51 protein-coding genes, 2 tRNA genes and 3 pseudogenes (2 of these 56 cut by a window edge) are annotated in these 55,891 nt (G+C 71.7%); 17 read left to right on the top strand and 39 right to left on the bottom strand.

Features of this window, described 5'->3' with window-relative positions; all coding sequences use genetic code 11:
- From OG559_RS19075 to OG559_RS19060, 4 genes are all read right to left on the bottom strand, one after another.
- Nucleotides 1–876, bottom strand: the start of a protein-coding gene (locus tag OG559_RS19075; protein WP_405105564.1) for an ATP-binding protein. Its footprint begins 2,385 nt before the window's first position; 876 of the gene's 3,261 nt are visible here — the first part of the coding sequence; its start codon is at nt 874–876; its stop codon lies beyond the left edge, outside the window.
- Nucleotides 873–1,586 carry a hypothetical protein gene (locus tag OG559_RS19070; protein WP_405105562.1) on the bottom strand — a complete coding sequence of 238 codons (714 nt, stop codon included), beginning with the start codon at nt 1,584–1,586 and terminating at the stop codon, nt 873–875. The genes OG559_RS19075 and OG559_RS19070 overlap by 4 nt, the downstream gene beginning before the upstream one ends.
- A 17-nt stretch (nt 1,587–1,603) precedes the next feature.
- Nucleotides 1,604–2,707, bottom strand: coding sequence for an endonuclease domain-containing protein (locus OG559_RS19065; protein ID WP_405105560.1), 1,104 nt, complete (start codon nt 2,705–2,707; stop codon nt 1,604–1,606).
- A 140-nt stretch (nt 2,708–2,847) separates the two neighbouring features.
- The gene (locus OG559_RS19060; protein WP_405105559.1) at nt 2,848–3,249 is read right to left on the bottom strand and encodes a hypothetical protein; all 402 of its coding nucleotides are present in this window, start codon (nt 3,247–3,249) and stop codon (nt 2,848–2,850) included.
- Between the two features lie 320 nt (nt 3,250–3,569).
- Here OG559_RS19060 and OG559_RS19055 point away from each other — a divergent pair, with 320 nt between their 5' ends.
- The 4 genes from OG559_RS19055 to OG559_RS19040 are packed head-to-tail and all read left to right on the top strand — an operon-like array spanning nt 3,570 to nt 8,376.
- Entirely contained in the window at nt 3,570–3,875 is a 306-nt protein-coding gene (locus tag OG559_RS19055) for a DUF6403 family protein (RefSeq protein ID WP_405105557.1), read from the top strand.
- A complete protein-coding gene (locus OG559_RS19050; protein ID WP_405105555.1) occupies nt 3,872–5,248 on the top strand; it encodes a hypothetical protein in 1,377 nt (458 codons plus the stop codon). Before OG559_RS19055 ends, OG559_RS19050 begins: the two co-directional genes overlap by 4 nt.
- Complete coding sequence (locus tag OG559_RS19045) at nt 5,245–6,210, top strand: hypothetical protein (RefSeq protein ID WP_405105553.1); 966 nt, start codon at nt 5,245–5,247, stop codon at nt 6,208–6,210. Before OG559_RS19050 ends, OG559_RS19045 begins: the two co-directional genes overlap by 4 nt.
- Before the next feature lie 3 nt (nt 6,211–6,213).
- The gene (locus OG559_RS19040) at nt 6,214–8,376 is read left to right on the top strand and encodes a DUF4132 domain-containing protein (protein ID WP_405105551.1); all 2,163 of its coding nucleotides are present in this window, start codon (nt 6,214–6,216) and stop codon (nt 8,374–8,376) included.
- A 193-nt stretch (nt 8,377–8,569) separates the two neighbouring features.
- On the opposite strand, the gene OG559_RS19035 is transcribed toward OG559_RS19040, so the two are convergent.
- Nucleotides 8,570–10,243: a glycoside hydrolase domain-containing protein gene (locus tag OG559_RS19035; protein WP_405105549.1), complete on the bottom strand. Its 1,674-nt coding sequence runs from the start codon at nt 10,241–10,243 to the stop codon at nt 8,570–8,572.
- A 424-nt stretch (nt 10,244–10,667) separates the two neighbouring features.
- Between OG559_RS19035 and OG559_RS19030 the strand changes: the two are divergent.
- Nucleotides 10,668–10,826 (top strand): annotated as a pseudogene (locus tag OG559_RS19030) (IS110 family transposase); the annotation flags it as partial.
- A 68-nt stretch (nt 10,827–10,894) separates the two neighbouring features.
- Here OG559_RS19030 and OG559_RS19025 read toward each other — a convergent pair.
- Genes OG559_RS19025 through OG559_RS19015 form a run of 3 tightly spaced genes read right to left on the bottom strand, consistent with a single transcriptional unit; the run spans nt 10,895 to nt 12,622 of the window.
- Nucleotides 10,895–11,401 carry a hypothetical protein gene (locus OG559_RS19025; RefSeq protein WP_405105547.1) on the bottom strand — a complete coding sequence of 169 codons (507 nt, stop codon included), beginning with the start codon at nt 11,399–11,401 and terminating at the stop codon, nt 10,895–10,897.
- The gene (locus tag OG559_RS19020) at nt 11,394–11,915 is read right to left on the bottom strand and encodes a hypothetical protein (protein WP_091630141.1); all 522 of its coding nucleotides are present in this window, start codon (nt 11,913–11,915) and stop codon (nt 11,394–11,396) included. The genes OG559_RS19025 and OG559_RS19020 overlap by 8 nt, the downstream gene beginning before the upstream one ends.
- On the bottom strand, nt 11,912–12,622 hold the full coding sequence (locus tag OG559_RS19015; protein WP_405105544.1) for a hypothetical protein: 711 nt from the start codon (nt 12,620–12,622) through the stop codon (nt 11,912–11,914). The genes OG559_RS19020 and OG559_RS19015 overlap by 4 nt, the downstream gene beginning before the upstream one ends.
- Nucleotides 12,623–12,804: 182 nt before the next feature.
- On the opposite strand from OG559_RS19015, the gene OG559_RS19010 reads away from it, so the two are divergent.
- Nucleotides 12,805–15,897 carry an AfsR/SARP family transcriptional regulator gene (locus OG559_RS19010; protein ID WP_405105542.1) on the top strand — a complete coding sequence of 1,031 codons (3,093 nt, stop codon included), beginning with the start codon at nt 12,805–12,807 and terminating at the stop codon, nt 15,895–15,897.
- Between the two features lie 2 nt (nt 15,898–15,899).
- Nucleotides 15,900–16,214, top strand: coding sequence for a transposase (locus OG559_RS19005; protein WP_405105540.1), 315 nt, complete (start codon nt 15,900–15,902; stop codon nt 16,212–16,214).
- Nucleotides 16,215–16,560: 346 nt separating this feature from the next.
- Here the strand turns inward: OG559_RS19005 and OG559_RS19000 are convergent, their stop codons facing one another.
- Nucleotides 16,561–17,016, bottom strand: a complete 456-nt coding sequence (locus tag OG559_RS19000; protein WP_405105538.1) for a rhodanese-like domain-containing protein — start codon at nt 17,014–17,016, stop codon at nt 16,561–16,563.
- A 71-nt stretch (nt 17,017–17,087) separates the two neighbouring features.
- Here OG559_RS19000 and OG559_RS18995 point away from each other — a divergent pair, with 71 nt between their 5' ends.
- The gene (locus tag OG559_RS18995) at nt 17,088–18,068 is read left to right on the top strand and encodes a helix-turn-helix domain-containing protein (RefSeq protein ID WP_405105536.1); all 981 of its coding nucleotides are present in this window, start codon (nt 17,088–17,090) and stop codon (nt 18,066–18,068) included.
- An 82-nt stretch (nt 18,069–18,150) separates the two neighbouring features.
- Here OG559_RS18995 and OG559_RS18990 read toward each other — a convergent pair whose 3' ends face one another.
- A complete protein-coding gene (locus OG559_RS18990; RefSeq protein WP_405105534.1) occupies nt 18,151–19,278 on the bottom strand; it encodes a hypothetical protein in 1,128 nt (375 codons plus the stop codon).
- Between the two features lie 479 nt (nt 19,279–19,757).
- On the opposite strand from OG559_RS18990, the gene OG559_RS18985 reads away from it, so the two are divergent.
- The 3 genes from OG559_RS18985 to OG559_RS18975 all read left to right on the top strand — a co-directional run bounded on the left by OG559_RS18985 (nt 19,758) and on the right by OG559_RS18975 (nt 22,917).
- Nucleotides 19,758–20,009, top strand: a complete 252-nt coding sequence (locus tag OG559_RS18985) for an AAA family ATPase (RefSeq protein ID WP_405105532.1) — start codon at nt 19,758–19,760, stop codon at nt 20,007–20,009.
- Nucleotides 20,010–20,453: 444 nt separating this feature from the next.
- The gene (locus tag OG559_RS18980; RefSeq protein WP_405105530.1) at nt 20,454–21,713 is read left to right on the top strand and encodes an acyltransferase family protein; all 1,260 of its coding nucleotides are present in this window, start codon (nt 20,454–20,456) and stop codon (nt 21,711–21,713) included.
- Nucleotides 21,714–21,978: 265 nt separating this feature from the next.
- Complete coding sequence (locus OG559_RS18975) at nt 21,979–22,917, top strand: alpha/beta hydrolase (protein WP_405105528.1); 939 nt, start codon at nt 21,979–21,981, stop codon at nt 22,915–22,917.
- Between the two features lie 81 nt (nt 22,918–22,998).
- Here OG559_RS18975 and OG559_RS18970 read toward each other — a convergent pair whose 3' ends face one another.
- The 19 genes and pseudogenes from OG559_RS18970 to OG559_RS18880 form a co-directional block, all read right to left on the bottom strand.
- Nucleotides 22,999–24,192 carry a thiolase family protein gene (locus tag OG559_RS18970; RefSeq protein ID WP_405105526.1) on the bottom strand — a complete coding sequence of 398 codons (1,194 nt, stop codon included), beginning with the start codon at nt 24,190–24,192 and terminating at the stop codon, nt 22,999–23,001.
- A complete protein-coding gene (locus OG559_RS18965) occupies nt 24,189–25,109 on the bottom strand; it encodes an acyl-CoA dehydrogenase family protein (protein WP_405105524.1) in 921 nt (306 codons plus the stop codon). The genes OG559_RS18970 and OG559_RS18965 overlap by 4 nt, the downstream gene beginning before the upstream one ends.
- Nucleotides 25,099–26,604 carry a class I adenylate-forming enzyme family protein gene (locus tag OG559_RS18960; protein WP_405105522.1) on the bottom strand — a complete coding sequence of 502 codons (1,506 nt, stop codon included), beginning with the start codon at nt 26,602–26,604 and terminating at the stop codon, nt 25,099–25,101. The genes OG559_RS18965 and OG559_RS18960 overlap by 11 nt, the downstream gene beginning before the upstream one ends.
- The gene (locus OG559_RS18955; RefSeq protein WP_405105520.1) at nt 26,601–27,707 is read right to left on the bottom strand and encodes an acyl-CoA dehydrogenase family protein; all 1,107 of its coding nucleotides are present in this window, start codon (nt 27,705–27,707) and stop codon (nt 26,601–26,603) included. Before OG559_RS18955 ends, OG559_RS18960 begins: the two co-directional genes overlap by 4 nt.
- Entirely contained in the window at nt 27,704–28,501 is a 798-nt protein-coding gene (locus OG559_RS18950) for an enoyl-CoA hydratase/isomerase family protein (RefSeq protein WP_396671370.1), read from the bottom strand. Before OG559_RS18950 ends, OG559_RS18955 begins: the two co-directional genes overlap by 4 nt.
- 4 nt (nt 28,502–28,505) lie before the next feature.
- Complete coding sequence (locus tag OG559_RS18945) at nt 28,506–29,648, bottom strand: CaiB/BaiF CoA transferase family protein (RefSeq protein ID WP_405105518.1); 1,143 nt, start codon at nt 29,646–29,648, stop codon at nt 28,506–28,508.
- A gap of 26 nt (nt 29,649–29,674) precedes the next feature.
- On the bottom strand, nt 29,675–30,814 hold the full coding sequence (locus OG559_RS18940) for an acyl-CoA dehydrogenase family protein (protein WP_405105516.1): 1,140 nt from the start codon (nt 30,812–30,814) through the stop codon (nt 29,675–29,677).
- 10 nt (nt 30,815–30,824) lie between these two features.
- Nucleotides 30,825–31,595, bottom strand: a complete 771-nt coding sequence (locus OG559_RS18935) for an SDR family NAD(P)-dependent oxidoreductase (RefSeq protein ID WP_405105514.1) — start codon at nt 31,593–31,595, stop codon at nt 30,825–30,827.
- Nucleotides 31,592–32,422, bottom strand: a complete 831-nt coding sequence (locus OG559_RS18930) for an IclR family transcriptional regulator (RefSeq protein WP_405105512.1) — start codon at nt 32,420–32,422, stop codon at nt 31,592–31,594. Before OG559_RS18930 ends, OG559_RS18935 begins: the two co-directional genes overlap by 4 nt.
- Before the next feature lie 17 nt (nt 32,423–32,439).
- Nucleotides 32,440–33,666, bottom strand: coding sequence for an acyl-CoA dehydrogenase family protein (locus OG559_RS18925; RefSeq protein ID WP_405105510.1), 1,227 nt, complete (start codon nt 33,664–33,666; stop codon nt 32,440–32,442).
- Nucleotides 33,663–34,859, bottom strand: coding sequence for a thiolase family protein (locus OG559_RS18920; protein ID WP_405116790.1), 1,197 nt, complete (start codon nt 34,857–34,859; stop codon nt 33,663–33,665). The genes OG559_RS18925 and OG559_RS18920 overlap by 4 nt, the downstream gene beginning before the upstream one ends.
- A gap of 42 nt (nt 34,860–34,901) precedes the next feature.
- Nucleotides 34,902–35,564, bottom strand: a pseudogene (locus tag OG559_RS18915) (NAD(P)-dependent oxidoreductase); the annotation flags it as partial.
- Nucleotides 35,565–35,624: 60 nt separating this feature from the next.
- Nucleotides 35,625–36,341, bottom strand: a complete 717-nt coding sequence (locus OG559_RS18910; RefSeq protein WP_405105508.1) for an ABC transporter ATP-binding protein — start codon at nt 36,339–36,341, stop codon at nt 35,625–35,627.
- Nucleotides 36,338–37,117, bottom strand: a complete 780-nt coding sequence (locus OG559_RS18905; RefSeq protein ID WP_405105506.1) for an ABC transporter ATP-binding protein — start codon at nt 37,115–37,117, stop codon at nt 36,338–36,340. Before OG559_RS18905 ends, OG559_RS18910 begins: the two co-directional genes overlap by 4 nt.
- A complete protein-coding gene (locus OG559_RS18900; protein ID WP_405105504.1) occupies nt 37,107–38,084 on the bottom strand; it encodes a branched-chain amino acid ABC transporter permease in 978 nt (325 codons plus the stop codon). Before OG559_RS18900 ends, OG559_RS18905 begins: the two co-directional genes overlap by 11 nt.
- On the bottom strand, nt 38,081–38,956 hold the full coding sequence (locus OG559_RS18895; RefSeq protein ID WP_405105502.1) for a branched-chain amino acid ABC transporter permease: 876 nt from the start codon (nt 38,954–38,956) through the stop codon (nt 38,081–38,083). Before OG559_RS18895 ends, OG559_RS18900 begins: the two co-directional genes overlap by 4 nt.
- Before the next feature lie 4 nt (nt 38,957–38,960).
- On the bottom strand, nt 38,961–39,377 hold the full coding sequence (locus OG559_RS18890; RefSeq protein ID WP_405105500.1) for a VOC family protein: 417 nt from the start codon (nt 39,375–39,377) through the stop codon (nt 38,961–38,963).
- A gap of 48 nt (nt 39,378–39,425) precedes the next feature.
- The gene (locus OG559_RS18885; RefSeq protein ID WP_405105498.1) at nt 39,426–40,181 is read right to left on the bottom strand and encodes an SDR family NAD(P)-dependent oxidoreductase; all 756 of its coding nucleotides are present in this window, start codon (nt 40,179–40,181) and stop codon (nt 39,426–39,428) included.
- The gene (locus tag OG559_RS18880) at nt 40,178–41,395 is read right to left on the bottom strand and encodes an ABC transporter substrate-binding protein (protein WP_405105496.1); all 1,218 of its coding nucleotides are present in this window, start codon (nt 41,393–41,395) and stop codon (nt 40,178–40,180) included. Before OG559_RS18880 ends, OG559_RS18885 begins: the two co-directional genes overlap by 4 nt.
- A gap of 329 nt (nt 41,396–41,724) precedes the next feature.
- Between OG559_RS18880 and OG559_RS18875 the strand changes: the two genes are divergently transcribed.
- From OG559_RS18875 to OG559_RS18865, 3 genes and pseudogenes are all read left to right on the top strand, one after another.
- The gene (locus tag OG559_RS18875; protein ID WP_405105494.1) at nt 41,725–42,741 is read left to right on the top strand and encodes an LLM class F420-dependent oxidoreductase; all 1,017 of its coding nucleotides are present in this window, start codon (nt 41,725–41,727) and stop codon (nt 42,739–42,741) included.
- A 22-nt stretch (nt 42,742–42,763) separates the two neighbouring features.
- Nucleotides 42,764–43,129: pseudogene (locus tag OG559_RS18870) on the top strand (MaoC family dehydratase N-terminal domain-containing protein); the annotation flags it as partial.
- Nucleotides 43,130–43,219: 90 nt separating this feature from the next.
- Nucleotides 43,220–43,618 (top strand): MaoC/PaaZ C-terminal domain-containing protein, encoded by a 399-nt coding sequence (locus OG559_RS18865; RefSeq protein WP_405116788.1) that lies wholly within the window; start codon nt 43,220–43,222, stop codon nt 43,616–43,618.
- An 80-nt stretch (nt 43,619–43,698) separates the two neighbouring features.
- Here OG559_RS18865 and OG559_RS18860 read toward each other — a convergent pair whose 3' ends face one another.
- Both OG559_RS18860 and OG559_RS18855 read right to left on the bottom strand, forming a co-directional pair.
- Nucleotides 43,699–43,896, bottom strand: a complete 198-nt coding sequence (locus OG559_RS18860) for a hypothetical protein (RefSeq protein ID WP_387024778.1) — start codon at nt 43,894–43,896, stop codon at nt 43,699–43,701.
- 23 nt (nt 43,897–43,919) lie between these two features.
- Nucleotides 43,920–44,465: a hypothetical protein gene (locus OG559_RS18855; RefSeq protein ID WP_405105492.1), complete on the bottom strand. Its 546-nt coding sequence runs from the start codon at nt 44,463–44,465 to the stop codon at nt 43,920–43,922.
- Between the two features lie 117 nt (nt 44,466–44,582).
- Between OG559_RS18855 and OG559_RS18850 the strand changes: the two genes are divergently transcribed.
- Both OG559_RS18850 and OG559_RS18845 read left to right on the top strand, forming a co-directional pair.
- Entirely contained in the window at nt 44,583–44,747 is a 165-nt protein-coding gene (locus tag OG559_RS18850; protein ID WP_405105490.1) for a hypothetical protein, read from the top strand.
- A complete protein-coding gene (locus OG559_RS18845; protein ID WP_405105488.1) occupies nt 44,719–44,943 on the top strand; it encodes a hypothetical protein in 225 nt (74 codons plus the stop codon). Before OG559_RS18850 ends, OG559_RS18845 begins: the two co-directional genes overlap by 29 nt.
- 448 nt (nt 44,944–45,391) lie before the next feature.
- On the opposite strand, the gene OG559_RS18840 is transcribed toward OG559_RS18845, so the two are convergent.
- The 3 genes from OG559_RS18840 to OG559_RS18830 form a co-directional block, all read right to left on the bottom strand.
- Nucleotides 45,392–45,727 (bottom strand): hypothetical protein, encoded by a 336-nt coding sequence (locus OG559_RS18840; protein WP_405105486.1) that lies wholly within the window; start codon nt 45,725–45,727, stop codon nt 45,392–45,394.
- 299 nt (nt 45,728–46,026) lie between these two features.
- A tRNA-Ile gene (locus OG559_RS18835) sits at nt 46,027–46,103 on the bottom strand.
- 296 nt (nt 46,104–46,399) lie between these two features.
- A tRNA-Asn gene (locus tag OG559_RS18830) sits at nt 46,400–46,475 on the bottom strand.
- Nucleotides 46,476–46,753: 278 nt separating this feature from the next.
- Between OG559_RS18830 and OG559_RS18825 the strand changes: the two genes are divergently transcribed.
- Complete coding sequence (locus OG559_RS18825; protein WP_405105484.1) at nt 46,754–47,161, top strand: hypothetical protein; 408 nt, start codon at nt 46,754–46,756, stop codon at nt 47,159–47,161.
- A gap of 192 nt (nt 47,162–47,353) precedes the next feature.
- On the opposite strand, the gene OG559_RS18820 is transcribed toward OG559_RS18825, so the two are convergent.
- The 5 genes from OG559_RS18820 to OG559_RS18800 all read right to left on the bottom strand — a co-directional run.
- A complete protein-coding gene (locus OG559_RS18820) occupies nt 47,354–48,364 on the bottom strand; it encodes a sugar phosphate isomerase/epimerase family protein (RefSeq protein ID WP_405105482.1) in 1,011 nt (336 codons plus the stop codon).
- Nucleotides 48,365–48,711: 347 nt separating this feature from the next.
- Nucleotides 48,712–50,820 (bottom strand): ThuA domain-containing protein, encoded by a 2,109-nt coding sequence (locus OG559_RS18815; protein ID WP_405105480.1) that lies wholly within the window; start codon nt 50,818–50,820, stop codon nt 48,712–48,714.
- Between the two features lie 96 nt (nt 50,821–50,916).
- Complete coding sequence (locus OG559_RS18810) at nt 50,917–53,784, bottom strand: PQQ-dependent sugar dehydrogenase (RefSeq protein WP_405105478.1); 2,868 nt, start codon at nt 53,782–53,784, stop codon at nt 50,917–50,919.
- A gap of 377 nt (nt 53,785–54,161) precedes the next feature.
- Nucleotides 54,162–55,445: an MFS transporter gene (locus tag OG559_RS18805; RefSeq protein ID WP_405105476.1), complete on the bottom strand. Its 1,284-nt coding sequence runs from the start codon at nt 55,443–55,445 to the stop codon at nt 54,162–54,164.
- On the bottom strand, nt 55,442–55,891 hold the 3' portion of the coding sequence (locus tag OG559_RS18800) for an ArsR/SmtB family transcription factor (RefSeq protein ID WP_405105474.1). The gene runs 126 nt beyond the window's last position; the window shows 450 of its 576 coding nt (coding positions 127–576); the start codon falls outside the window, past its right edge — the gene reads right to left on this strand; it ends in the stop codon at nt 55,442–55,444. The genes OG559_RS18805 and OG559_RS18800 overlap by 4 nt, the downstream gene beginning before the upstream one ends.

Here is a 55,891-nt window from a genome sequence, read left to right as displayed (position 1 = left end):
CACCACGAGCAGCGTCCGGCGGGTGACGTCGCGCAGGGTCAGCAGGCCGTCGGCGATCGGCCCGAACGCGGTCGCGTGGGCGTCGTCCAGCTCCGCGCGCGGGTCGAACATGGACGTGCTGGTCTGGGCGAAAAGCGTGTCGAGCTGGTCGACGGCGATCACCGTCGGGTCCAGCGTCAGCGCCATCAGCCGGGAGATGTCCTGGACGACCTGCTGCGGGAGGCGTACGCCGTGGGTGAGCCCCCACTCCGCCCGGCGCGCCGGGTCGCCGGGCTCGCTGATCAGGTGGGCGTAGCCGACGTCCTGGTCGTCGAACTCGCGGGAGCCGTGCAGCACGAGGGCCCGGGCGGTGTCCTGGCAGTCCCGGCCCACCTCGCGGTGGAAGGTGCGCAGGGCCCGGACGAAGGTGTCCAGGTGCTCGCGGGTGAGCGGCTCGGCGCCGGACACCGCGTCCCGGACCTCGGCGGGTAGGCCGAGCTGCGAGGTGAGCCGGCGCAGGAACTTGCGCAGCTGCGTGTCCCAGCCGCCCGACTCCCGGCCCATCCCCTCGACCATCGCCAGGGCGACGCTCGACCAGAAGGTCCGGCCGCTGACCATGTTGACCAGGAAGAAGTAGCCGCCGTCCTGCTGGATGCGCTCCCGGACCGCGCCGAGCAGATGGGTCTTGCCGGAGCCGGCCCGCCCCTGCATGGCCACCCCGAGGGGTCGGCTGGTGTCGTCGGTGCGGGCCCGGGCCACCCCGCGCAGGATCTCGGCGACCACCCGCTCGTGCAGCTCGGGCACGTCGTACGGGGAGGGCCGCCACACGTCGTCGGGGGTGACCGCCGGGTGGAAGGTCAACGCCTCCAGCGCGGCGCGCTCGTCGTCAGGAATCATGCCGCCCCGATCGACAGCGCGTGGTTGTCCTCGTCCCCGATGCGTACTGCCGCCGCCCGGTCCCGCGCGGTCAGCGACTTGCTGTTGGCGACCGGGATGATCCGTACGCCGTCCTGCCGGACCAGCGCCCGCAGCGCGGCGTCCACCGCCGCGCGGTCGGTGTTGTCGAGGTGGTCGCGCAGGTCGGCGAGGCCGACCCAGGCGCCGGGCGTCGCGGCCAGCTCCCGGTACGCGGCCCGGACCAGCTCCGCGACGTCCCCGCCGGCGGTGGGGGCGGCCGGGGGCGCGACCTCGGCGGTCGCCGGCGCGTCCTCGGCGGCCGGGGGCGGCCCGGCCGGGTCGGCGGCGGTCTGCTTGAAGAAGTCGGCGTGGCTGATCCGCAGCCGGTCCAGCCCCCGGTGCAGGTTTCCCAGCAGGGTGAACAGGGAGCGGCTGGCCGAGCCGCCCGCCCTGGGCGGGGCGCCGGTGTGCAGTTGGCGCATCACCCGCCAGCCCTCATCCGTCAGCTCGTGCGAGAGCATGCGGCGGCTGCGGTCGGTCTCGACCAGGCCCAGCTCCACCAGCTTCTTGTTGTCCTTGCCGGTGAGCGCGAACCCGGCCAGGTCCCGCAGCTCGGCGTTGGTCAGCTTCCGGGCCTCCACCATCAGCACGACGAGCGCTTGAATCTGGTTGGGGGTCAGGCTCGGCAGGTCCGCGGTGCTGCTCGACATGGTGCCTCTTTTTCCTGTCAGGGGTGCGCGCCGGCCGCGCGTCGTCGGGCCAGCAGGTCCCGGATGCACCGGATGACGGCCTGGACGTCGGTCAGCACCTGTTCGTTGGTGAACCGGAGCACGTCGAGCCCCCGAAGCTGGAGCTGTACGTCGCGCCGCCGGTCGTCGGCGAACATGATGGCTCCCCGATGCTCCGGGCCGTCCACCTCGACCGCAAGCCCTTCGACCGTCCAGAGCAGATCCAGGCGGTACGGCCGACCCAGTGGATGCCATTCGTAGGTGTGGTTCCACCGCCGGCCACGGGCCCAGTCGTGCGGGGCGAGGGCACGCTCCAGGGCCTGTTCGGCGGCGCTGTCCGGCCGGGGCGCCCCGGCCAGCGGCGGGTACGACAGGCCCACCACACCCGGGCCGGCGGGGCTGTCGGAAACCCGACCGATGCCCCCGGTCAGCTCGGCGAGGTGTATCGGGAGCCGGAGCGGCACCGGTCGGACCCGGTCGGCTCCGTGCGGGAGCGGGCCGACCAGCCACACCGCGCACCGGCCGTGCTGGACCAGCCACTCGGCCGCCGCCACGAGCGCCCGCTCGTCCTCCGGCCCGGCCCCCTGCGGCGACTCGGCCACCAGCACGCAGGACTCCCGGTCGTACGCGTCAGCGAGCACCCGGGTGAGGCCGGCGGCCCGCACCTCGGCGGGAAAGCGCGACGGGCGCGCACGCCGGCGGTCCTCGCCGGGGCCCTGCGGGCCGCTCCCGCCCGGCTGCCCCAGGGCCCGCTCGGCCAGGTCGGCGAGAAACGGCCCGAAGTGCTCGGAGCGGGCCGCGACCCGGATGGCGAGTTCCCGGGCGGCGGTGGCGCCGAGGCGTCCGCGGCCGTCGAGCCGGGCCGCGCCGGGCAGCCAGCGGGGAAACAGTGCCCGGGCGGCGTCCTCCAGCTCGTCGAGGAGGACGGTGACCAGACTGGCGAGGGAAAGGCCCCGCGTCGGCCGGTAGGCGACCACCGCCGGCGCGGACGGCGGCAGCGGGTCCAGGGCCAACCGGAGCAGCTCGGAGTCGACGCCCGCGAGGTGGCTGACGCGAAGCGGCGGGACAGCCGTCCACCACTCCGGACCGGCCCCGCTGCGCATGGCCACGCACGCTACCGAGCCGGCGGCGCGGGCGCTGCCCCATGCTCGCCGGGCACGCGGCCGGACGCCGTGGCCGGGGAAACCGGGCTGACCGACCGGCGCGCTCCTGCGGACAGAGTCGACGCGGCGACCGGTGCGGATCAGCTTCCGCCGGCCCGCCGCCGACGCAACGCGTGGGCGACTCCGCTGACCGCGGTCGTGCCGGCCGCCATCCCGAGCAGGACCAGGACCGCGCCGACCGCCCACAGGCCCGAGTCGTCGCTCGTCGCCGCCCGCCACGCCCAGGCGACGGTGAAGGCCACCGTCATCACCGGCGCCACCAGCCAGGGGCGGAGCACCCAACCGCCGACGACGGCGACCACCGCCAGGGACAGGACGCACCCGACGACCTGCCAGACGTCGTAGGGGCCGCTGACCGAGTCGGTCACCGGGTCGACCGTGTACTCCGTGTCCCAGCCGATCCAGGCCCACCAGACCGCGACCGTCGCCACCGCGAGGACCAACCCACCGAGCAGAGCACGCGTACGCGTAGAGGTGTTCACGACAAGATCCTCCCCCTGCCGACCCCGCACCACGAACAAGCCCCACCTCGATGAACTGCAACCTTGGACAGTTTCCGTCACCAGCGGACGGGAACTGTCCAAGGTTCGGAGGTGAGGGCCGCCTCGGCGGTCCGGGCCCCGCACGTGAACGTTTCGATCGAAGGCCCCGGCCTCCGGAACTGCCGGGTGCTGACAGCCTCGCCGCCGTGTCCGCTCAGGTGGAGGGCCGTGTGCAGCGGTTTGACTCGATCGGCGAGACTCGGGCGGTACCCCGCCCCTCGCGGCGACGGACCCGACCCCTCGGCACAAGGCTGGAGCGCATGTCACACACCCTCCCGATCTGGCTGGCCGGTGGCCTGCTGCTGGTGGGTGCGGGCTTCGCGACGACCCTGCTGCCCCGGTGGCGGGCCCGGGAGCAGGCGCGCCGTACCGCCTGGTCCACCGCCCGCGCACAGATCGACAGCGCGGCCGTCAGCCGGGACGCGGCCGGCACCCGGGTGCCCGAGGCCGAGCAGTTGCTCGCCCGCGCCGAGCTGATCGCCGCCGGCCGGGGCGGGCCGGCGGCGGCGCGGACGGCGGCCGAGCACGCCCGGCAGGCCGACCGGCTGTGGCGGGAGCACGCGTGATCCGCCACTTGGGCCAGGACCGTCGCGAGTTGCTGCGCTGGGCGTTCCTCGGCATCGCCGTGGTCGTCCTGGTGGTATTCCTGCTCGCCCAGCGGCAGAGCGTCGACGTCAGCTACGGCAGGTCGCCGGCGTCCTCCCAGGGGGTCGAGGAGGGCTCGGCCGGCGAGCTGAGCGACGCGAGCGTGCCCTCGGAGGACGAGATGACCGCGCTGGTGTCCGCCGCCCCCGTGGTGCGGCTGCCCGGTTCGACCGCGCGGTGGAACGAGCAGCGGGTACGGGAGATCATCGGGAACCGGGACGTCCGCATCCTGGTCGCCCCGCCCGGGCTGGACGAGGACGAACGCCTCCGGGTGAAGCGCGTGAGGAACGCGACCGTCCGGGTGGTCGGCACCGAGGTGAGCGGGGGCCTCTATCAGGCCGTCCCCGACGACCTGCCCGGCTGGCGCGGCCAGTTCGCCGCCGGCGACGTGACGGGGCCGCTGCTGACGCTCATCGCGAAGCTGGAGGACCAGCCCACCCCGCCCGACGGCGACGAGCTGCGCTGGCGGGAGCCGAGCGCCCGGGAGCTGGCCGTGGTCGCCGCCGATCTGCGGGCGACCGGGCTGCACCGCGCGCCGGGGGCCACGCTCACCAAGGTTCCCGCCGGCAACGCCGAGAACGCCTTCCCGGACGGCGTCCTCTTCGTCGCGTTCCCCCCGCAGCGCGACGGCGCGCCGGTGCCCCAGTACGGTCCGGCGCTGACCAGGCTCTTTCCGGGCACCCCGATCGTGGTGATGTACGGCCTCTGGATCGAGTACCACGGCCCGTGGCAGGAGGACTTCGCCGAGCTGGCCGGGGCGAGCTTCTACGGTCAGTTCGGCGGCCGGCTCAGCCGGTACGACTACCCGCAGTACAACGTGTTGGCGGTCTACCTGAACCGGGTCACCGACGTCCGCTACGCGGGCCTGTTCGACCGGCCCCTGCCGTATCGTCCGATCGACCCGCTGCGGGTGGCACTGCCGGCGCTGCCGTGGGTGTTCGCGGGCTGCGTGGCGGCGTTCCTGACCCTGTCGATCCGGTCGCTGCGTCGCTTCGAGGACAGCCGGGGCGGCCGGCGGGGCGACCCGCGCCGGGGCGACGTGCCGGCCCGGTTGGCCGGTCTGACCGCCCTCGCCGTCGAGATGTCCCTGCTGACCGACGCCCGCAGCGACCCGGCGCTGACCCGGGGCATCGTCCGGCTGCAGGCGGCCCGCGAGTCGCTGGGCGCGAACCTGCCGGACCGGCACGTCTGGACGTTGCTGAACGACGCGGCGGACGAGTTGGACGACGCCGCGCGCACGCTGGGCATCCCCAGCTACCGACCGGACCGCTACCTCCGGGGCAGGTTGTCGTGAAACCGACCGTACGTCGCTGGCTCGGCGACCTGTTCGGCACGTCCTTCGGCCGCGCGGTGCTGGCCTGCGCGGTCCTGGCGGGCTGGGCGTTGTGGAGTGGCGGGGCGCTGGACGGCCCGGCGGCCCGGCAGGTCCGCACCTCGTCGGTGTACGCCGCGCCCGGCGTCGACCTGGACCGGGCCGCCGCGGAACGGGTCATCGGCAACCGCAGGCTGGTCGTGCTGCTGCTCGAACCGGGCGCGGACCTGCGGGACGCCTGCCACCAGGTCGAGCGCGCCGCCGACGGGACGGTCGTGCTGGTGATGAGCCGCGACGGCGACGACTACGACACCTACGGCTGCGCGCTGCTGCCCGGGCACAAGAAGAAGAACCTCGGCCGGGCCGCCGTCGCCGAGATGACCGTCGGCCGGGGCATCGACACCTTCGCCGACCGTCCCCTGGAGGCGCTGAAGGTCGTCACCGTCAACTACGACCTGCTGGTGAAGAGCGGCACCGTTCCCGACGGGGCCCGCACGATCAGCCCCTCCCTGCCCCGGTACCTGCTGGCGGCCGCCGCGATCGCGGGCGTCATCGCCGCGGCGACGGCGCTCTACGTCGGAGGCCGGCGGGCGGGCCGGCTCGCGGCTACCCACCACAACCGCCGCGACGAACGCACGGACGACCGGAGGGCGCTCAGCGCCGCCGTCGCCGTCCTGGCCCAGCAGATCATCGACCTCGACCAGCAGTACGCCCTGGCGAACGGCCGGCGCGACCGCCCCAACCGGCAGTTCCGCCGCAGTTACCTGAAGCTGACATCCGAGTACGCCGCGCTGCTCGACGGCATCACGGCCGTGGACGGCGACGACGAGGCGGCCGTCCGCGAACTCACCGAGCGCGTCGACTCGCTGAGCCTGCGGGCCCGGTCGGTAGCCGAGGCGGGGCTCGAAACCCTTCCTGCGGCCGACCGTCCTGCCGGCGGGTGAGCCGTGGTTGACGTGCCCGACATGTACGCCGACGCGGTCCGCGAGGAGCGCGACGCGCTGTGGCGGCTGGTCGACGAGGCCAGGGACCTGGCGAAGGCCGGCGACCCGGCGGGGCTACGGGATCTCGCCGACCGGGTCCGGCGGCGGCTGGCGACCGGCGACAGCATCGAACACACCGGCGGGCATCTCGGCGGGAACATGGCGGACGTCAGCGCCGCGCTCGACGACGTGTACGACGAGGCGTTCCCGGTGCGGAACCCGGACGATCCGGTGGAGGTGCTGGACGCCCCGTGGCCCACCGCCCGCCGTGCGGCGATGCTGGCATCCGCAGTGGACCGGGTGGGCTGGCGAAAGCCGCCGCTCGAACCGTTGGCCGAGCGGGCGGTCGCCGCCGCCGACGTGCGCCTGCTGCGGCTGCTGGTGCTCACCCCGCTGGGCCGCGCGGGTCGGGAGACCGTGGTGCGGATCCTGGACGCCCTGCACGCGGCGGGCGCGCTCGACGTCGAGGTCGTCGAGAAGGCGTTCGCCGACGACGCGTACCTGGGCAGGGCCATCGGCGGGGGCTCACCGGCGGAGGGCGCCACGGCTTCGGCGCCGGCCGGCTGCGCCCCGGTCGTCCGGGATTACTTCGACGCGCTGGCCTGGCGGCTGACCTCGCCGGCCGAGCCCGACTGGGACGGGCTGCCCGAGGTGCTGGTGCCGCGCGGCCTGCGGTTCGTGCTGCGGGCCCTGGACCGGCCGCACGACCGCCGGATGGCCGACCGCTTCGGCCCCGCCGAGCTGACCGATGACGAGCGGTCCGCCCTGGTGGACCACCTGCGCGACCGCCCCGCCGAGCAGCGGCGGTACGCCTTCGAGCTACGGCTGCCGGCCGGTGACGCGGAGGTGCTGCTGCCGGTGCTCGGGTTGCCGGGGGCGGAGCCGCTGCTGCGGCTGGTGCTGGCGACCGCCGCGACGGAGGCGGGGCGGCAGGACCGGGCCGGCATCCTGGCCGCCGTGCGGCGGGCCGGTGACGACGGCGCCCGCCGGCTGCTGGGGCTCTGCCCGAGCGAGGTGATCGCCGCCGCGCCGGGCTGGAACCGGGCGGCCGTCGAGAAGCGGGTCAAGCGCAACGCGCTGTCCGGCATCGCCGCGTTCGGCCTGCTGCCGCTGGCCGACGGCGAGACCGTGCTCGATCGTTATCTGGCCCTGCGCGAGGTGGCGAAGCGGGGCCCGAAGCTCGGCCCCAACCGCCGGCACAGCCACGCCGCCGCGGTCGCGGTCGCGCTCGACCACCTGGCCCAGGTGGCGGGCCTTCCCGACGCGGACCGCCTGGAGTGGGACTGCGAGGCGCGCATCGCCGCCGAGACCCCGGGCGACTGGCACATCGGTGACTACACCGTCGGGGTGCGGCTCGCCGACGCCGACCCGGTTCTCACGGTCAGCAGGGCCGGCCGGGCGCTGAAGTCGGTGCCGGCCACGGTCCGCGCCGACCCGAGGTACGCCCACGCGCGCGAACACCAGGAGCGGCTGCGCGACCAGGCCCGCCGGATGCGCGGCGGGCTGATCGAGCGGCTGGTCGCCACCGGGGGCACCCTCGCCCCCGACGAGCTGCTGCGCCTGCGGCGGCTGCCGGCCGGGCAGGCGATGCTGCCCGCGTTGATCTGGCAGGACCGGACGGGCGCCGTGGGCCTGCTCGACCAGATCGACCTCGACGGTCCGGTCATCGCGGCGCACCCCTTCCTGCTGCACGAGCGACGCCTGCTCGACCACTGGCAGGCGGAGATCGTCCGGCTGGGGATCCGGCAGCCCGTGAAGCAGGCGTTCCGCGAGTTGTACCTGTTGACGCCGGCCGAGCGCGACGCCGTCGACGTGTCGAGGCGGTTCGCCGGGCACACCGTCGACGGCGGGGTGGCCGGCCAGTTGCTGTCCGGACGCGGCTGGTCGACCCACGACCGGTACGACGCGCACCAGGTGACCCGCCCGGTGACCGCCGGGCTCACCGCCGCGCTGGCCTGCGAACTGTCCGGCTACTTCGGTGGGGGCGATGTGGTCGTCGGCGAACTGCGCTTCCTCGCGGCCGGCTCGGCGGTCCCCCTCGCGGAGGTGCCACCCGTGGCGTTCTCCGAGGTCATGCGCGACCTGGACCTCGTCGTGTCAATGGCCGGCGCCCAATCGCACGGGTAGGCCTCGCCGCCGCACCGGCGAACCGGGCCCATCCCGATCACGGGGCTGAGCTGGGCTCACCTTTATGCCGGCCCGGCGGACGGGCGCCGATGGCCCGGGTCGACGTCATCGCCCCGGGCCATCGGCTGTCGCGTCACAGCCGCTCGTTCATGCCATCGGCTGTCGCGTCACAGCCGCTCGTTCATGCCGTCGGTCAGGCGCGGGTGATGCGGACCGCGTCGGCGATGACGTAGCCGGTGCCGCTGGTCCACCGGCTCACTCCCACCTTGTTGCCTGCGCCTGCGGCCAGCGTGAACACGCCGAGTGACACCCATCGTCCCCCGTTGAGCCGCTGGTTCACCTTCACCGTCTGGCTGCCGCTGGTGGTGGCGACGACGTACGGGGTCGAGTCGTTGTAGCCCGGGTCGGCCGGGTACCAGACCGAGACCTCGTAGCTGCCGGTCGCCGGGAGGTCCGCTGCGAACCAGGCGGCATCGCTGGCGGGGGTCGGGGTGGCGAACCGGTAGTCGGTGCCGAACCGCTGGCTGGAATAGGCTGAGGTGCTCCAGTTCGCGCTCGCGGTGAACCGGCCCGTGGTGGTGTTGTCGACCGTGACGGTGAACCCCTGCGGCGGCTCGGTGGTTCCGGTCGAGACGTCGAGATAGTCGCGGTCGATGTAGATCGTCACGCCGCCCCAGGTCTCGCTGGTGTCGCCGGTGTACTGGTGGATGCGCTGGTGGTTGCTGTAGTAAGCGTCCGGGCAGTAGTCGCCGGCGTCGGTGTTCGCCACGCCGTTCCACCAGCCGAGGAAGAGATGGTCGACGCGGGTGTACCGGGTGTCGTTGTAGGCGTTGCACAGGTCCCGGACGCCGGAGGATCCGCTGGAGTACATGCCCGAGAGGTAGCCGAGCGTGTGCAGGCGTTCGGTCCAGCCGGAGAGGTACGAGAGCACGGCCGCCTTGCACGACTCACCCGACGGGTACTGCTCGATGTCGTTGTAGATCGCGCTGCCGGCGGGGATGCCCAGCGCCTTGGCCGCGTTCACCGCACTGTTCGCCCGGGTCGCACCCTCGGACCGCGCCGTGGCGGGGTCGTACGACATCTTCGGCAGGCGGGTGCCGCACGGCGCCTGGCGGTCGAGCTCGATGGGGATGAGGTGCCAGCCCTTGGCGGCCTGGTTGGCGACCCAGGTCGCGGTCAGGTTGGCCTGCGTGCAGGAGCGGCTCGCGCCGCTGATGTAGATGCCGACAGCACGGTAGGGCGAGCTGTTGCGCCACGTGTCCATCGTCGACTGCGACGGGGCGGTGCACGTGTCGAAGCCCTTGCCGGTGTAGGTGCCCGGCTGCGGGCCGGGCGCCGCCGCCGAGGCCACCGTGGCGGGCGTCGAGGCCGCGCGGACGGCGTCCAGGGAAACCGGCCTGGCACCCGCGCCGAGCTTGGCGGCGGACAGGATCCGGCGGACCGCCGGCTCGGTCTGCGGCGTGTGGACGGCCGTGACGAGTACGCCCGCGTCGCGCACCGCGACCTGGGCCGCCCCGTCGCGGGACACCAGGGTGTCCACGGTCGCCCGGCCGCCGGCCGTGACGGCGGTGTCCGCGGTGAGGCGCTCGGCGGTGACGGCGTCGATCGGCTCGATGATCAGTCCCGCCGTGCGCCCGACCAGCCCGGTGGGGCACCAGGGCTCGGCGCTCGGATGACCGAGGTAGACCGTGAGTCGGTCGAACCGGACGCAGGCGTGCGGGTCGGTGGACAGGTCGACGACCTGCCAGTCCGCCGGCACCGACACCTGGTAGCCGCGGTAGCTGACGATCTGTTCGCCGGTGGGGGCCGCCCAGGTCGGGGTGGCCGCCACAGCCGGAGCGACGATGGCGGCCACGAGGCCGGCCATGATCCTTCTTATCCTCATCGAGGCATCTCCGTGGGTGAAATCCTTCGCGAGCAACGCAGATATTGGCAAATTCCTACCATGCGCGGGCTGCTCGCACCAGAGATCTGCGTCGATGGAAGAGCGGTGTTGTTCTCCCGCTACCCTCCGACCGCGCGGGCGCGGCGCTGCTACGACGGCCGAGTGCGCTTGATCTTGGTTCCGCAAAGACGCATCCAACCGGGAAGCCGAAGCAGCGGCTCGGTCCGGTGGCGCACCGGTGACGGCCACCCGAATCGCCCGGGACGTGAGCACGGTGGCGGCGTCCTGGCTCTGCTGCGGCCGAACCGCCGCGAAGCGCTCCACGCCGACGTAGGCCGCTGACCTGCGGCGACAAGCCGCGACGGTGACGGCCCGACCGGCCCGGACGCGTGGCCCGGGCCGGCCGCCCACCAGCCGCGCCTACTACGACCGCAAACGCGGCGAAGGCAAACGCCACAACGCCGCCCTCATCTGCCTCGCCCGACGCCGCTGCGACGTCCTCCACGCCATGCTCCGCGACAAGATCCCCTACCAACCCCGCCCAACAACACCGATCACCGCTTGACCAAACCCATAGGGACACCCCCCCGATGGCGAACCGTCTGACGACGTCCCACCCGCGGAGTCCGCAGCTCAGGTGCGGATGTTGGGCAGGTTGACCCCGCAGGTGCGTTCGATGAACTCCCCCGCGCGGCGTCCGCTCGCCTTTACCGCCGTGCCGTTCGGCACGGCCGCCTCCGCAGCGGACGCGTCGTCGTGCTCGTGCGCGGCCGTGCCGGGGTCGTGCTCGTGCGCGGCCGTGCCGGCGTCGTGACCGGCCGCCTCCGGGCTCGATCCGGTCGGGCCGTGGTCGTGCGGGGTGGTGGGCTCGGGTCCCCCCAGTGCACCGGCGAGCCGCTCCAGGTCCGGGGTGAGCTCCCGTGGTGCGGAGCGGATCAGGGCGGCCATCGCCTCGACCCGCTGCTCACTGGTGAGCTCGCTCTGGTTGACCAGAGCGAAGGTCTGCGCCTCGGCACAGAACTGGCTCCGGCCCGACCAGTCCGAGGGCAGATCCGGCCGAGACAGCCACCACCCGCCCAGCGCGGCGGCGGCCACCGCGACCACCGCCGCACCGGAGAACAGCAGACGACGATCAGACATTGTCATTGATCGCGGTGATGTCATGGCTGTCGAAGTTCTTGGGCCAGATCTCGCTGCGCATACACGAGTTGTTGTCCGTGTCGGCGCTCTTCGAGCGGTGGCCCAGCGAGCCGGTGTGCCCGAGTTCGTGACAGCCGAGGCTCTGCCAGTAGCCCGTGGACTTGCCGCTCATCGTCCGGGTGTTGAATTTGACGTCGTACTGGTCGCACAGCCCGTTCCACCAGTTGGTGTCGGTGCAGGTCGTCTGCCCGTACCAAGAACTGGAGTACGACTTGTCGTAGACGTGGATGTCCCCGCCGCCGGTCGAGGTGTTGATCTGCGAGCGGTCGAGCTGAGCCCGGCCGTGCGAGACCGCCGCCTTGCCGGCGCTCGTCAGCGAGTTCGACTCCACCGCCTGTTCCTTGTTGTCCGGCTTGCCGCTGTTGGCCTTGCCGCCGTGCCCGGCCATGGCCGGTGGCGCCAACGCCACCACGGCGATCAGCGTGGTACCGAGGACGATCGTCGTGCGCTTCATTCCCCACTCTCCTCCGGAGGCTGCGGCAGCTCCGCGGTCGGCATCGACTCGGTCAGCGTGCCGGCGGCGACCTGCCCGCTCGCCGCGACGACCGTGTTGTTCAGGAACGAGGGCGCCATCGTGGTGATCGACGTGGCCAGCTCGTTCTCCGCGTTGCTGGGCCGCAGCGCGCCGTCGACCACCAGCGCGCGCCCGTCGGAGCTGGCCAGCTGGTAGGTGTAGGGGTTGCTGGTGCCGACGGCGCGGCGCAGGAAGAAGTAGCCGGTGTCGCCCACCGCACTCCAGGCCACGTTGTTGGAGATGTAGCCGCGCCCCTCCTCGTCCCAGCCCTCCTCCTCGAGGGTGATGGACGGCGGGATGATCAGGTTCTTCGGGTTGTGCAGGACGTCGTACTGGGTGATTGTCACCGTCCGCAGCCGGATGTCACCGCCAACCGCCGCCGGGTCCTCGTCGGCGCCGGCCAGCCGGCCGGGCTCCGCCGAGGTGACCGTGCCGAAGACCACCAGGTGTGAGGTGGCGGTCATCTGCTCGACGGTCTGGAAGTCGTACATCTCCTTGCCGAAGGCAAGCGCCTCGGGCTGTGTGTCGTAGCGCACGCCGGGGTCGGCCCGGCCGACACCAACGGCCGCCACGAGCGCGACCACCGCGACGGCCCCTGCCGCCGTCAGGCCCAGCCGGCGTGGGCCGGGACGCCTGAGTTTCTCCACTCGCCGTTCTCCCTTTTCGAGGTGAGGCGCGGCCGGTGCCGGCCGCGCGTCCCGACCGAACGGCCGAAGGACCGCCAGATCAGGACGGGATACACGGTCCACACCCGTGGATGCAGGATGCTTGCAACCGGCTTGCAGCTCGTCCACTGCGGACCGTCATACTCGCCGGTGGGGAGGTGGCGGTGGAGTTCCGGGTGTTGGGCACGGTCGAGGTGTGGGCGCACAGCGTCCAGGTCGACCTCGGTGGGCGCCAGCCTCGCCTCGTTCTCGCGACGCTGCTGCTGGAGCCGGACCGGGTGGTGGCGGTGGATCGGCTGATCGACCTGGTCTGGGGTCCGGCGCCGCCGCGCAGCGCCCGGGGCACCGTGCAGGCGCTGGTCTCCCGGCTGCGCACCGCGTTGCGGCAGGCGGGGGTGCCGGTGGAACTGATCGGCCGTGCGCCCGGCTACCTGCTCCGGGTCGACCCGCTGGCGGTCGACGCGCACCGGTTCACCGACCTGGTCGCGCGGGCGCGGGCGGCCGGCGACGACGACGCCGTGGCCCTGTTCGACCAGGCGCTGGCGCTGTGGCGGGGGGAGCCGCTCGCCGACGTGGCCGACGAGGAGGTGCGGCACCGGCTCTGCGCCGGCCTGCGCGAGGCCCGCTGGACGGCGGTCGAGGAGCGGGCCGACGTGCTGCTGCGGCGGGGGCGTTCCCGGCAGGTCGCCGACGAGTTGACCGACGCGGTGGCCCGGCAACCCGGACGCCAGCGGCTGGTCGGTCAGCTCATGCTGGCCCTGTACCGGGAGGGCGGCGCCGACCGGGCGCTGGCCACCTACCGGCAGGTACGCGATCGGCTCGCCGACGAACTCGGCCTCGACCCGGCCCCGGCGCTGCGCCGCCTTGAGGAGCGGATCCTGCGCGCCGACCCGACGCTGGGGCCGCCCGCCGACGTCGCCGGACCGGGCGGCGACGACCGCTCCGCGCTCGTCCGCCCCGCCGGGCTGCCGCACAGCAGCACGACCCTCACCGGACGGGACGCCGAGCTGGAACGGCTCGACGCCGGGTTGGCGGAGCCGGCCGGCCGTACCCGGATCTGGGTGATCAGCGGCACCGCCGGGGTGGGCAAGACCGCCCTGGCGCTGCACTGGGCCCACCGGGTCCGCGCGGAGTTCCCGGACGGGCAGCTCCACCTCGACCTGCGTGGCTTCGACGCCGACCGGGAGCCGATGCCGGTGGAGACGGCGCTGACCCACCTGCTGACCGCGCTCGGGGTCGACCCGAGGGCGGTGCCGGACGGGTTGGACGGCCGAACGGCGCTGCTCCGCTCGCTACTGGCCGGTCGGGACGTGCTGCTGGTGCTGGACAACGCCCGCCACGCCGACCAGGTGCTGCCGCTCATCCCGTCCCGCGGCACCGTGCTCGTCACCAGCCGGCACCGCCTCGGTGACCTCGTGGTCCGCGCCGACGCCCGGCTGCTCCCGTTGGACGTACTCACCCCGGTGGCGTCGGTACGTCTCCTGGCGACGCTGCTGGGTGCGGCGGCCGTGCGGGCCGACCCGGCGGCGGCAGCGAAGCTGGCTCGGCTCTGCGGCCACCTGCCACTGGCCCTGCGCATCGCCGCGGCCAACGTGCAGTCGGCCGGCAGGGCGGACGTCGCCGGCCTGGTCCGCGAGCTGGCCGACGGGGACCGGCTGGCCGGGTTGACCGTCGACGGCGCCGAGGAGGGGGCGGTGACGAAGGCGTTCGCCCTGTCGTACCGGGTGTTGTCCGGGCCGCAGCGGGAACTGTTCCGCCGCCTCGGCCTGGTGCCCGGTGCGAGCATCACCGCCGGCCCGGCCGGCGCGGTCGCCGGCGTGCCGGTGCCCACCGCGACCCGGCGACTGCGGGCCCTGGCGGCGGCGCACCTGCTGGAGCGACACCCCGGCGAGCGCTACCGCTTCCACGACCTGCTGCGCCGGTACGCCGTGGACCGGCTCACCGCGGAGGACGACGAGGCGGCCCGCGGGGTGGCCCGGAGGCGGCTGTTCGACCACTACCTGGACACGGCCGACGCGGCGGGCCGCCGGGTCATTCCGCATTTCGTGCGGCTGCCGCGGCCGGTGGCAGCGGACCCCTTCCCCGACACCGACGCCGCCCTGGCCTGGTTGGATGCCGAGTGGGCGAACCTTACGGCGGCGGTCGAAGAGGCCGCCCGGTGCGGTCCCCGCCGGTACGCCTGGCATCTCACCGACGCGCTGCGCGCCTACTTCCACCAGCGGGGTCGGCGGGAGGAGTGGCTGAACGCGGCGACGGTGGCGCTGGCCGCCGCCCAGACCGACGGTGACGCCCGCGCCCAGGCCGCGATGCACCAGAGCATCGCGCTCGTGCAGGTCAACAGCGGCCGGTACGAGGAGGCCCGCGAGCACCTGCTCGAAGGGCTGCGGTGCAGCGACGCGGACAGCTGGCAGGAGGGACGGGCCGGGATCCTGAACAACCTCAGCGCGGTGCACCAGCGGCTCGGCGACCCGCACGCGGCGATCGACTGCGCCCGCCTGTCGTTGGCGCTCAACCGCCGGTCGGGCAATGACGGCGGGGAGGCCATGTCCCTGGCCAACCTCGGGTTCTCGCATTGGCAGCTCGGCGCATTCGCGGAGGCGGACGCCCACTTCCGGGCCGCACTGGAGCGCGGGGAGCGGGCCGGGGCGCACTACAACGTGGCCGTGCTCCTGGTCGACCTGGCCAACGTGCGCCGGGACCGGGGCGACCCGGACGGCGCGGATGATCTCTACGCCCGCGCGCTCGCCGCCAATCGGGAGCTCGGCTACCGGTACGGTGAGGCGACCGCCCTGGCCGGCCGTGCGGTGCTCTGGAGCGACACGGATCGCGCCGAGCTGGCCCGTGCCGACGCCGAGCGGGCGGTGACGCTGACCCGGGAGATCGGCGACACGGGCACCGAGGCGTGGGCTGCCGACGCGCTGGGGCGGGTGCTGCTGGCGCTGGGACACCCGGGCGAGGCGGCCGAGCAGCACCGCCGGTCCCTCGAACTTGCCCGGCGTACCCGATTCTGCTGGTGCGAGGCGACGGCCCTGACCGGCCTCGCCGCCGCCGAGCTGGCCGGGGGCGACCCGGAGGCCGCCGGGCGACACGGGCGGGCGGCGTTGGGTCTGGCCACCCGCTCGGGCTACCGGCCGCTTGAGATTCGGGCGTCCTATCTCCTCGCCCGGCTCGCGGAGCGGTCCGCGGACACGGCCGAGGCAGCGCGGCTGGACGGCCAGGCGACGCGGCTGGCCCGGGAGACCGCCCCGGCCTGCTGATCGTGGCGGACAAGGGATACGTCTCCGCCGAGTTGGACCGGTGGCTGGCCGAGCGTGGCGTGCGGTTACTACGACCGTCGTACCGCAACCGCGTCCCACGCCGCGACGAGCACCTACTCAAACCGGTCCGCCAACTCATCGAGTCGGTCAACGACACGTTGAAGGGCCAACTCGACCTCGAACTCCACGGCGGCCGCAGCATCGAAGGAGTCACCGCCCGAGTCGCCCAACGACTCCTCGCCATGACCGCCGCAATCTGGCACAACCGCGCCACCGGCCAACCCGTCACCAGGTCCCTGATCGCCTACGACCACTAACCCGACTTTGGACTTACTCGTCTAGGCCCAGCCGTCACCGGCACAGGTGATCAAAGGGTGTAAATGTCGCCGGAGCGCGGAAAACCGGACTGCTTGACGGAGTCGATAGCGGAAGTCACGTCAGCGGCGAGGAGCACGATTGCCAAAGACTCTCTTGCTCTGGACACGGACGAATTCTCCCCACACAAACACCCCAGGTCTTCACCTGGCGCACCCTCAACCGCGTCGGCCGAGACCCGCATCCGCCCCGCCGCCCGCGCCGCGCTGACCGCCGTGCTCCGCGCCGGCCCCACCTCGGCCGACGTGGCCCGCTTCGCCGCCATCGTGGGACTGACCCGGCAATAACTCAACAGCCGCAGGCCTCGTCCCCGACGGGCGCGGTCAAGCCGTCCGCCGGCCGTCGGAGCAGGCCGTCCGGGGTCAGCACCGGGAAGCCCTCTCGGACCCAGTACTCGTACCCGCCGATCATTTCCTTGACCGGAAAGCCCAGTTGGGCCAACTCCAGGGCGGCCCGGGTGGCACCGTTGCACCCCGGGCCCCAGCAGTAGGTGACGACCCGGCGTCCGGCGGGGATGAGCGCCGAAGCGCGGCCGGCGATGTCGGCGGTGGGCAGGTGCAGCGCGCCGGGCAGGTGTCCCTGAAGCCAGGCCCTCTCGTTCCTGCTGTCCACCACCAGCATGTCGGCCCCGGACTCCAGGTCGGCGTGCACGTCGCTGACGTCGGTCTCGACGGAGAGCCGGGCGGCGAAGTGGGCGGTGGCGATCGCGGGCGGGGCGGCCGGCACGGAAAAGGCTCTCGACATGCCCAGCAGCCTGCCGGCCGGCGGGGGCCGCCGACAGTGGCGCTGATGCCATGCTTCGCTAAGATCCCGCCATGACCGTGCCGCCCGAGGTTCGACGAACGGTCTCGGTGCTGGCCTATCCCGGCATGTCGGTGTTCGAAACCGGCATCGTCACTGAGGTGTTCGGGCTGCCTCGGCCCGAGCTCGACCGACCCTGGTACGACCTCACCGTCTGCGCCGAGCAACCCGGGCCGGTGCCGCTCCTCGGCGGGGCCAGTCTCGAGACCCCGTTCGGGCTGGACACGTTCGCCGCTGCCGAAACTGTGATCGTGCCCGGGGTGCCTGACGTCACTGTGGACCCGTCACCGGATCTCGTCGCCGCGCTGCGGCTGGCCCACCGGCGGGGCGCCCGGCTGATGTCCATCTGTTCGGGCGCCTTCGCCCTGGCCGGCGCGGGCCTGCTCGACGGCCGTCGGGCGACCACCCATTGGCGGTACGCCGACGAGTTGCGCCGCCGCCACCCGGCCGTGCGGGTCGACGCCGACGTGCTCTACGTCGACCTCGGGGACGTGCTCACCAGCGCGGGCAGCGCCGCAGGGCTCGACCTCTGCGTGCATGTCGTTCGGCGGGACCACGGGAGCACGGTCGCGAACGCCGTCGCCCGCAGGCTGGTCACCGCGCCGCACCGGGACGGCGGGCAGGCCCAGTTCATCGAGGCGCCGGTGGGCCCGATCGCCCAGGACGATGACGGGGTGGCCCGCAGCATGGACTGGGCGCTGGGACACCTGGCGCAGCCGATCACCGTCGAGACGCTGGCCGCCCGGGCTCGGATGTCCTCCCGGTCGTACCTGCGACATTTCGCTCGGGCGACCGGCAGCAGCCCGATCCGCTGGCTGACAGTCCAGCGGGTCCGGGCCAGCCTCGCCCCGCTCGAGACCTCGGACTGGCCGGTCGAGCGGATCGCGAGCCTGGTCGGCTTCGACTCACCAGTCACCTTCCGCTACCACTTCGGCCGGATCATGCGTACCTCGCCGGCGGCCTACCGGCGGACCTTCCGCACGACCCCCATGTGAGGCGGGTTTCGGTCCCCGCGCACACCGGCAATAGACAACTGCACCGAACGACCGTCGGCCAGGGCGACCCGGTCACGCACCTTCACGCACTGGCCGTTGCCGCCTCTGGGTAGGGCCCCTCGATGTCACCTGCTGCGGAAGGTGTTTCCTGGCCCAGCCGCTTCATCAGCTCCTGTCGCAGGGGCCACGACTGGTCGCCGATGGACTGAGCCAGGCAGGCCAGGCCGAAGGCCAGGGGCCAAGACGCCGAGCGTCTGATCTCTTCGGGCAGCATGGTCAGCGGTTTTCTCGGGTTCCATCTGGTCATCGGCGCCAGGTCAACCGCCATTACCTCGGAGACGTAGGGGCGCTCGACGAGCCGGATCGCCCGATCGAGCACCTGGTCGCTGGTGAGTTGAAGAAGGGTGACCGCGCAGAACTCTGGCATGGCACCTCGACTGATCCACCGGCCGTGCCCCACAATCATACTGATTTCAACTTCGTCCGAGCTGATGTGGCATTCCTCCCGCAACTCCCGCTCGGCACCGCGGAGGGCGATGTCTCCGATCGTCAGCCCTGTTCCATCCTGCGGTACGTCGCGGGGTTCGAGAGCGCCAGAGCCGGACGGGGCGATGAGCCCGGGGCTTCCCACATTGTCCTTGGCCTGGGCCACCAGGATCAGTTGACCGTCCGTGGTGAAGGCCAGGGACGAGACGCCGACCGTGTTCGCGAGTCGACTGCGCCGGAAGGTCATCAGTTGCCCGCGCCGATCGAGGACGAGTTCCCTCCCCCGGAGAAGCGGCAACTTCCGCCCTGTTTCCCACACATCAAATGGGGCCAGCAGGTTGCTGCAGAAGAAGTCGAAATAGCGGCCGGGCCTGAGCTTGACGACCACGTCCTCATCGCCGGAAGGCAGATCAGAGGCCAGGCCGAGTATGTCGCCGTTGTACATGGCAGCAACCCGGGCCCGACGCGCAAGGAAGTCGAACGACCAGATCTTGAGCTCGCGAGGCAGGCGGTACGGTGAGCTTTCAAGCTCGGCTCGAACAGGCTGGCTTCGAAGCCGCGCGCACTCTTTCGTCATTACCACGCCGACGTCGTGTGCGCTTTCTATGACGGGCCCCAAGGTTCCCAGTTGACTTGACAGATCGCGATAGTTGTCGCCGTCCCGCGACTGGAACCGCACCAGCCGGGCCCGGCGGCGATTGGCTCGGATTTCCAGTAGGGACACGAGGCAGCCAACAGCTGCTGCTAGGACACTGACTGCTGTGGGAGGGTTGTCCAGAGCCGTGGCGGCCCCGAAAGAGGTCAGCGCAATTCCCGCAGTGGTGACTCGATAGCGCCACAGACTTCTACGCCAGATGCTCATCGTTGTCACGGCTTTCCTCGCAGTTCCCAGCATCCGCGCCCTCCCCAGTGCGACCTGACGTTGCCAGCCGCATTGTAGCTACGCTGCGACAGCACCTTTGGGGCCGACCGTTCGACTTAGGGAGCGTGGCTTGCATTTGTCGTAATTAATAGTGACTTAGAAGAGCCGGCTGAAGTACCTTGCACTCTCAACGCCCGGAAGGCGCTGATGGTGACGTGGGAGCGAGGCAGCAGGCAGGAAGCCCCGAACGGAGGTCTCGGCCGACCGGCGGGCACCCCTCCCCGGGTGGACCGGAGGCAGATCGCCCCGGGCGCCTGGCCGCCGGGTTCAGGCCGTCCTTCGTGGAGTCGGACGCCACTCCGGATCGGGCGAAGCTCGACCTTCAGGACCAGTCGACCGGCAGCCGGCAACTGCTGACACTGGGCCTGCACGCTGCCGCGATGCCGCGTACCGGGGCCACGGTGCTGATTGACGAGATCGACGCCAGCCTGCACCCGATCCTGACCGCCACCCACCCCCCGATAGCGGCCCTTGTCGAGCAGGTACGGCACGCATGCGTCGGCGCGCATCCGAGAACCAACCTGGCGGCGTGACCGGACATACGGCCAGCAGGCGACACTCACCCGATCGGGCGACGTGACGGCACGGTCGACCGCGACCGGTGACCGGAAGGACGAAGGCGGAAAGGAGCACCAATGGGCGTTCCGGTGCATCTCTCAGAATGCATTCATTTTGCTCGAATAAATTAGGTATCCGGCCATTGTCGCAACTATCTCGGCTTTCCGCAGAAAGCGGTCGTCGACGAGACGTCGAACATCGCCGCGACCTCCCTACGGGCCGGCGGGTCGACGCCCGGAACGCTGCTTCACCACTGTGATCCGGGGGGCCGGCCAGGTATCCCATTCACGACATGTCACAGCATTCACGACGCCGCACGTCTCGACAACAGAACGATTCCCTGCTGAATATGGCCACGAATGTGGCCAGCCTCATACTCCTAGATTTAGATCAAGCTGTCTGAATGCCCCTCAGGAGGAATGATGTCCGCTCCAGCCGACCCGGCGCATTTAGCGCCCGTCCAACCCGCCGGCCCTGAACGGCCGGCGCCACCGCCGGCCGTCGGCGAGCCGAGCCACGCAAGCCCGCCCGACCGGCCGCGCACCAGATTCCGTGGCGACATCGAGGGAATCCGCGCGGTCGCCGTGGTGATGGTGATGCTGTTCCACGCCGGCGTGCCGGCGATCTCCGGCGGCTTCGCCGGCGTCGACGTCTTCTTCGTCATCTCGGGCTACCTCATCACCACCCAACTGCTGTCCGAACAGAACCGGACCGGCGGGGTCGCGCTGATCGACTTCTACGCCCGCCGGGCCAAGAGACTGCTGCCGGCGGTCAACGTGGTGCTGCTGACGGCAGCGGTGTTCGTGTTCCTGATGGTGCCTCGTGGCCGGTGGGGTCAGATCGGCGGCGACATCGTCGCCGCGGTGGCCTACCTGCTGAACTGGCGGCTGGCCGAGCGCTTCACGCACCCCGACCCGACGATGCCGCCGTCCCCCGTCCAGCATTTCTGGTCGCTTGCCGTCGAAGAGCAGTACTACCTGATCTGGCCGTTGCTCATCCTGCTGGCGGTGGCGCTGGCCAAGGTGTCCGGCGCCCGGCTGAAGCCGGTGTTGGCGACGGCGCTGGGCCTGCTGGCCGCCGGCTCGCTGGCCTGGTCGGTAACCACCACCGTCGGTGCGCAGTCCCCGGCGTTCTTCCAGACCACCAGCCGGATCTGGGAGTTGGCCGTCGGCGCTGGCGTCGCCATGTCGGTCGGGGCCTGGGCCCGGCTGCCCAAGCCGGTCGCTGTCGTGCTGGGCTGGGCCGGGTTGGCAGCGGTGCTGGTGACGTGCCTGTTCTTCACCCCGATGATGGACTTCCCCGGCTACACTGCCGCCCTGCCGGTACTAGGCACCGCGGCGGTCATCGCGGCCGGCTGCGCCGCGGCCCGGGGCGGGGTGGAGACTCTGCTCGGGATCGCGCCACTGCGCTGGATCGGCTCGCTGTCGTACTCGCTGTACCTGTGGCACTGGCCGATGCTCGCGATCGCGGCCACGTACTGGGGACCGCTGTCGACGTCCACCGGACTGCTGGTGATCGCACTGTCGATCGCCCCGGCCTGGTTGACCTTCCACTTCGTCGAGAACCCCATCAGGTACTCCCGGCGGGTCTCGCAGTCGCCACGGCTCGCCCTGGGCATCGGGGCCGGCTTCTCCGCGCTGGGCGCGCTGGCCGGCGTCGCGCTGCTGCTGGCGAGCTGACCGGATCCGGTGCCGGCCGCGTGAGCGGTCGGCACCGGACCGACGGCCGCGACGTCAGAGCACCGGCGCGCCCGCAGCGACACGGGGCACACCCGCCACCACCGGCAGCGGACAGAACGGTCAGCCCGAAACGGACCAGAGGGATCAACGGGTCAAGGCCGGAAAGTAACACCACCCAGGACGTCTAACTCCTTGCCCGGTCGCTCGTTGGTGAGACGAATGCCGCTCGGCAGCCTTCCGAGCGGCCCCGGCCGTGGAGGTTGTCATGACATATCCCTTTGATGCGGAGCTGGCACCGTGGGCCCCGATGCTGCCCATCCTCGACCTTCGCGACCCGGCCGCCGCCCGCGAAGTCGGGCGGGCCATCGCGGCCCAGCTTCCCCAGCCCGACCTGACCGGCCTTACCGTGCTGGACCGTACGGTGCCCGGCCCGGACGGCGCCCCCGCCGTCCCGGTGCGGATCTACACCCCGCAGCCGGCAGCGACGCCGGCGCCGGCCGTCCTGCACCTGCACGGCGGCGGCTTCGTGCTCGGCGACCTGGCGCTCGAACACGCCGACGCCGCCGCGTTCGCCACCGGCATCGGGGCCGTGGTGATCGCCGTCGACTACCGCCTCGCGCCCGAGGAGCCCTTCCCGGCAGCCCTGGAGGACTGCTACGCGGTGCTGTGCTGGCTGGCCGGCAACACCGACGAACTCGGCGTGGACCCCACCCGCCTGGGCCTCTACGGCCGCAGCTCCGGTGGCGGGATCGCCGCCGGCCTCACCCTGCTGACCCGCGACCGCGGCGGCCCACGGCTGGCCATGCAGTACCTCGACGTCCCGGTGCTCGACGACCAGCTCGACAGCGTGTCCATGCGCGCCTACGTCGACACCCCGATCTGGAATCGCCCCAGCGCCGAGCTGGGCTGGGCCTACTACCTCGGGGACGACGTCAAGCCCGGCGACCCGAGCGTGTCGCCGTACGCCGCCCCGGCCCGCGCGGAGGATCTTGCCGGGCTGCCGCCAGCGTTCATATCGAGCTGCCAGTTCGATCCGGTTCGCGACGAGGGAATGCACTATGCCCAGCGGCTGGCCCAGGCCGGCGTGCCGACCGAGGCGCACCTGTACCCGGCCACCTTCCACGGCTCCGCGCTGGTGACCGAGGCGGCTGTGTCGCGGCGGATGCAGCAGGACGCGGTGGCCGCCTTCCGCCGGATGCTCTGACCACCCGGCGGCGTGCTCCCGTGGGCCCCGCGGGAGCGCGCCGCCGCCAGGCGGTGAGACGAGTTGAGCAGGGCGGGAAAGTCAGCGGACGGTGACGATGACCGACTCGGCCTCGCCGACGCCGCCGCAGATGGCGACCAGGCCCCTCCCCCCACCCCGCCGGCGCAGCTCGTTGATCATCGTCATCACCAACCGGCCGCCCGTCGCGCCCGTGGGGTGACCGACCGCGACAGCGCCACCGTTGACGTTCGTCCGCTCGCGCAGCCGCAGCGCCCCGCCCCGGTCCCCGTCCGCCAGAGCAAGCGTCGTGACCAGGGGCACCGCCGCGAACGCCTCGTTGACCTCGATCAGGTCGATGTCGTCGAGGGTCAGGCCGGCCTTAGCCAGTGCCCGCTGGGCCGCCCGCGCGGGCATCGACGCCAGGCGCTGCGGATCGCCCGAGACCTGGGTGCACGCGCCGATGGTGGCCAGGCCGGTGGTGCCGCGCCGAGTCGCCTCCGCCGTACTGGCCAGCACCAGGGCCACCGCGCCGGTACTCATGTTGGGCGCGTTGCCCGCCGTCACCGTGGCGCTGTCGTAGACCGTCGGCAGCGCGGCCAGTCGCTGTGCTGTGGTGTCGGGCCGCGGCGCCTCGTCGGCGGCCAGCCGTACCGGGCGGCCGGTCCGGTCCGGCACGTCCACCGGCACGATCTCGTCGGCGAAGCAGCCGCGGGCCAGGGCGTCCGCGTACCGTTGCTGGCTGCGCAGCGCCCAGTCGTCCTGTTCGGCGCGGTCCACCCCGTACTCGGTGGCCTCGGCGCCGGCCTGCACGGCCCGGGGTACCCCCGTGTGCGGGCAGGCGACGACGAGTTGGTCGGTGAGCACGATGTCGCCGATCCGGTTTCCGAAGCGGGCCGCGTGCACGAAGTACGGCACCCGGCTCAGGTTCTCCACGCCGCCGGCGACGCTCAGCGCGGTGTCGTTGAGCCGCAGTCCCCGGCTGGTCAGCGTGATCGCCGCGAGCGACGAGCAGCAGGCCCGGTCGACGGTGTACGCGACCTTCTCCTCGGGGATCCCGGCCCGTAGCAGCACCTGCCGGGCCACCGAGCGCTCGGAGCCGGGGAAGTTCACCCCGAACGCCAACTCGTCGACGTCCGCGCCGGTCAGCCCGGCGCGGTGCAGCACGGCGCCCACCGGGATCACGCCGAGGTCGGGCAGGGGCAGGTCACGAAGGGCACCGCCGAAGCGGCCGAACGGGGTACGGGCCGTGGCGAGAACGACAACGTCGTCGGTCATGGGGAGTTCCTCTCGAAGACGTCGGCGGTCCACGCCGCCCTGCGGTACGGGGTCAGCGCCTGGGTGCGTAGCTGCGCGATGCGCCGCCCGTACCAGGCCACGCCGCCCTCTTCGGTGAACGCCATCGCGCCGTACGCCTGGAAGGTGTGGTACGTGGCGGTACGGGCCGCGCGGGCGGCGGAAAGGACGGCGGCGCGGGCGGCGCGGGCGGCGTCCGCGCCGCCGTCCGCCAGCCGGGACGCGGCCCGGCTGGTCAGGGCCCGCGCGGCGGCCAGTTCGATGTCGGCCTCGGCGAGCGGGAAGGCCACGCCCTGGAAGTCGCCCAGCGGCCGGCGGAACTGGTGGCGGCCGGCCACGTACTCGGCGGCGTCCCGCACCAGCCGGGCACCGGCTCCGACGAGTTGCGCGGCGAGCGCCAGGTCACCCAGGGCGAGCGCGCCGCACTCGTCGGGGACGCGCCGGCGGGGTGCCAGCGGCACCTCGGCCCACAGTTCACCGGTGAGCATCGGTGTCGGCACCGCCTCGCCGACCGGCTCACACTCCCAGAGGCCGTCGTCGGTGAGCGCGAAGAACACGGTGGCGCGGTGTCCCCAGGGCAGCGGGCCGCCGGTACCCACGGTGGCGATGCCGTCCGCCGGCGGTTCGGCGGCGGCGCGGGTCGCCAGGACGGTTTCCCAGAGCGGGCCGGGGCAGCCGAGGCCGCCCAACTCCTCCATGACGGCGGCGATCTCGCCGGCCACCTCGGTGCCCTCGGCTGCGAGGCCGAGGAACCCGATGTCGGCGAGGTCCTGCCAGGTCTGCTCGGGAAACCCGTCGCCGGGCAGGTGACGCCAACCTTCCTCATGGCGCCGGCACAGCGTGCGCACCGCCTCCGCGAACTCGCGCGGCTGCTGGCCGTAGTCCACCTCAAGCGTCACGGGTGACCTCCCGTAGGGCACGTTTGTCCACCTTCATCGCCGGGGTCACCGGCAGCTCGTCGAGCACGTGGAACCGGCGGGGCACCTTGTACCCGGCCAGTTCGGCGCGGCAGTGCTCACGCAGCCCGTCGGGATCCACGCCGCCGCCGGGGTGTGGCACGACGGCGGCCTCCACCCGTTCGCCCCACAGCGGGTCGTCCACGCCGAACACCGCAGCCTGGTGCACCTGCGGATGCCGGGCGATCACGTTCTCCACCTCGATCGGGAAGACGTTCTCGCCCCCTGAGATGATCATGTCTTTGGCGCGGCCGGCCAGGTGGAGGAAGCCGTCCTCGTCGAGCCGGCCGAGGTCACCGGAGCGGATCGCACCGTCGACCGCCGCGGCCCGGCTCTGTTCCGGCCGCGCCCAGTACCCGGACATCTGCCACGGCGCGCGGACCAGGACCTCACCGACGCTGCCCCGGGGCACGTCGTGGCCGGCGTCGTCGACGATGCGGATCGACGCGCCCGGCACCGGGCGGCCCAGCCCCCGGTCGACGCCGTCCTCCTGTTCCCAGGAGCGAAGCCGGGCCACCGCGCCGAACTCGGTCGCGCCGTATCCGGTGATCAGGTGGGCCCGCGGAAACGCGGCGCGCAGCCGACCGGGGAAGGCCGGCACGCTGGCGGTGGAGCCGAACAGCACCCGGCGGATCGAGGCACCGTGCTCCGCGCCGAAGCCGGGGTGCTCCAGCAGCCGCAACAGTGCGGTGGGCGCGCCGAACAGCCGGGTGGGCCGGCCGGTGGCGAGCGCGTCGAGGACAGCGGCCTCGTCGAAGCGCGGCAGCAGCCAGGCGGTGCCGCCCGCGAACAGGGTCGAGAACACGATCGTGGCGACCGCGATGTGGAAGAACGGGGAGAAGTACAGCTCCACGTCGGTGCGCCGGATGTCCATCTGCGCCTGGCAGGACGCGGCGTACTGGTACAGCGCCGAGTGGGTCCAGGTGGCGCCCTTGGGTTCGCCGGTGGTGCCGCCGGTGCCGATGATCATCGCGGCCGTTTCGTCGCGGAACGCGGGCGACGACGAGGCGGGCGTCACGACGGTCAGCGACATCCGGTCGGTCAACGACCCGGGAGCGCCGGCCGAGGGCAGCGTGGCCAGGCCACAGCCCAGCCGGGCCGCCAGCTCGGTGTCGGGTTCGACGGCCAGCAACTGGGCCGGGCGGAGCGGGGCCAGGAAGGCGTACGCCTCGGGCGGGGCGAGTCGGATGTTCAGCGGCACCGCGACCGCCCCGGCGGCCATCACCCCGAACAACGCGGCCAGGTGCGGGGCCCCGGGCGTCAGCGCGGTGACCACCCGGTCGCCGGGGACGACGCCGAGGGCACGCAGCGCGGCGGCGTGCTCCTCGATCGCGGTCCACAGCTCCGCGTAGGTGTACTCGCCGACCGGGTCGATCAGCGCCGGCGCGTTCGGCGCGTGCCGCGCGTGGTCGACGAGCACGTCCAGGTACCCGGTCATCGACGTCCTCCCAGCCCGAGCGCCTCGCGGGCCAGCACGCCCAGCATGATTTCCGAGGTGCCGCCGGCGATGGTCTCCATGAAGGTCTCGTGCCACAGGAAACTCGGCGTGCCGGTGCGGGCGGCCCCGGCATCGCCGACGTCGAACGGCAGCCGCGCGATGCGTTGCAGGGTCCTGCTGCCCAGCAGCTTCGCCCGCGCCGCCTGCGCGGCGCCGTCGTGGCCTGCCTCCATGGCCGCGAGGGTGCTCATGGCCGTAACCTCCACCTCGGCCACGTCGAGCGCGATGTCGGCGATGTCGGCGCGGGTCCGGGCATCGGCCGACCAGCCCCGCTCGGCCGACCAGCGCAGCAGATCCTCGAAGTCGCGCCGGACCCGCCCGGGCAGCACCATCAGATGCCGCTCGACGGCCAGCGCGGCCCGGATCAGCCGCCACGCCTCGCCTTCGGCGCCGATCCGGTTCTCCTGCGGCACGTACACGTCGTCGAGGCTCACCTCGTTGAGCCGGTGCCCGTCGATGGTGTCGATCGGCCGGATCTGCACCCCGGGCGCGGTGAGGTCGAGCATCAGCAGGGTGTGACCGCTTTCCGGGGTGCGGCACAGCAGCCACAGGTAGTCGGAGTTGTGCGCGTCGGAGGTCCACCGCTTCTCGCCGGTGACCCGGTACCCGTCGCCGTCGGGTACCGCCCGGGTGCGCACCCCGGCCAGGTCCGATCCGGCTTCCGGCTCCGAGTATCCCAACGCGAAGCTGATCTCGCCGAGGCCGATGCCGGGCAGGAAGCGGGCCCGTTGCTCGTCCGTGCCGTGCCCGATGATGGTCTTCGCGACGATCCCGGCGGCCAGGTCGGGGCGTACCGCGCGGGCGTAGGCCAGCTCGTCCCAGACGATGAACTCGGTGGAGGGCCGCGCGCCCTGCCCGCCCCACTCACGCGGCCAGGCCAGCCGTAGCCAGCCGCGCCGGCCGAGCTCGCGGTACAGCTCGCGGCTGGCGCCGCCACGGCCGTGGAAGTACTGCATCGGGTCGCGCCTGTGCGCGTGTTCGGCCAGGAAGACCCGCACCTCGTCGCGTAGGCGTTCCTGATCGGCGGTGAAGGCCCACCTCATGCCGGCACCTCGACATCCCACTGTGGGGGGCGCTTCTGCACGAAGGCGCGCGCGCCCTCGATGAAGTCGGGGTGGGTCCACTGCCGGCGGGCCAGTTCCCAGCCGTACTCCAGGGCCTCCTGGTGTGGCCGCTCGGCGGCACCCCAGATGGCCTGCTTCGAGCGCGACACGGCACTCGGGGAGTTGGCGGCGATGGCCGCGGCCAGCTCCCGCGCGGCGTCCATCAGGCCGGCCGCCGGCACCAGTTCGTCGACCAGACCAAGCTGGTACGCGCGGGTCGCGTCGAGCCGGAAGCCCCTGCCCGCCAGCGTCATCCGCAGCACCGTGCCCAGCGGCAGGCGGCGGGCCAGTCCGATGTTCTCCACCGCACCGACCTGCCCGACGCTGACATGGGTGTCCATGAACTGGGCGTGCTCGGCGGCCACGACGACGTCGGCGTCCGCGACGAAGTGCAGCCCACCTCCGGCGGCCAACCCGTTCACGGCGCAGATGACGGGCTTCCACACCTGGTTCTGCAACGGTGACCAGACGATGTCCTCGGCCACCGTGCCGTGCCCGGACGAGGTCGTGCCGGCGTCGGCAACCTCGCGGACGTCGGCGCCGGTGCAGAAGTGCCGGTCCCCGGTGCCGGTGACGATCACCACCCGCACCGACGGGTCGTCGCGTACCTTCGCCCACAACTCGCGCAGCCGGGGCCGCATCCGCCGGGACAGCGCGTTGCCCACCTCCGGGCGGTTGAGCCGGATGGTGGCGATGCCGTCGCGCTCGTCGTACTCGATGTCCTCGTTCGTCATGTCGCTAACCCACGATCCGCTCGGCGCGCAGCCGTTCGATGTCTGCCACGGACAGTCCGAGGCCGGCGAGCAGCTCGTCGGTGTGCCGGCCGTACCCGACCGGCGGGCCCGGCGGCACCGCGGCGGTCCGGGAGAACCGCGGCGCGGGTGCCGGCTGGGGCGTGCCCGCGACCGGCACCAACGTGCCCCGGGCGGCCAGATGCGGGTGAGCGGCGGCCTCGGCCATCGACAGCACCGGTGTGACACAGGCGTCGGTACCGTCGAACACCGTGGTCCACTCGTCCCGGGTGCGGGTGGCGAAGATCCGGGCCAACGCGGCGGCCAGCGTGGGCCAGCGCTCCCGGTCGTGCTGCGGAAAGTCGGCGGCGGCCACCCCGAGCCCGGACAGCAGCTGGGCGTAGAACTGCGGCTCGATCGCGCCGACCGCCATGAAGCCACCATCGCTAGTGCGGTACGTGCGGTAGAAGTGCGCCGAGCCGTCGAGCACGTTGCTCTCCCGCCGGTCCGACCAGGTGCCGGCGGCCAGCATCCCGTGGAACATCGCGGTCAGCGATACGGCACCGTCCACCATGGCCGCGTCGATGACCTGCCCGACCCCTGAGCGCTCCCGTTCCCGCAGCGCGCAGGCGATGCCGAAGGCCAGGTACATCGCGCCGCCGCCGAAGTCGCCGACCAGGTTCAACGGCACCGGCGGTGGCAGCTCGGCCGGCCCCATCGGGTGCAGCGCTCCGGCGATCCCGATGTAGTTGATGTCGTGCCCGGCCCGCTGGGCCAGCGGCCCGTCCTGCCCCCAGCCGGTCATCCGCGCGTAGATCAGCCCCGGCCTGCGTTCCAGGCAGGGTTGCGGGCCGGCGCCCAGCCGCTCCATCACGCCGGGCCGCATTCCCTCCATCAGCACGTCGGCGCCCTCCACGAGGCGCAGCAACAGGTCCACGCCCTCGGACCGCTTGAGGTCCAGTGCCACGGTGCGCCGGTGCCGGTGCCGCGGATCCGTCTCGACGCTCGCTCCCGCACCCGGCGCGGGGGCGCCCACCCGGTCGACCCGGATCACCTCGGCGCCCATGTCGGCCAGCAGCATCCCGGCGAACGGCACCGGGCCCAGCGCCGCCACCTCGATGACCCGTACCCCGTGCAGCGGCCCGGTCATGGCCTCTCCTTCGTCGTGTGCCGTGGTCATCGCAGTGCCGACACGCCGAGCAGGTGCTTGCCCAGGTGCAGGATCTGGATCTGGCTGGTGCCCTCGGGGATGGTCGCCTCCCGTGCGTCGCGGAAGTAGCGCTCCACCGGGGACTCCTCCATCAGCCCGGCCCCGCCGTGCACCTGCAACGCGAGCGTCGCCGCCTGACCGGCCGCCTCGCCGCAGTAGTACTTGGCCATCGAGCACTCGTACCGGCCCGGCAGCCCGGCGTCGAGCGTGCGGGCCGCCTGGTAGCCCAGCAGCCGGGCGGTCTCGGTGAGCGTGGCGACCTGCACCACCATCTCCTGCACCAGTTGGAACCCGGCGATCGGGCGGCCGAACTGCTCCCGGGTACGGGCGAAGTCCACGCAGGACTCCAGGCACGCCTGGGCCAGCCCGACCGCGCCCATGGCCATGTTCAACCGGCCCAGGTTGACGCCGGACATCGCCAGGGACAGCCCCCGGCCCAGCTCGCCGAGCAGGTTGGTCGCCGGAATCCGGGTCTGGTCGAAGACCAGTTCGCAGCTGGTCGTGGCCCGCAGCGGCATGTGTGGGATGTCGTGGGCCTGGTACTCCGACTCCGTCCGGTCGACCAGGAACGCGCTGACCTCGCCGGTGTCCGGCACCCGGGCCAGCACGACCCCGAAGTCGCCAGCCAGGGCGTTGGTGATGTACAGCTTCTGCCCGTTGATGACGTAGTCGTCCCCGTCGCGCCGGGCGGTGGTGCGCAACGCGCCGGCGTCGGAGCCCGCGTCGGGCTCGGTGAGCGCGAACCAGCCGAACCGTTGCCCGGCCAGCAGCGGCCGCAGGAACCGCTCCTTCTGCTCGGGCGTGCCGGCGGTGCTCAGCACCCGGGCCAGCATGCTCTGCACGTTGAGGGTGGTGCGCAGCGAACCCCAGCAGCGGCCGGCCTCCTGCATCAGCAGCGCCAGCACCATGTGGCTGGCGCCGTCGCCGCCGTCCGCCTCCGGCACCACGCCACGCACGTACCCGAACTCGTACAGCTCGGCCAGCCGATCCCAGGGGAAGGTACGTGCGCGTTCGTGTTCGGTCACGATCGGCGCGATCTTCGCGTCGAGGTACGAGCGCACGCTGTCGCGCAGCAGCCGCTCGTCCGCACTCAGCATGACGTCCATCGCCGCCGCCTCAGCTGAACCGGCCGCCGGTGACGTGCAGCACGTCCCCGGTCACGAATGAGGCTGCCGGCGAGGCGAGGTACAGCGCGGCGGCGGAGATGTCCTCGGGGGTGCCGAGGCGGCGGATCGAGTTGGCGCGCTCCGCCCGTTCCGCGATGGCGTCGAACTTCGGGTGCCGGCGGACGGTCTCGGTGGCGATCAGGCCGGGGGCGATCGCGTTGACCGTGATGTTGTGCTTGCCGAGCTCCTTGGCCAGCGTACGGGTCAGGCCGACGATGCCGGCCTTGGCCGCCGAGTAGTTCGCCTGCCCCGGGTTGCCCAGGTACGCGCGGGAGCTGATGTTGAGGATTCGCCCGTAGCCGCGTTCGATCATGCCCGGCACCACGGCACGGCTGCACGCGAAGGTGCCGTACAGGCACACGTTGAGCACCTGGTGCCAGTCCTCGTCACTCATGGACACCAGCGGCCGGTCCACCGGGAAGCCGGCGTTGTTGACCAGGATGTCGATGCGGCCGTGCCGGGCATTCACCTCGGCGGCCATCGCGTCGATGCTCTGCCGGGACGTCACGTCCAACACGTGCGGATGTGCGTCGATGCCATCCGCGGCGAGCTGTTCGGCACTGCGGGCGGCGGGTTCGGCGGCGATGTCGGCGACGATCACAATGGCGCCGGCCATCCCGAGTTCCCGGCTGATGGCCAGGCCCAGCCCGCCCGCCCCACCGGTGACGACGGCCACCTGACCGCGAAGCGTCTGTGTTGAAACCGAGGCCGTAGCCGTCATGTGCGGTACTCCCTGTCTTTCGGAGGTTGGTGGTCGGCCCAGGACTCGTCCTGACCGACGAGTTCGGTGCGGCCGGCGAGCATTTTCGTGATCCGCTCGCAGCATTCGCGCAGCAGACGCCCGTACAAGGCGGATTGTTGTTCGTCCATCTCACTGGTGAAAGCCACGGCGGCGGCGACCAGCCGGATCTGCCCGTCCGGCCCGAAGACCGGCGCGGCGACGGTGCTGACGCCCAGCGCGTAGCCCTCGTGGTCGACCGCGAAACCCTGCTCGCGCACCCGTTCCAGGTCGCGCAGGAAGATCTCCTTGCGGGCGACGCTCTTGCTGGTGAACAGTTGCAGCCCGGTGGCCAGCGCGGCATTGACCTGCGAGGGCTGGTCGTAGGCGAGGAAGACCCGGCCGAACGAGCCGCCCTGGATCGGCACCGGCGTGCCGACCTGCAGGGTGATGCGTACCCGGTGCGGGCGCTCCAGCTTGTCGACCAGGATGATCTCCGTCAGGCTGATCCGCCGGTACAGCACGATCGTGGCGTTCATCTGGTCCAGCAGTTTGGCCAGGCTGCGCTTGGCGATGCTGACGTCGTTCATCTGGTTGGCCGCGGCGGCACCGAGTTCGACCAGCGCGGGGCCGAGTTGGTAGCCCTGACCGGTGTCGTCGTACTGGACGAGATTCTCTGCCAGCAGGGTGCGCAGGATGTAATAGGTGGTGCTCTTGTTCATGCCGGTGGCTTCCACCGTCTTCGCCAGCGACATCGAGTCCTGCGCCGCAAGCAGCCGCAGCACCCGTACCGCTCGTTCGATGGCGGGGACCCGATATTCCTCGGTCATGGCAGCGTCACCTCGACTCATCCGCTCATCTCGCCATTGGCCATGCGCCGTGAGATGAGCCGCTTGAGTATCTCCGAAGATCCGTCCGCGATCTGGACCGTCCGCATGCTCTGCCACGCCTTTGCGAGCCCCACCTCGGTGGTGATGCCCATTCCGCCCAGCGTCTGCATGGCCCGGTCGATGACATCGGTGGCCATCTCCGTGGCGAACAGTTTGGCCATCGCGACCTCGGTCAGGGCGGGCCGCCCGGCGTCGACCAGTTCGGCGGCGTGCAGTCCCATGAGGTGCGCCGCGTGGATCCGGGTGGCGGCCTCGGCCAGCGGGAACGAGATGCCCTGGTTGTCGAACAGCCGGGTGCCGAACGTCTCCCGCTCGGTGGCGAACTCGACCGCCAGGCCCAGCGCCCAGCGGGCCAGCCCGACGCCCTTCGCCGTGTTGTACAGCCGGCCGGTGGCGATGCCGTCCAGCCCGAGCGACAGCCCGCCGCCCGGCTCGCCGAAGAGCTGCCAGTCCTCGACGCGCACCTCGTTCATCGACAGGATGGCATGCTCGCCGCCCATCTGGCCGTAGAGGCCGATGACGCTGTCCACCTGGAATCCCGGCGCGTCGGTCGGTACCAGGAATGCCGAGATGCCGCCCGCCCTGGCCCGCACCTTCTCGGGGTCGGTGACCGCGAAGACGATGGCCAGATCGGCATGCGGCCCGTTGGAGATCCACTGCTTGACGCCGGTGAGCCGCCAGCCGCCCGCCTCGGGCACCGCCCGGGTCGACATCTGCCACACGTCCGAGCCGGCACCCGGCTCGGACATCGCGAAGCACATGGTCTGCTCGCCGGAGAGCAGGGAGCCCAGGAAGGTGTCCCGCAGCTGTTGCCCGGCGCGGCCGAACACCACGCTCGGTCCGGTGGCCCAGTGCGCCACCACCTCGCTGCCCAACCAGCCGCCGCTGCCGCAGAGCCGGTTGATGAGCTCCCACGCCGCGTACATGGTGACCGCGCCCTGCCCGCCGCCGCCCAGCTCCTCGGGAACGCACATCGTGTAGTACCCGGCTTGGGACGACGCCATCCGGACCGCGCGGCGGTGCTCCTCGACCGCGGCGACGTGCCGGCCGTCCGGCCCGTACCGCTGGCGCGGGTCGGACAGCAGCGCACCGGCGTCGCGGTGGCGGGCGAGGACCTCCGCGTTCAGGAAGTCGCGCAGCCCGTCCAGGATCTCCCGGTTCTGCGCCGACAGCAGCTCGCTCATGCCTCACCAATCCGTTCGAAGAGCGTCGCGGTGGCCATCCCGTATCCGACGCACATGACCTGCAACCCGTACCGGCCACCCCGGCGGCGCAGCTCGTACAGCAGGGTGGTGGCCAGCCGGGCACCCGAGCACCCGGTGGGGTGGCCCAGCGCGATGGCGCCACCGTTGACATTGAGCCGACTGGGATCGGCGCCGGTCTCCTGCAGCCAGGCCAGCGGGACGCTGGCAAATGCCTCGTTGACCTCGTACAGGTCGATGTCGGCAATGGACAGTCCGGTGCGCTCCAGGATGCGCCGGGTCACCGGAATGACGCCGTGCAGCATCAGGTCGGTTTCCACGCCGATGACCTCGGTGGCCACGATCCGGGCCAGCGGCACCAGGCCGAGCCGTCGCGCCTCGGCACCGTCGCAGACCAGCACGGCCGCCGCGCCGTCGGTGAGCTGGCTGGAGTTGCCGGCGTGGTGTACGCCGTCCGCGCCGAAGGCGGGCTCCAGCGCGGCCAGGGCCGCCAGCGAGGTGTTGGGCCGGATGCCCTCGTCGCGCTCGATGAGCCAGCCGGCGTCGGGCAGCTCGTCGGCGAGCAGCGCCGTGGTGAGGTCGGCGGGCACCGGTACGCACTCGTCGGCGAACCGGCCGTCCCGCCAGGCCGCCTCGGCGTTGCGGTGGCTGGCCAGGGCGAAGGCGTCCAGCTCGGCCCGGTCCAGGTGCCAGCGCGCGGCGATCCGGTCCGCCGCCACGCCCTGGTCCACCAGCTCGTACCGGCCGGTGACCGCGCCCGGTGGGGCGACGCCCGCCGCGTCGGCGCCCAGCGGTACCCGGGACATCGACTCGACGCCGGCGGCGATCACCATCCGCTGCTGGCCGCTCAGCACCGCGTGCGCCGCGAAGTGCAGCGCCTGCTGGCTGGAACCGCACATCCGGTTGACCGTCACACCGGGCACCGTGACCGGCAGGCCGGCGGCCAGCGCGGCCACCCGGGCGATGTTGCGCCCCTGCTCACCGACCGCGTTGACGCATCCGGCGATCACGTCGTCCACCGTGTCCGGCGCGATGCCGGCCCGCTGCACGAGCTGGCGCACGGTGTAGGCCAGCAGCTCGTCCGGGCGTACCCCGCTCAGCGCGCCCCGGCGGCGGCCCAGCGGCGTCCGCACCGCGGCCACCACCACCGCCTCCCGCTGGGTGCCGGCGGCCAGCCGGGTCAGCGGGATGTCCGCGCCGTCGCCGGCCAGCGCGACGGCGGCGTGCAGGTCCTTGGCGACCATTCCGGGCGGCAGCACCTCACGGATCTGCCGGCGGTAGTAGGCGAAGTTGCCGGTCAGCCAGGACTGCGCGGTGCCGGAGTTCAGCACCTCCAGCAGCGCCGCCTCGCCGACGCCCGCGTCGCCGCCCAGCGCCAGGGCCTCTTCCAGCACCTGGAACCCGACGTGCAGCGCCAGGTTGTTGGCCAGCTTCGCGGCCAGTCCCGCGCCGAGGGGCCCCACGTGGTGGATCTGGCTGCCCAGGGCGTCCAGGACCGGGCGGACGCGGGCCACCTCGTCCGGTTCGCCGCCGACCATCAGGGTGAGTTCGCCGCGTCGTGCCCGGACGTCGCCACCGGCCACCGCCACGTCCAGCAGCGCCACCCCTGCCGCGCCTGCCTGGGTCGCGACGTCCCGCACGGTGTCCAGCGAGATCGTGCTGTGCACCAGGATGGTGCTGCCCGGGCGCATCCCGGCCAGCAGCCCGGTCACCACGTCGCGGACCTGGGCGTCGTTGTACACGGCGACGCCCACCACGGTGGCGGCGGCGCCCAGGTCGGCCAGCGAGGCCGCGACCCGGGCACCGGGCACGTCGGCCGCGGCCGACGCGTCCACGTCGTACACCACCACCGGGAACGCGCCCGCCAGTGCGGCGGCCATCGGCCGGCCGATGTTGCCCAGCCCCACGAAACCGACCACGAGGGTGTCATCGGCCACGGCTCAGCCCTCCATGATGGCGCCCATGGCGGCCTGGTAGGCGGTGTCCAGTTCGGCGACGTCATCGTGTTCGGCGACGACCCGGCCGCGCATCAGCACGACACCGCCGTCGGCGACCTGGCCGAGCACGCCGATCGTCGGCGCGGCCAGCAGTACGGCGGTGCCCGACCGGGCCAGCTCCCGCACGGTGCGCAGCAGGTCGTCCACGATCAGCGGGGCCAGCCCGGTCGCCATCTCGTCGAGCAGCAGCACGCTGGGGTCGGTCATCAGCGCCCGGGCCACCACCATCATCTGCTGCTCACCGCCGGAGAGCACGCCGGCCGGCCGGTTCGCGCGGGTGCGCAGGATCGGGAAGCGGTCCAGTGCCTGCTCCACCCGCTCCGGGTCCAGGCGGAGCAGTTCGGCGCTGACCATCAGGTTCTCCCGGACGCTCATCCGGGCGAAGAGCTGCCGGCCCTGTGGTACCAGGGCGAGCCCGGACCGGGCCCGAACCCGGGTGGGCAGCGCGGAGACGTCCCGGCCGCCGAGGTACACCTGCCCGCCTGCCGGCACCGAGCCGTACAGCGCCAGGACCAGACTGCTCTTGCCGGCGCCGTTGGGGCCGACCACGAGGGTCACCCGCCCCGCCGGTACCCGAAATTCGGTACCGGTGAGGTTCAACGCGCTCGCCCGTCCATATCGGACGGTCAGCTCGGTGGCCCGCAGGCCTGTCTCGCTCATCGATCCACCTGCCCGGTGCCGAAGTAGACTGCCTGCATCTCGGGGCTGGCGAGGCAGTCGCGGGGTGCGCCGTCGAAGACGACCGTGCCGCCGGCCATCAGCACCATCCGGTCGGCCATCGAGGCCACGATGTCGACGTTGTGGTCGACCAGCAGCACGGCGGTGCCGCCGGCGGCGATCGTGCGGATGGATTCGGACAGGCCGGCAATGCCGTCGGAGGCCAGCCCGGCGAACGGCTCGTCGAGCAGCGCGATGCGCGGGTGCTGCAACAGCGCGCGGGCCACCTCCAGCAGCCGCAGCTCGCCGAGGGTCAGGTCGGCGGCCAGCCGGTCGATCCGGTGCAGCCCGAGGCGGGCGGCGACCTGGCCGGCCTCCTCGCGCAGTGCCTGGCCGCCCGGGGCGACCATGCCCCGCGCCGCCGCGCCCAGCAGTGCGAGGCCGGAGGACATGCCCCGGGCGAAACCGCCGACGATGATGTTGTCGCGAGCGGTGAGCGCGCCCGCGACCTGCGGGTACTGATAGGTGCGGGCCAACCGGGCACGACGGGCGCGGAGGGAGGGCGAGCCGGCCAGCGGTACCCCGCCGGCGAGCACCTGGCCGCTGTCGGGCTGCTGCTCACCGCCGATCAGGTCGACCATCGTGCTCTTGCCCGCGCCGTTGGGGCCGACCAGCCCGACGATTTCACCGGCACCAACCGTGAACGAGGCGCCGGTGACCGCCTTGACCCCGCCGTACGACTTGGTCAGCTCTTGACAGGAAAGGATGTCAGCGTTCATCGCGTCCGCCTCTGTTGACAGCGCCGACGAGCCGGCCGGTCAGGCTGCGGGCCAGTCCGATCAGGCCCTCCGGGGCGAAGATGAGCACCGCCACCACGGCGACGGCGAACAGGAGCGTCCCGGAACCCTGGAAGAAGTTGAGGTTGAAGGTGAGCTGGGTGACCAACAGCGCGCCGATGACCACACCCCACGGGCTGGACCGCCCGCCCAGGAACGGGATGAACACCGCGATGAACGCCACCGACACCGGGATCGACTCCGGCAGGATCGACAGGTTCGCCGTGGTGAACACGGCGCCGGCCAGCGATCCGATCGCGGCGCCGATGCCCAGCGAGATGAGGGTCAGCGCGGTCACCGGCACCCCGGCCGCCTCGACGGCGACCGCGGCCTGCGCCTTGGCCCGCAGCGTGACGCCGAACGGCGAGCGGCGCAGCCGGGACAGCAGCAACGCGATGAGCCACATCAGCACCAGCGCGATGACCACGATCCGGTCCCTGTCGAGCTCCGCTCCGAAGACGCTGAGCGACCGGGTGAGGATCACGCCCTCGGCGCCGCCGGTCACGCCGTCCGCGTCGACGAGCCACGCCTGGAACGCCTCGCTGAACAGCAGCGTCACGGCAGCCAGGTAGAAGCCGTTGAGCCGACGGGTGGCCAGGCCCAGGAGCACGGAGATGAGTACGGCGGCGGCGATGCCCAGTGGTAGCGACACCAGCAGCGGCCAGCCGGTCCGGGCGGCGACCAGGCCCAGCGCGTAGCCGCCGATCGCCGCGTACGCGTTGTACGCGATGGACAGCGAATCGCCCATGATGAAGTGGCTGTACAAGCCGAGCCCGATCAGCCCGTACGTGACGGTGAGCACGGCGAGGTCCTGCCGGTAACCGTCGGTGCCGACCCAGGTGATGGCGAGGATCAGCAGCACGCCGGAGATGACCGGTTCGGCGAGGGGCCGCAAGCGGGTGGCGCTCATACCCGTACCCGTTTCATGAAGATCCCCTGCGGGCGGAAGGCGAAGAACAGCAAGGCGGCGGCGAGCGTCGCGTAGTGCAGGGCGGCCGCGCCGAAGTAGAAGATGGCGGCCGACTGGATGGTGGCCAGGATCAGCCCGCCGGCCAGCGGCCCCCACACCGACGCGGTACCGCCGATCACCAGGGCCAGGAACGCGAAGAGGGTGAAGTCCATCGCGCTTTCGAAGATGATCCCGGACCGCGCCGCGAAGACGCTGCCGGCGAGGCCGGCCAGCACCCCGGCGAGGGTGAACGAGGCGATGCGTACCGCCCGCACCGGCAGCCCGAGGACGATGGCGGCCGGGGTGTTCTCGCCGATCGCGCGTAGTCCCCGACCCATCCGGGTGCGGTAGATGAACAGCAGCAGCAACCCGAACGCCAGGGCGGTCAGCCCGATCTCCAGCGCGGCCTGCGCGGTCACCGTGGCGCTGCCCAGCCGTACCGCGCCGTCCCCGACCAGTTGTGGCCCGGGCAGCGCGGCACGGCCGAACAGCACCCCGGAGATCTGTTCGAGAACGAACAGCGTGGCCACCAGCGCGATCACCATCGGGAGTTCCTCGTTGGCGCCCGGCTTCCACATCGGACGCACCACGAGCACCTCGGTCAGCAGCGCCAGCGCCACCGCGCCGATCACCCCGATGACGATTCCGGCGGCTGCGGGCAGCCCCCGTACGCTGGTGAAGTACGCCGAGGCAAGCCCGGCGAACACCGCGTACCCGCCAACCGCGAAGTTGAAGAATCCGGAACTCTCCCGCACCACGAACATCGCCGCGGCCAGCAGACCGAAGAAGCATCCCGTCTCGATGATCGAGACGATGACCTGTAGGGGGATCATTGGATCAAGGGTGCTTCTGGTTGATCTCGACGACGTTCATCGACGGGTCGTAGCAGTAGACCTGCCGGTACCCCTTGAGCGCCCAGGTGCCGGTGTCGTTGTAGGGCATGCCAATCTCGGCCAGCCGTCGCATCACGCCGTCGATGTCGTCGACCTCGATCGCGAGGTGCCCGTTGATGACCGGGTGCAGCCGCAGGTCGTTGTCCCACGGCAGCGTCGGGGTCGGCTTGCAGATGTGGATCTGCCGTTGGTTGCTGTCCTCGAACAGGGCGACGAATTCGTTGCTCGTCTGCAGAGCGCCCCGGCCGTCATCGACGAACGGGAACGTCTTCTCCTGCATGCCGAACACCTTCGAGTAGAAGGCGGCCATCGCCCGGACGTCCGAGGCGGGCAGGTTGACGTGATGCAGGCTCCACGACATAGAACTCACTCCTTGGGGTGGTGGTGATGCGGGTGGTGGTGATGCGGGTCAGACCCGAAGTGGGTGACCGCCGCCGACGATCAGGGTCTCGCCGGTGATGAAGGCGCTGTCCGCGCCGCAGAAGAACCGCATGGCGCCGACGAGGTCGGCCAACCGGCCCTGGCGCTGGATGAGCTGCTTGTTGGCGATGAAGTCGCGAAGCAACTCCTCGGGCAGGTCGGCCATGGCCGACTCGGAGTCCATCGGCCCGGGGGCCAGGCAGTTCACCCGTGTCCCGTCGGGCGCGAACTCCTTCGCCAGCGCGGCGGTCAGGCCACGCACGGCGAGCTTGGTGATGCCGTACACGTCGGTGGCGGCGAACCCGGACACCGACGAGATGTTGAGTACCGCGCCCGCGCCGCTGCGGCTCAGGTGCGGCCGGCAGGCCCGGGCGCAGTTGACGATGCCCAGCACGTTCACGTCGAGGATCTCCCGCCAGCCGGCGGTGGAGATCTCGGTGACCGGCCGGCTCCAGGCCATCAGGTGCTTGCCGGCGTTGTTGATCAGGATGTCGAGACCGCCGAAGTGTGCCACCGCCTCGTCGACCGCGCGTTGCACCGACGTCTCGTCGGCGGTGTCGCAGGCGACCCCGAGCGCCACGGCGGCCCCGAGGTCGGCGGCGGCCTGCGCCGCCGCCGCCTCGTCGATGTCGGCCAGGACCACCCGGGCACCGTCGGCGACGAGCGCCTGTGCGAACGCCAACCCGATGCCCCGGGCACCCCCGGTGATGAACGCGGTACGCGGTTGAGCTGTCGTGTCGGTCATGAGCACTGCGGCTGGTAGTCGGCCCAGTTGTCGCCGGGCTGGTTCTGCTCGGTGAAGCGGCGCAGCACGATGCCGCACAGCCCGTCGCTGCCGACGTGCTTGCTGGACGTGAAGCTCATCGTGAAGCCCTGCCGTCCCCAACTCGCCGGGAACGCGCTGATCTGCTGGAGCCCGTCCCGTACCTGCTCCGGGCTGCTGTTCACGCCGGCCTTCTCGATCGCCTGCTTCAGCAGGTACACGGTGTCGTAGCCCTGCGCGGCGAACGCGGTCAGCCCCAGGTACTTGGCCCCCAGCTTGGCCTTGAGCTTCTCGCCCAGCTCGATGGAGCGGGTGTTGTCGGCGGAGATGGCGCTGGCGTAGACGAGCTGCCGGAACGCGCCGGGCTTGGCGAGCTTCCAGGTTTCCGGCTGGTTGCCGATCGACGCCAGGGAGATCCGCGGCAGGTCCGGCATGATCTGGTTCGCGGTGTTGTGGAACAGCACCTCCAGCTGTCCGCCGAGCGAGGACACGAACAGCGCATCGGGCTTGGCGGCGGCGATGCGGCTCAGCTGCGGCGCTACGTCCGTGCTGTTGAGCGGTGCCTTCTCGTTGCCGACGATGGCGATGCCGGCCTTCTCGAAGATGGGCAGCAGCCCCTTGTTGAGCCCGGCCATGGTGGGCGAGTCGTCGGTGATGACGGCCAGCCGCTTGACGCCGATCTTCTCGAACGCCGCCGCGTACACGGTGCCGATGTCGGTGATCGGGTTGGCCAGGATGAACGAGAACGTGTTGTTCGGCGGTTCCGCGATGGCGGTGGCGATGTTCGTCGCCGAGACGGCCACGATCTTCTCCTGCTCGACGACCGGCTTGACCTGCTGGGCCGACGCCGACGACGAGTTCATGATGATGACGCGGGCATCGTCGCTGACGAGCTTGCGTAGGACGGCCGGGGTCTGGCTGGGCTGACTGCCGTCGTTCTGGCGGATCAGCTTCAGCGATCGCCCGCCGACGCCGCCGGCCTTGTTGATCTCCTCGATGGCCAGCGAGATCCCGGTGCTCGCCTCGGCCGATGTGGCCGCGGTACCACCCGAGGTGTCCTCGACCATGCCGATGACGATGTCCCCGGACGACGAGTCGCCGGAGTCCTTGCCGTCGCCGCAGGCGGTGATCGATACGGCGAGCGTGAGTGAGGTGGCCACGATGCTCAGGCATCGCGCCGCGTGGGTACGGGACATGGTCGCTCCTGCGGGTGGGGCATTGCGGCCGGAGAGCCCTGACGAACGACATGCGACGCCGGGCCGGGGGGTGTGGAGGAGATGAGCCGGATGGCTCCGGCTCTCGGCGTCCGGGTAGCGGACGGGAACGAACGCCGACGGTCTGTCAGCAGAACCACGTTCAAAGCCTGTGTGGCGAACATCATCGAATGGGCCATGCGGGTTGTCAACCCTCTTCCGGCCTCTACCTCGGCATCAATCGAGAATCCCGGCCCTTGACGCCCCTCCCCCAGCGTCCCTACTGTTCTCGAAATCAAGACGATGATCGTTCTATATGCAGAACGGGCCTCATGAAACTCGGACTCAGCCTCGGACACTCAACCGGCCTGCGGGACCTCGGCGCCGTGGCCCACCGCGCCGACGCCGCCGGCCTGGACTCGCTGTGGGTCTCGGAGGCGTACGGCTCCGACGCGGTCAGCGTGCTGGGCCACCTGTCGGCGGTGACCAGCCGCATCGGCCTGGGCACGGCGGTGCTCCAGATGCCGGCCCGCACCCCGGCCGCCACCGCGATGACCGCGCTCACCCTCGACCAGCTCAGCGACGGCCGGCTCCTGTTGGGCCTGGGCACCTCCGGCCCGCAGGTGGTGGAGGGCTGGCACGGCATCGCCTTCGACTCCCCGCTGGCCCGAACCCGCGAGTACGTCGACATCGTGCGCGCGGCGGTGGCCCGGCAGGAGCCGCTGACCTACCCGGGCGTCCACTACCCGCTGCCGTATCCGCGCCCCGACCGGAAACCGCCGCGCCCGCTGAAGGCCACCCTGCATCCGGTACGCCCGCGGATACCGATCCTGTTGGCGGCCAACGGCCCACGCAACGTGGCGCTCGCCGGACAGCTCGCCGAGGGCTGGCTGCCCGCCTTCTACTGCCCGGACCGGCCCGAGCTGTACCGGGACATGCTCGCCCCCGGGCTGGCCCGCCGCCCTGCGGACCTCGGCCCGCTGCGGATCGTGGCCACGGTGCACATGGCGCCCGGAGCCGACCTCGCGGCCTGCCGGGACTCCCTGCGCCCGGCGTTCGCCCTGTACCTGGGCGGCATGGGCGGACGCGGCCGCAACTTCTACGCCGACCTGGCATCCCGGCTGGGCTACGAGGCGGCCACCCACCAGATCCAGGAGTTGTACCTGGGCGGCCACCGCGACCAGGCCGCCGGCGCGGTACCGGACGCGCTCATCGACCAGCTTGCCCTGGTGGGACCCCGCGAACGGATCCGGGACCGGCTGGCGGCCTGGGCGGATGCCGGGGTCGACGTCATGACCCTCAAGACCACCGACGTCGACCTGGTCGCGTGGCTGGCCGCCGCACTCTAGAAGACCCGATCAGGAGAGAGACATGCCGCTCAACGAGGCATTCATCGGCCGGGTGTTCGCGCCCACCGCGCCGTACCAGGTCAGCCAGGAGAAGATCCAGGAGTTCATCCTGGCCACCGGAGCCGCCCCGCCCCAGGACGGCCGGCCGGTGGTCCCACCCACCTTCCCCATCGTGCTGAGCCTGCCCGCCACTCGGAACACGCTGTCCGACCCGACGCTCGGTCTGGACTACAGCCGGGTGGTGCACGGGAGCCAGCGATTCCGGCACACGCGAGGCATCCAGCCCGGCGACGAGCTGACGGTGACCGTTCACATCGAACGGATCCAGTCCGGCGGGGTACACCAGATCGTCACCACTCGCAGCGAGATCGCCACCACGGCCGGCGAGCCGGTCTGTACGGCGTACTCGACGCTGGTGGAGCGGGGCACCCGGCCCCAGGGTGCCAAGCGCAGCGCGGAACCGCGACAGCCCTGGACCGTGCCCGGCCAGAAGCTGCCGGCCCGCGAGTTCACGGTCACCCGACAGGACCTGGTGCGCTACGCGGGCGCGTCGGGTGACTTCAACCCGATCCACTACAGCGACCACGCCGCCACCCGGTCGGGACTGCCCGGCGTCATCGGGCACGGGATGCTCACCATGGCGCTGACCGCGCGGGCAGTCACCGAGTGGACCGGGGGCCTGGCCGGAGTGCTCGACCACGAGACCCGGTTCATGCTGCCGCTGCTGGTGCCCGACGACGGGGGCACCACGCTCACCGTCACCGCGACGATCGGCGACCCCGACGATGCCGGCCACCGCCAGTTGGTGGCCGAGGCAACCGCCGGCGCCTCCGTTGTCGCGGTCTCCCGCCTCACCATCCACCCAACCGGGCGGTAATCGCGTGTGCCAGCACCGGTCAGACTGCTGCGAGCGGTACGGACGCGGCACCCGGCCGGCTTCTAAAGGTTCAAAGCTGGTCAGGGAGTGATGCGCTTCCCCTTGTCCGTTGCCGGATCGTAGCGGCCCTCCAGCCACAGCAGGAACCGGTCGAGGTGGAACTCGCGGAGCTCTTTCGAGCGCGGCTCATACCCGCCGACCTCATGGGCTTGCCCGTACTGTTCGGCAAGCTGACGGAGATCACTGATCAATCCGGCGGGGAGTTTCGGGGTGGCCATGGCAGTGTCCTTCCTGCGTCGGGCTAGTCCTTGTTCAGGTCGACGATCACGCCCTGGTCGGCGCAGGCAGTCTGCAACCCCGACATGTGCGTGGTCAGCGGCCCCATGTATGCCAGCGCACCCATCTCCTGCCCCTTGGGAAGCTGACCGACCTGCCAGACGACATCCATCAGCGCGGTTCCGTGTTCGCGGATCTTCTCGTGGCGGGAGTCTTCGAACACCTCCCGCGCCTCCCGATACTGCGCTTCGGTGAGCTTCTCGTCGTCGCCGACGTCTTCGCCGCCGTCGGGGCTCCTTCCGTCGCGCATGGCTTTGCAAGCGGCGACCCCGGAGTCCTCCTTGATGTAGCCGTCCCACACGACGTAGCCAATGGTGCCGATGGCGAGGACACCGATGGTTGCTGCGGCGACGACGATGATCGGCCTGCGGCTGGGTTTCGCTGGTGGCGCGGGAAAGGCGGCGTGCTGCTGTGCAGGCGGGTACGGCTGTCCGGCGGGGTCAACCCACGGCTGCGGCTGAAGCACCGGGCTGGTGGGGGTGTGGTCGGGCTGTTGGGGAGGGTGGGTCAAGGAAGCTCCTCGTTCGGGTACGGCTTGGTCGATGGTGGTGGTTGGGACGGCTTTGGCCGGGCTGGTTGTCGGATAGGTGACTGCGGGTGTGGCCGGCCGAGGGCCGGTTAGCGCCGGTTGACGGAAGCGAAGCGACGTCCGGTGCCGAAGCACACCGAGCAGTACGTCCAGCGGCGCAGTTTCGCTCCCGACCTGGCGGGCGTGCTGTCGCTGGCGCTCACGTTCCTGCTGCCACTGGACGCCGGCCCTGTTCATGCGCACCTCGTGGTCGGCGTTCCGTAAGGGCCTGGTCCTGTTCGCGGTCGCGGCGGTGAAGACGTTCCTGGAGGCGTGGCTGGTCGCCGTACAGACGAACGTCGGGTTCAACTTCGCGGAGGCCGGCTACGCGGCGCTGGTGAACTTCGATCTCGCGGTCGTCTTCTACGTCGGGCTGCTCAATGGCGCAGCAGTCCCCGATATCCCGCGGTGTGGTGTGTGACCGGGTGATCGACGGCACCGCCACCGAGCGGATCGCCTGACCTCACCACCTCAAGCTGGCATCCGGTCTTACTCCCTAGCGCCGGGTGCCCAACGGGCCGCCTCGTCCATTCCTGCCTCGCCGCCACGCGGGCCGATGGACGACCCGGCCTCTTTGTCGTTGTGCTTCCAAGAGATGCGAAAGGTGAGGTGGTCTCCGTGTGGGATTGGGTTACGGCTGTGGTGCAGGCGTGCCGGCGGCGCACCCCGGCGCAGGTGGAGGCAGGACGGGATGAGCGGCGGCGGGCTCTGCTGATGATGGCGGAGGTGTGGGTGTCGCGAGGCGACGGCCGCCGATCGGCACGGGATAGGTGAGCTGCCTACGTCAGGATCTGATCATGTATCCGGCCACGAGCGTCCGCTTCCTGATCCGCTCCCGGTTGAGCAGGTCGACCGGGCGGGAGTGATTCTCAACGAAGGGCAGGGCCAGCGACCGCCGCCACGAACAGGAGCGTCGGTGACGCGGCGGCGGTGCCGAGCACAACCGCCGAGTTGATCCGGCTTCTCGCCAGGAGCCTCCGGAGCAGGACCAGACCACCCAGCAGGGTGCCGAGAAGTACCGGTGCGCCGACGGAGACCCCGAAGATCAGCATGTCTTCCTGCGGTGAGTTGCCCCACGACTCCCTCATTCCAGACTGCTGGTAGAGGAGGACGAAGTAGGCGATGATCACCAGGCCGTGCCAGCCGAGAACGACCAGGTACGCGAGAAAGCGGTTCGCGGCCGACCGGCTCCTGGGCGGTGTCACCGGGCCCCGGTCGCCGTTGCCCACCCACGATATCCACGTCGGTCTCGCGCGAGTGGGTGCCGTCCATGACGAGCAGCCGGCGGCCCGCCATCGTGCCGAGCCGCTGACGGGTCAGGATGCCGGCGGGGCGGGGCGGAGGGGGCAGGCGCGGAGCGGGGTCCTGTGCCACGCCTGCCGAGATGCAAGCCCGCGTTCGGCGCCGCGCCGTTTCCCGTCGTGGTGCGCCTCGTGGTGCGGCCTGCTGCACCTGCCGTGCACCTGCATGGGGCTGGCGGTGATCTTTTGAGTGGGTGTTGCGCTGGTGGGGCGGGCGGGGCTCGAACCCGCGACCGAGGGATTATGAGTCCCCTGCTCTAACCCGCTGAGCTACCGCCCCGCTACCGCGCCGGATCGTAACCCGCGTGGTGGATCACTGGCCACCGCGAAACAGCCCCATCCATCCACCCACCCGACGGGCTCATCGGCGATCCAGCACGATGGGCTACGCGAGGATAACAGCACGCAGCCGTCGATGAAGGGCTCGGTCCGGGGCGCGCAGCTCGGCGAGGACCGCCCCGGCGGTACGCCACCCGTTGGCCAGCACACCCTGGATGGGGCTCGGCGGACCACACGGCGGGTGGGGTGGGGAAAAAGGAACGCCCGCCGGGGGACGGCGGGCGTTGGTGTGGAGCTTGGCTCCCCCGTTTGGACTCGAACCAAAAACCTGCCGGTTAACAGCCGGCTGCTCTGCCAATTGAGCTACGGGGGACCGCTGTCGCCTGGTCCGGAACCCTCCGGTGCCCGGTGACGGCACAAGAATACAGGACTGCCGGGGGGTTTGGTCCAGGGGGTTACCGACCCGGCCCGACCGGGCAGGGGCCTGCGACGGCAACTGGAAACCAGACAATTCGTCATCCTGGCACAACCAGGTATGAGCACGGAGGAGGATGGGTAGTTAGCTGTCGACAGAGAAGATTAGGCGCGAGATGATCGCCACGGGGTCCGCCCCGGGGAGACGATGGCGCGTCAGGTACGGAAGGAGCCGCCATGCGCGGAAAGATCATGTTTCTTGGCGGGCTGGCTGCGGGATTCGTCCTGGGCGCCCGTGCCGGTCGGGAAAAGTACGAGGAGCTCGTCGTCCGAGGCCGCAAGGTGCTCGACCACCCGACCGTCCAGGAGGCGGCCGGGGTCGCGCAGGCCCAGGCCAACCGGCTCTACAGCGAGGGCAAGGACAAGATCAGCCAGTCCAAGCTGGGTGAGAAGCTGAGCACCAGCGGCAACGGTAACGGCACGCAGGATCTGACCGCCGCCGACAAGCCGTTCGCCGGCACGCCGGCCGCAGTCGGTGCCAAGGCGGGCAACAACTCGTCCGGCACCACCTCGACGGGGCCGACCCCGAGCACTGCCGCCCGCCCCAAGCCGTCCGGCACGGGGACCAACGGCAGCACGCTCTGACCGACCGTACGACGACGGGCCGGCCGCCTTCGGGCGACCGGCCCGTCTGCTGTTCCCCCGGCTCGGGGCCGCCGGCGTGGTGGGCTCGGCCCGGCTGTTCAGCGACGCCGTCCGCCCCGCCCCGTGACGCCCCGCCCCGTCGGCCGGGCCGCGGGGCACGGCCGACGGGTGGACGGCCCAGTCCCGGCTACTTCAGTCCCGGCTGCTGCTGAACGCCGCGTCGAACGCGGCGGCCGGGGCGTCGAAGGCCAGCCTGCGGACGAACTGAAGCGCCTCGGGCGCCCCGACGAGGCGGTCCATCCCGGCGTCCTCCCACTCGATGGAGATGGGGCCGGCGTACCCGATGGCGTTCAGCGCGCGGAAGCAGTCCTCCCACGGCACGTCGCCGTGGCCGGTGGAGACGAAGTCCCAACCCCGGCGCAGGTCCGCCCAGGGCAGGTGGGAGGCGAGCCGGCCGCGCCGGCCGTCACCGGTACGCACCTTCGCGTCCTTGCAGTCGACGTGGTAGATCCGGTCGGCGAAGTCGAGGATGAAGTTCACCGGGTCCAGTTCCTGCCAGACGAAGTGCGACGGGTCCCAGTTCAGCCCGAACGCGGGCCGGTGCCCGATCGCCTCCAGGGCCCGCCTGGTCGTCCAGTAGTCGTACGCGATCTCGCTGGGGTGGACCTCGTGGGCGAACCGGACCCCCATCTCGTCGAAGACGTCCAGGATCGGGTTCCACCGGTCGGCGAAGTCCTGGTAACCACGCTCGATCATGGCCGGCGGCACCGGCGGGAACATCGCCAGGGTGTGCCAGATGGACGAGCCGGTGAACCCGACGACCGTGTCCACGCCCAGCATCGCCGCCGCCCGGGCGGTGTCCTTGATCTCCTCGGCGGCCCGCCGGCGGACCCCCTCTGGTTCGCCGTCGCCCCAGATCCGGGCGGGCAGGATGCCCTGGTGCCGCTCGTCGATCGGGTGGTCGCAGACGGCCTGGCCGACCAGGTGGTTGGAGATGGCAAAGACCTTCAGGTTGTGCTTCGCCAGGGTCTCCCGCTTCCGGTCGACGTACGAGTCGTCGGCGAGCGCCCTGTCGACCTCGAAGTGGTCGCCCCAGCAGGCGATCTCCAGCCCGTCGTAGCCCCACCCGGAAGCGAGCCGGCAGACCTCGTCGAACGGAAGATCGGCCCACTGGCCGGTGAAGAGCGTGATGGGTCGCGCCATTGTCCTACTCCCCTTGAGGTGATGGGGGATTCCGCGTGCGGACCGGGGCGAGGGTGACCGGCCGGGCCGGTGCGTGGCGGGGTGCCGGTGGGCGCGTGAAGGAGCGCCTGGGCCCAGCGGGTTGCGCCTCCCGCCGGGTCACCGGCCACCGCGCACGGTCGCCGCTCCCACTCTAGGACGGTCCCGACCGGTTAGGAAGGGACCACTGCCGTCATCCGCCCTCCTCCTCAGGGGGTGGGCGGCTCGGCGCGGACCGCGAATCCCCGCCGGGGCGGGGCCGGCGGCGCTCCTGGCACGGGGAGGGGCCTCAGCCGATGGCCGGGTCCCCTCCCACCAGCTCACTCCGGCTACGGCAGGGTCCACTTCTGGTTCGCGTTGGTGTGGCAGGTCCACAGGTGCACGGGGGTGCTGTCGGTGGAGGTGTTGCCGGAGACGTCCAGGCACTTGCCCGACCCGGTGTTACGCACCGTCCCGTCGGCCTGCGCCGACCAGTTCTGCGCCCCCGAGCCGTTGCACGACCAGAGCTGGATCTTCGTACCGTCGGCGGTACCCGCCCCCGACACGTCCAGACACTTGCCCAGGGCCTTGACGGTGCTGTTCGGCGACACCGTCCAGGTCTGGGCGGCACCGCCGTTGCAGGTGTAGATCTGGACCTGGGTGCCGTCGGCGGACGCGCCACCGCGCACGTCGAGACACTTGCCGCCCAGACCCCTGACCGGGCCGGTGCCGTTCGTGGGGGCCGGCGACCGGACCAGGGTCACGTCGTCGACGTCGAACAGGCCCGCCCCGGTGCCGGCGAAGGTGAGGTACAGGTTCTGGTTGCCGGCCGGCACCCCGGTCAGCGGGGCGCTGACGTCGGCGTACGTCGTCCAGCTCCCGGTGTTGGGCACCGCCACCTGGCCGAGCACGGCGCCGGTGGCCGAGCCGGTGCGGAACTGGATGGTCCCGCCGGGGCCGCCGGAGACCACCCGGGCCCGCACCGAGGTCACCCCGGTCAGGTCCAGGCCGTGGTAGCCGGCCCAGTCGCCCGGGTCGACGTACCCCAGGGTCTGGCCGCCGTTGGCCCCGGCCTTGGGGTATGCGCTGACGCCGCTCGCGGCGCTGTACGTCTCGGCCTGGAAGGTGGTGTTCCCGGTCGGCGGGCCGCCCAGCTCCCTGATCCGGATGTTGCGGAACGCGGCGTCGTCGCCGGTGCCGTGGTTCTGGATGCCGATGTGGCCGGCGAGCGAGCGGGCCGGGTCGGTGTTGGTGAAGTCGTTGATCCTCACCCCGTTGAGGAGGACCTGGAGCCGCTCCCCCTCGACCAGCAGCTCGTAGGTGTTCCACTCCCCCGGCGGGTTGAGCGCGGCGTCCCGGGCGGCCAGGTCGGCGGACTTGAAGGTGTAGACCGCGCCGGTGGTGCGGTCGGCGGCGTCGGTGGCGTCGATCTGCACCTCGTAGCCGTTGTTCACGGCGGAGTTCGGGTCGGTCGACGGCGGGAATCCGACGAACACGCCGGAGTTGTCGTCCCCGGCCAGCTTCCAGTCCAGCTTGAGCGAGTAGTTGGTGAACTGCTTGGCGCTGTACCAGTACAGGCCCATCCCGCCGACGGAGGTGAGGGTGGCGTCGGCGTTGGTGAAGCTCCCCGGCCCGGCCTGGGACCAGCCGGCGGTGGAGCCGTTGTAGAGGGGGGTGTAGCCGGCCTCGGGCCGGCAGTCGGCCTTCGCCCGGCCGGCCGCGTACCGGATGCCGCCGAGCAGGTGGGAGCGGAAGGCCGGCTCGGCGTACGACGCCTGGGTGTGCCCGCCGCCGGTGTAGAAGGCCCGGCCACCGGTGTACGTCTTGCACCAGGAGTGCGGGTGGTCGCCGCCCATCGACCCGCCGGAGTACGACGACTCGTCGAGGGTCGCCAGCACGCGCGCGGTGGAGCGGGCGTTGGTGCGGTAGTTGTACCACTCGTCGGTGCGCGGCCAGGACTGCGGCAGCGCGGCGGTGGCGGCGTGCGCCCGGTCCTCCACCTTGACGGTGGCCTGCTGGATGGCCGGGTGGGAGGCGAACCAGGCGCCGACGAGGTTGCCGTAGAACGGCCAGTCGTACTCGGTGTCGGCGGCGGCGTGCACGCCGACGTAGCCGCCGCCGGCGCCGATGTACGACTCGAAGGCGGCCTGCTGGGTCGCGTCGAGCACGTCGCCGGTGGTGTTGAGGAAGAGCACCGCCTCGTACCTGGCGAGGTTGGCGGTGCTGAACGCGGTGGCGTCCTCGGTGGCGGTGACGGTGAAGCTGTTGGCCGCGCCGAGGTCACGGACGGCCTGGGTGCCGACCGCGATGGAGTCGTGCCGGAAGCCTGCGGTCTTGGAGAAGACCAGCACGTCGTAGGGGGCGTCGGCGGCCGAGGCGGGGGTGGCGGGGATGGTGCAGGCGAGGACGGCGAGGGCCGTGCTGGCCGCGCCGAGGACGGGACGGAGGAGTCTGCGCATGTCGCTCTCCTGGGGCTTCGCGCTGCGGGAGGGTGGGGTCGACCGGGCCCCCTGCGCGACGGGGTCCGTCGGCAGGGAGCCCTTCCTCGCACCCGGCTAGGGCAGGGTCCACTTCTGGTTCGCGTTGGTGTGGCAGGTCCACAGGTGCACGGGGGTGCTGTCGGTGGAGGTGTTGCCGGAGACGTCCAGGCACTTGCCCGACCCGGTGTTACGCACCGTCCCGTCGGCCTGCGCCGACCAGTTCTGCGCCCCCGAGCCGTTGCACGACCAGAGCTGGATCTTCGTACCGTCGGCGGTACCCGCCCCCGACACGTCCAGACACTTGCCCAGCGCCTTCACCGTGCTGTTCGACGTCACCGTCCACACCTGCGCGGCACTGCCGTTGCAGGTGTAGATCTGGACCTGGGTGCCGTCGACGGACGCGCCACCGCGCACGTCGAGACACTTGCCACCCAGACCCCTGACCGGGCCGGTCCGGGTGGTGACGGTGGTGGTGTCCAGGGTGAACGCGTCCAGGTCGTAGAGCGCCCCGGCCCCGCCCGCGAAGGTGAGGTACAGGGTGGTGGTGCCGGTTGGCGCACCGGAGACCGCGCCGGTGACCGTGGTGAACGTGTCCCACGCCCCGGTGACCGGCACGGTGGCCGAGCCGAGCACCGTGCCGGTCGCCGAGCCGGCCCGCACCTGGAGGGTGCCGCCCGTCCCCGCCGAGGAGACCCGGGCGCTGAACGAGGTCACGTTCCCGAGCTGGTACGGCTGGAACGCGATCCAGTCCCCGTTCTCGATGTTGCCGACGGTCTTGCCGCCCTCGGCGGTGCCCTTGTCGAAGACGGCGATGCCGGCCGAGGTCTTGAAGTGCTCGGCCTGCCGGTGCCGGGGCTGGAGGGTGTGCTGGGTGTGCGTGGTCAGCCCGCCCCGGTCGGTGTACTCGGCGTCGAAGACGGCGAAGATGTTCGCGGCGTCGTCGTGCTCGCCGTCGACCGGGATGGCGATCGAGCCGGAGCAGCCGACCGCCGAGGTGATCTGGTGGCCGTGCTGGTCGTGGCCGAGCACGTAGGTCATCTTGACCTTGGTGCAGTCGATCGTGCCGTCCTCGGGGTCGGTGACGGTGATGCTGAACGGCACGGTGTCGCCGAAGGAGAAGAGCTTGCCGTTGCCGGGGCTGTTCACGGTCACCGTCGGGGCGGTGTTGCCCACCGTGATGGTGACGCCGGCGTTGCCGGTGGCCCCCTGCGGGTCCCGCACGGTGAGCGTGGCGGTGTACGTCCCGTTCGCGGTGTACGTCTTGGCCGGGTTGGCGGCGGTGGAGGTGGTGCCGTCGCCGAACGCCCACGCGTAGGTCAGCGTCCCGCCGTCGGGGTCCGCCGACCCGGCCGAGGAGAAGTTCACGGCCAACGGGGCCGCCCCGGACGTCCGGTCCGCGCCCGCCCGGGCGGTCGGGGCCCGGTTGCCGCTGCCGATGTGGTCGAAGCGGTAGAGGGCGGAGTTGGCGTCACCGTTGAAGTAGCCGGTGCCGTAGTCGAGCACGTAGTACGCGCCGTCCGGGCCGAAGGCCGAGTCGATCACCTGCTTGCCGGTCCACGGGAAGGCGTCGATGGTGCCGGGCGAGCCGTCGGCGTTGACGTGGATCGGCTTGATCCAGCCCCGGCCGAACTCGGTCGCGAAGAACTGCCCGTCGAAGGACTGCGGGAACTTCGTCGTCGAGGTGGAGGAGGCGTTGTACCGGTAGACCGGGCCGCCCATCGGGGACTCGGAGCCGCCGCCGAACTCGGGCGGGGTGCCGGCGTCGCCGCCGTACCGGATCCAGGCCGGCTTCGCGGCCGGCAGCTTGCCCAGGCCGGTGTTGCGGAACGAGTTGTTGGTCGGCCCTCCCGCGCAGTCGTATTTGGCCCCGCCGGTGCCGGCGGCGAAGTCCCACTCGTTGTACGTCTCGGTGGCGGTGTTGGTGCCGGTGCAGTACGGCCAGCCGTAGTTGCCGGGGCCGGTGACCCGGTTGAACTCGACCTGGCCGCTGGGGCCCCGGGTGGCGCTGGTGGTGCCGGCGTCCGGCCCGTAGTCGCCGACGTGGACGATCCCCGTGGCCTTGTCGACGCTGAGCCGGAACGGGTTGCGGAAGCCCATCGCGTAGATCTCGGGGCGGGTCTTCGCGGTGCCGGACGCGAACAGGTTCCCGGCGGGGATCGAGTACGACCCGTCCGTGTTGACCTTGATCCGCAGGATCTTGCCGCGCAGGTCGTTGGTGTTACCGGCGCTGCGCTGCGCGTCGTACGCGGGATTGCGGTTGGTCCGCTCGTCGATCGGCGCGTACCCGGCGGAGTCGAACGGGTTGGTGTCGTCGCCGGTCGACAGGTACAGGTTGCCGGCGGCGTCGAAGTCGATGTCCCCGCCGACGTGGCAGCACATGCCCCGGTCGGCCGGGACGTCCAGCACGTCGACCTTGCTGGCCTGGTTGACGGTGAAGTCGGCGTTCAAAGCGAACCGGGACAGCCGGTTGACGCCCTGCCAGGCGGAGAAGTCGGTGCCGGTGGCGGGAGCGTCCCCGGCGGGGGTGGACAGCGGCGGCGCGTAGTAGAGGTAGATGTGCCGGTTGGTGGCGAAGTTCGGGTCGACCCCGACGCCCTGCAACCCCTCCTCGTCGTGGTTGTAGACGGGCAGGGTGCCGATGACCGTGGTGGTGCCGGCGGCGTCGGTGCGGCGCAGCGTGCCGTTGCGGGCGGTGTGCAGGACCGACCGGTCCGGCAGCACGGCCAGGGACATCGGCTCGCCGGTCTCCGCGACGCCCCGGGCCAGCTCGACCTGTTGGAAGTCGCTGCCGCTGATCACGTGCGCGGCGGCCGGGGTGGGGCCGCCGAGGGCGGCCGGGCCGGCGCCGAGGCCGACCGCGCCGGCGGCGGCGACGAGCAGCAGCGCCGCAGCGGCGGTGGGCCACCGTCGGGGGTGGTGGGTGAGTTCGTCCTTGATGGACATGTTTGTGCGGTCCCTTCCTGACGTCTGACTGCCAGGCGGGGCGCGCGCCGTCGCGCCGGATGCCGTAGCGGGGGGATGCGCTCGGGCTGTCGGGTGCCTGCCCGACCGCCGCGGCCTCCGGGCGGGACGGGTGCGTGCCCGGAGGTCACCAGTCGATGGGTCACCGCGCCGCCGGTTCACCTCGACGAAACACCATCGCGATACCCAGACATTAATGTCCGTGGATTGGGCGTGTCCATACCTTCTGACCGATCAACCTGAACTTTCGCTCAGGTCGGCAAAAGTTCCGCCCGCGCCGCCCGCGCCGCCCGCGCCGCCTTCGTCGTGGGTTCGCGGGGTTCGCGGGGGGCGCTGGGTCGCGGGGGATCGCTGCGGCGTCAGGCGGCGACCGCGAGCGGCAGGTCGCGGCGTCGCCGGATCGGGCTGACGAGGAGGACCACCACGGCAGCCACCAGCCCGACTGCCATGATCCACATGGTCGCGCGGAGCCCCAGGCTGGTTCCGAGCGCGCCCGCGAGCAGCGCCCCCAGGGGAATCGTCCCGTAGTTCAGCAGATGCATCGTCGCGACGACCCTGCCCAGCAGCGCCGCCGGGGTGTAGCTCTGCCGAAAGCTGCCCTTGATGACATTGCCGCCCACGATGCCCACGCCCACCCCCACGCCACCGACAACCGCCAGCCAGAGCCCCGCCCCGGGAGCTGACAACGGAATCAACAAGGCGAAGGGAACGCCCAGGCACTCGATGAGGAGGAGCCCGCGCGCCGTTCCGAACGTGCGGGCGACAAGCGGCGCCATCGACGCGCCGAGAACCCCGCCCACACTCATCGCGGAGATCAACAGCCCGGCCGCGGCGGCACTTGTGCCGACCTCACGGACCAGGAAGACCACGAGAATCGCCTGGTAGCCGGTGAGGGCGATGTTGCTCAGCGCACCGAAGAGCGTGAAGGTCCGGAGATACGGATCTCTGCGAACGAAGCTCAGCCCGACTCCGATCTCCCGCATCATGGACGCCCGGTGACCGCCGACGGCGTGCACTTCGTCCTTGACTTTGATCAGAAGCAGACACCACGACGAGACCAGGAACGTGATCGCGTTGACTCCGAGGCCGAAGACCGCCCCCACGGCCTGCGTGATCGCCCCGGCCAGGCCCGGCCCCGCCACCTGGGCGACCGACTCGCTGCCCTGCAACGCGGCGTTCGCCGCGGGAAGCTGGCGATTGTCGGCCACCACCGAGGGGAGGAACACCTGGTAGCTCGTCTGGAAGAACACGCTCGCCGCGCCGGTGAGCAGCGCGACCACCAGGAGGTGCGCGATGGTGAGCACACCTGCCCAGTAGGCGATCGGGGCGCTCAGGACGGTCACGAGGGAAACAAGGTTGCAGGCCAGCATCAGCGACCTGCGCGGGAGCCGATCCACCCAGGCGCCCGCCGGCAGCCCGAGCAGGAGCCAGGGCAGCCAGGCCGTCGCGGTGAGCAGACTGACCTCGAAGGTGCTGGCGTCCAGGGTGACGACCGCGATCAGCGGTAGCGCGACACGACTGACACTGGTCCCGAAGGCACTTGTCGTCTCGCCTGTCCACAGCAGCCGGAAACCACGGTTGCGCAGTACGGACTTCGGCGCCTCCGGCACGACTGCGGCGTCCGCGACGTTCTGGCCCGTCACGGCTCTCCCGGCTGCCCGTAGGCGAAGACGAAGACGGGCTGACGCTCGTCGTCCTCGCCCGGAGGCGGGCGATTGGACCACCGGTCCAGCACCGCGCTGAGCTCGCCGGACAACTGGGCCAGCTCTTCCGGTGTCAGATGGAGCCAGTAGCTGGTCGAGAACGCCGAGCCCGCCCAGTCGCCCCGGCTCTCACCGCTGCGCGACAGCCACGCGCGGACGATGCGGACGTGGTGATCGAGGTTGAGCGACTCGGCCGCCTCCGCCACGGCCGCACCAGCGGGGTCCGTCGCGAAATCGAGGCTCGACCATCGCTGCCCCGTGGACGCCAGCTTCCACCACCGTTCGCGGCCGTCGCGAGCCAGCTCGGGCGCCGCCTCGACCAGTCCACTGCGGTGCAGCACGCGGAAGTGATGACTGGCGTTCGCCACCGACTGCGCGGTCAGCCC

Source organism: Micromonospora sp. NBC_01405 (genome assembly GCF_045040155.1).
Classification (GTDB): Bacteria; Actinomycetota; Actinomycetes; order Mycobacteriales; family Micromonosporaceae; genus Micromonospora.
Note: the sequence above shows the minus strand (reverse complement) of the source record. Positions and strands in the feature narration are given on the sequence as shown.

What these genes read in the sequence shown, in the direction of transcription:
- OG559_RS18950 (WP_396671370.1), bottom strand. Translation starts at nt 28,501, where the DNA reads ATGACGAACGAGGACATCGAGTACGACGAGCGCGACGGCATCGCCACC.
- OG559_RS18815 (WP_405105480.1), bottom strand. Translation starts at nt 50,820, where the DNA reads ATGCGCAGACTCCTCCGTCCCGTCCTCGGCGCGGCCAGCACGGCCCTC.
- OG559_RS18995 (WP_405105536.1), top strand. Translation starts at nt 17,088, where the DNA reads ATGACCGTGCCGCCCGAGGTTCGACGAACGGTCTCGGTGCTGGCCTAT.
- OG559_RS19000 (WP_405105538.1), bottom strand. Translation starts at nt 17,016, where the DNA reads ATGTCGAGAGCCTTTTCCGTGCCGGCCGCCCCGCCCGCGATCGCCACC.
- OG559_RS18970 (WP_405105526.1), bottom strand. Translation starts at nt 24,192, where the DNA reads ATGACCGACGACGTTGTCGTTCTCGCCACGGCCCGTACCCCGTTCGGC.
- OG559_RS19035 (WP_405105549.1), bottom strand. Translation starts at nt 10,243, where the DNA reads ATGGCCGGCCTCGTGGCCGCCATCGTCGCTCCGGCTGTGGCGGCCACC.
- OG559_RS18955 (WP_405105520.1), bottom strand. Translation starts at nt 27,707, where the DNA reads ATGAGGTGGGCCTTCACCGCCGATCAGGAACGCCTACGCGACGAGGTG.
- OG559_RS18810 (WP_405105478.1), bottom strand. Translation starts at nt 53,784, where the DNA reads ATGTCCATCAAGGACGAACTCACCCACCACCCCCGACGGTGGCCCACC.
- OG559_RS18820 (WP_405105482.1), bottom strand. Translation starts at nt 48,364, where the DNA reads ATGGCGCGACCCATCACGCTCTTCACCGGCCAGTGGGCCGATCTTCCG.
- OG559_RS19025 (WP_405105547.1), bottom strand. Translation starts at nt 11,401, where the DNA reads ATGTCTGATCGTCGTCTGCTGTTCTCCGGTGCGGCGGTGGTCGCGGTG.
- OG559_RS19070 (WP_405105562.1), bottom strand. Translation starts at nt 1,586, where the DNA reads ATGTCGAGCAGCACCGCGGACCTGCCGAGCCTGACCCCCAACCAGATT.
- OG559_RS18980 (WP_405105530.1), top strand. Translation starts at nt 20,454, where the DNA reads ATGATGTCCGCTCCAGCCGACCCGGCGCATTTAGCGCCCGTCCAACCC.
- OG559_RS19065 (WP_405105560.1), bottom strand. Translation starts at nt 2,707, where the DNA reads ATGCGCAGCGGGGCCGGTCCGGAGTGGTGGACGGCTGTCCCGCCGCTT.
- OG559_RS18880 (WP_405105496.1), bottom strand. Translation starts at nt 41,395, where the DNA reads ATGTCCCGTACCCACGCGGCGCGATGCCTGAGCATCGTGGCCACCTCA.
- OG559_RS18925 (WP_405105510.1), bottom strand. Translation starts at nt 33,666, where the DNA reads ATGAGCGAGCTGCTGTCGGCGCAGAACCGGGAGATCCTGGACGGGCTG.
- OG559_RS19020 (WP_091630141.1), bottom strand. Translation starts at nt 11,915, where the DNA reads ATGAAGCGCACGACGATCGTCCTCGGTACCACGCTGATCGCCGTGGTG.
- OG559_RS18895 (WP_405105502.1), bottom strand. Translation starts at nt 38,956, where the DNA reads ATGATCCCCCTACAGGTCATCGTCTCGATCATCGAGACGGGATGCTTC.
- OG559_RS18910 (WP_405105508.1), bottom strand. Translation starts at nt 36,341, where the DNA reads ATGAGCGAGACAGGCCTGCGGGCCACCGAGCTGACCGTCCGATATGGA.
- OG559_RS18945 (WP_405105518.1), bottom strand. Translation starts at nt 29,648, where the DNA reads ATGACCGGGCCGCTGCACGGGGTACGGGTCATCGAGGTGGCGGCGCTG.
- OG559_RS18900 (WP_405105504.1), bottom strand. Translation starts at nt 38,084, where the DNA reads ATGAGCGCCACCCGCTTGCGGCCCCTCGCCGAACCGGTCATCTCCGGC.
- OG559_RS18905 (WP_405105506.1), bottom strand. Translation starts at nt 37,117, where the DNA reads ATGAACGCTGACATCCTTTCCTGTCAAGAGCTGACCAAGTCGTACGGC.
- OG559_RS18890 (WP_405105500.1), bottom strand. Translation starts at nt 39,377, where the DNA reads ATGTCGTGGAGCCTGCATCACGTCAACCTGCCCGCCTCGGACGTCCGG.
- OG559_RS18930 (WP_405105512.1), bottom strand. Translation starts at nt 32,422, where the DNA reads ATGACCGAGGAATATCGGGTCCCCGCCATCGAACGAGCGGTACGGGTG.
- OG559_RS18885 (WP_405105498.1), bottom strand. Translation starts at nt 40,181, where the DNA reads ATGACCGACACGACAGCTCAACCGCGTACCGCGTTCATCACCGGGGGT.
- OG559_RS18875 (WP_405105494.1), top strand. Translation starts at nt 41,725, where the DNA reads ATGAAACTCGGACTCAGCCTCGGACACTCAACCGGCCTGCGGGACCTC.
- OG559_RS18975 (WP_405105528.1), top strand. Translation starts at nt 21,979, where the DNA reads ATGACATATCCCTTTGATGCGGAGCTGGCACCGTGGGCCCCGATGCTG.
- OG559_RS18960 (WP_405105522.1), bottom strand. Translation starts at nt 26,604, where the DNA reads ATGACCGGGTACCTGGACGTGCTCGTCGACCACGCGCGGCACGCGCCG.
- OG559_RS18935 (WP_405105514.1), bottom strand. Translation starts at nt 31,595, where the DNA reads ATGACGGCTACGGCCTCGGTTTCAACACAGACGCTTCGCGGTCAGGTG.
- OG559_RS19055 (WP_405105557.1), top strand. Translation starts at nt 3,570, where the DNA reads ATGTCACACACCCTCCCGATCTGGCTGGCCGGTGGCCTGCTGCTGGTG.
- OG559_RS18940 (WP_405105516.1), bottom strand. Translation starts at nt 30,814, where the DNA reads ATGGACGTCATGCTGAGTGCGGACGAGCGGCTGCTGCGCGACAGCGTG.
- OG559_RS18860 (WP_387024778.1), bottom strand. Translation starts at nt 43,896, where the DNA reads ATGGCCACCCCGAAACTCCCCGCCGGATTGATCAGTGATCTCCGTCAG.
- OG559_RS18825 (WP_405105484.1), top strand. Translation starts at nt 46,754, where the DNA reads ATGCGCGGAAAGATCATGTTTCTTGGCGGGCTGGCTGCGGGATTCGTC.
- OG559_RS18845 (WP_405105488.1), top strand. Translation starts at nt 44,719, where the DNA reads ATGCGCACCTCGTGGTCGGCGTTCCGTAAGGGCCTGGTCCTGTTCGCG.